Source organism: Micromonospora sp. NPDC005237 (genome assembly GCF_040607775.1).
GTDB lineage: Bacteria > Actinomycetota > Actinomycetes > Mycobacteriales > Micromonosporaceae > Micromonospora.
In genome coordinates this window covers 1-57,671 of the sequence record NZ_JBEXHJ010000012.1, presented here as the reverse complement: position 1 = coordinate 57,671, position 57,671 = coordinate 1, and the positions used below count along the sequence as shown (strand labels likewise).

Genomic DNA, 57,671 nt, shown 5'->3' with positions numbered 1-57,671 from the left:
CAACGCCCTGGACGCGGTGACCCCGATGCCGGTGACCGCGCTGCGGGTGCTCGCCGGGCACCGGTTCCGGCTGCCGCCGACGCTGGCGAACAACTCCGCCGCCAGCCATCCCCCGATCCGGGCGATCGTCGCGGACGCGCTGCACCCGACGCGCGTGGCGGCGCAGCGCCCCTGGCTCACCGCTCTGGTCCGGCAGCGGGTGGCCCGGCTGCGCGCCGCGCTCGACGCCGGTGCGCCGGTCGACCTGTACGCGGACCTCGCCGCCGACCTGCCCCTGCTGGTGCTGGCCCGGCTGGTCGAGCTGCCGGCCGCGCCGGTCGGCGCGGTCAAGGAGTTCGCCCGCGCCGCACTGGAGCTGTTCTGGGCCCCGCTGGACGCCGACCGGCAGCTGGCCCTCGCCACCGAGGTGGGCCGTTTCCACGGCGTGCTGCGCGAGTTCGCGGCCACCGGCGGCGGCCTGGCCGCCGAGCTGCGCGCGGGCGGCCACCCACCGGACGTGGTGGTCGGCGCGCTCTTCTTCCTGCTGGTCGCCGGCCAGGAGACCACCTCGCAGTTCCTCACCCTGCTGCTGCACCGATTGGCCGTCGAACCGGCGGTACGCGCCGGCCTGCGCACCGGCGACATCGCGGTGGCCGACGTCGTCGAGGAGGGCCTACGCCTCGAACCGCCCATCGTCACGTGGCGGCGCGTCGCGGCGGTGGACGGCACGCTGGGTGGGACCGCCGTGCCGGCGGGCACCAGCATCGTGCTGTGGCTGGCCCGCGCCGGCCGGGACCCGGCGATCGTGGAGTCCCCCGACGAGTTCCGCCCGGGGCAGCGCGGATCGCGCCGACACCTGGCGTTCGGGGCGGGCGCGCACCGCTGCGTCGGGGACGTACTGGCCCGGATGGAGGCGGCCGTGGTGGTGGCCGAGGCGACGCCACTGCTCGACGGGGTGAGCGTGGTCCGGCCGCCGTGGTGCCCGGACAACCTCACCTTCCGGATGCCGGACGCCTTCGTGGTGCGGCGTCCGCAGGTCGCACCGGGCTGACCGGGCCGAGGACCGCTAGGTATGTTTCCGGGCGTGTCCGCCACCCCCGCCCGTCGGATCCTCGCCGCCACAACGCTTCTGGCCCTGCTGACGCTGAGTGCCTGCACAGCCCGGCCCGCGTTCCACGCCCGGCAGATCACCGCGGTCCCGCCGAGCCCGTCGGTCGCGGCACCCACCCTGTCGGCCTCGCCGTCGCTGTCCGCCTCGCCGTCCCCGTCGGCCCCGCCCGCCCCCGGAAGCCTGGACTGGTACGTGTCCCAGGTGCCGACCTTCGCGGAGGCGCCGCCGCCGCAACCGGTGCCGCTGGCCGTGACCGGCCCGATCCCGTTCTGGCACCGCCTGCCGACCGACCAGAAGGTCGCTTTCATCACCATCGACGACGGTGGGCTGGCTCGCCCGCCCGCGGTGGCCGACTTCATCTGGCGGGCGCACATCCCGGTCACGATGTTCCTGAACTCACCGGCGGCCGAGGAGCACGACGTCTACTTCCGGCAGATCCAGGTGGCCGGCGGGGTCGTCGAGGGCCACACGATCCGGCACACCTCGCTGGCCGGCCGGTCGTACGACTACCAGAAGCAGGAGATCTGCGGGGCCGTGGACCGGCTGGAGGCGTTGTTCGGCAAGCGGGCGACCCTGTTCCGCCCGCCGTTCGGCGAGTACGACAGCACCACGCTGACCGCCGCTCGGGACTGCGGCGCAAAGGCCGTCCTGCACTGGTCCGAGACCGTCCACGAGGGGAAGGTGCGCTACCAGACCCCGGAGAAGGTGGTCCAACCCGGCGACGTGCTGCTGATGCACTTCCGGCCGGCGCTGATGGACGACCTCCTCGCAGCGTTGCAGGCGATCCACCGGGCGGGGCTCACCCCGGCGCTGCTGGAGGACTACATCCGCTGACCGGGGCGACCTGACGAAAGTCAGGGTCGGGTGGTGCCGTTCGGGCGCGGCGGGCCGACGTGGCGGACGCCTAGCGTCAGCGCATGATCACATTACGTGGGTTGACGAAACGGTTCGGGGCGGCCCTCGCGGTCGACGCGCTGACCGTCGACATCGCACCCGGCCGGGTCACCGGTTTCCTCGGCCCCAACGGCGCCGGCAAGTCCACCACCATGCGGATGATCCTCGGCCTGGACCGGCCCACCGCCGGAACGGCGCTCGTCGACGGTCGGTCGTACCGGGAGCTGCGGCGACCGCTGCACGAGGTGGGCGCCCTGCTCGACGCCCGGGCCATCCACCCCACCCGGTCCGGGCGCGCGCACCTGCTGGCCATGGCCCGCAGCAACGGCATCCCCGCGCGGCGGGTCGACGAGGTGCTCGACACCGTCGGGCTGGACGGGCGTGCCGCCGGGAAACCGGGCCGAACCCTCTCCCTGGGCATGGGCCAGCGGCTCGGCATCGCCGGCGCGCTGCTCGGCGACCCGCCGGTGCTGATGTTCGACGAGCCGGTGAACGGCCTCGACCCGGACGGGGTGCGCTGGGTCCGGCAGCTGTTGCGCTCCCTGGCCGGGCAGGGCCGCACGGTCTTCGTCTCCAGCCACCTGATGAGCGAGATGCAGCTCACCGCCGACCAGCTCGTGGTGATCGGCCGGGGACGACTGCTCGCCGACGCCCCGGTCGGCGACGTCATCGCGGGCAGTGGACTCGCCGTACGGGTCCGCAGCCCGCACCCCGACGGGCTCGCCACCCTCGCCGCCCGTCTCGCCGCGCACGGCGCCACCGTGGAACCGGCCGGCCCGGACGAGCTGACCGTCACCGGGACCACAGTCGACCGGATCGGTGACCTGGCGTACGAGCTGGGGGTGCGGTTGCACGAGCTGAGCCCGCACGGCGCGTCGCTGGAGCAGGCGTTCATGGAGCTGACCGCCGACAGCGTCGAGTACGCGGGCGGCCCGACCGGAGGTGACGCACGATGAGCACGCAGACAGTGGTGGGCAGCCGTCCCACCGCCGCGCCGGCCGTCAGCGCGCCGGCCGCCTTCCGGGCCGCGGTGGCCGCCGAGTGGACCAAGCTGGTCTCGGTGCGCAGCACCTGGTGGACGATGCTGGCCGGGCTGTTCCTGATGGCCGCGAGCGCCGGCCAGCTCGCCATCTACGCGGCCAACGCCAACACCAACGACGACCCGGCCGACGACCCCGGCATCGTCGCCGTCGGCAGCGTGCTGATCGACGCGGTCGAGCTGACCCAGTACGCCGTGCTGGCGCTGGGACTGCTCGCCATCACGACGGAGTTCACCAGCGGCACCATCCGGACCACCCTGCAGTGCGCCCCGGCACGCGGTCGGGTGCTCCTGGCCAAGGCCGTGGTGGCCGGCGCGGTCACCTTCGTCCTCGGACTGCTGCTCGGCGGGGTCGGCGCCCTGGTCGCCCGGCCGGTGCTCGGCGAGTGGGGCAGCGCGCCGACCGCCGGCACGATCGGCGACATCGTGGCGGTGGCGACCTACCTGGCCCTGGTCAGCGTCCTGGCGCTCGGCCTCGGCGCGGCGCTGCGCAGCGCGGTGCTCACGATCATCGTGCTCTTCGCCACCCTGATGATCGTGCCGCTGTCCCTGCAGGAGCCGGACATCACCGTCCTGAACCGGATCGCCGACGCGTTCCCCGGCGTGGCCGGTGGGCACTTCCTGGCGGGCGACACCGAGCCGTACCCGGGCGCGGTCGGGCTGCTGGTGCTCGCCGGTTGGGCGGGCGCCGCCCTGCTGCTCGGTCAGGCCGCGCTGCGCCGCCGCGACGCCTGAGCCACACCGAGCGGGGGCCCTCGCGGCCCCGCTCACTGCTCGACCAGCCCCGCCTCGTACGCGAGGATCGCCGCCTGCACCCGGTTGCGCACATCCAGCCGGGTGAAGATGCTGGTCAGGTAGCTCTTCACGGTGCCCTCCACCAGGTGCAGCCGGCGGGCGATCTCCGCATTGGACAGCCCCGCCCCGACCAGGGCCAGCACCTCACGCTCCCGCTCGGTCAGCCCGGCCGTCCGGTCCCGCGCGGCGGGCTGGCGGGCCAGCCGTCCGGCCCCCAGCTCGATCACCCGGCGAGCCACCCGCGGCGACAGGTACGCCCCGCCGTCGGCGACCGCGTGCACCCCGGCGATCAGTTCGCGCGGGTCACCGGCCTTGAGCAGGAACCCGCTCGCGCCGTGCCCGAGCGCCCGGGCCACGTGGTCGTCCTCGCCGAAGGTGGTCAACATGAGCGTCGCGGTGGCCGGCGCGACCCGGCGGATCTCGGCCGCCGCGGCCAACCCGTCCAACCGGGGCATTCGGATGTCCAGCACCGCCACCCGGGGTCGGTGCGCGCGAACCAGCTCCACCGCGGCCCGCCCGTCGCCGGCCTCGGCGACCACCTCGATGCCCGGATCGGCGGCGAGGATGGCCCGGACGCCGGCCCGGATCATCGCCTCGTCGTCGGCGAGGACCACCCGGACCGGAGGCGGCGCGGCCGTATCGGTGTTCACTGCGCGATCCGCTCCTTGCTGGCCAGTCGACCGTCGGTGAAGCAGAGCCGCCACGTCGGCTCGGCGAGGGGGAAGTTGCCGTCGGTGTAGTACTCGCACCCCGGCGTCGCCCCGCCGACCGGCGGGGTGAGCTGCCGGTGGGGCAACCCGGGCAGGTCGGCGCGCAAGGTACCGGGTCGCATCCGGTCGTACGTCGACTCGTCCAGCACCGTGCCGGTCGTGGCGACCGAGTAGTAGACCAACGACAGGACGAGCGCGAGACCGGCCGGGGCGGCGAGCGCCGTCAGCAGGCTGCGCCGCGCCCGGCGACGAGCCTCGCGCAGCCGGCGCTCGGCGTCGGCCGGCCGTTCCGGGCCACCGCCGACCGGGGCGTCGCCGTCGAACGTGCCATCGGTCACGGCGGCCACCGCGACGGGCACTCCCGACCATCCCGCGCCGTAGTGCGATTCGGCGGGCAGCGGCAGCCGGGCGCTCACCGCGAAGCCACCGTCGGGGCACGGGCTTGCATCCAGCACGCCGCCGGCCAGCCGGACCCGCTCGGCGAGGGCGAGCAGACCGCTCCCCGAGGAAGCCGGTCGGGGCAGCGGGCCAGCCGGCGCCGACGCGTTACGCACCCGCACCTCGACCCCGTTCCGGTCCCGAGCGAGGGTGACGGTCACCGGCGCGCCCGGGGCGTACCGGGCCGCGTTGGTGAGCGCCTCCCGCACCACCTGATGAGCGGCGGACCCGGTCAACCCGGGCAGCTCGACGGTGTCGGTCGGGCCGTCCAGCCGTACCGCCATCCCGGCCTCGCGGGCCCCGACCACCAGGTCGACGACTGTCTCCCCCACCGGGCGGACGCCGGCCGGACCGCCCTCCTCCCGCAGCACCCCGATGATGCCGTGCAGCCGTTCGGTCGCCGCCGCGACGCTGGCCCGCAGCTCCCCCACCGCCGTCCGATGCTCCGGGGCGAGGTCGTCGGCCAGCTCCAACGCGGCGGCCCGCAACGCGATCAGGCTGAGGTCGTGACCGAGCGAGTCGTGCATCTCCTCGGCGATGCGGGCCCGCTCCCGCAGCCGGATCCGCTCCGCGGCGCCCCGCCGCTCGCGCGTCAGCGCCTCGACGTGCCGGCGGCCGGCGTCGGTCAGAGCCTGCTGCTGCCGTCGGTACCGGCCCACCAGCCACGGGAACACCCCGGCGAACAGCAGCACCGAAGCGAGCAGGAACCAGGTCGCCGCCCCGGTACCGAGCAACCCCAGGTTCAGCACCGTGCCGCCGACGGCGATCACGCCGAACAGCGCGGCCGCCGGCGCCGCGCCCGCACTGCGCCGCCCGCTCAGATAACTGAACACCGGGATGGCGAAGACAAAGTTGCCGTCCACCAGCGAACCGAGCACCACCAGCAGCAACCCGACAAGCGGCCAGCGCCGCGCCGACGCCACCGCGACCGCCAGCAGCGCCAGCGAACCGAGCAGCAGCGCCACGTCGAAACGCGGGTACGGCGGCGTCAACCGGGCAGCCGCGATCGGGGCGGCCACCACAGCCCAGAGCAGCACGTCCAGCAGCGGACGCCGCCACCGCCCCGGCAGGTCCAGGATGCTCACGGCGGCCACGCTACCCACGCCCGACCTGCCCCGACACCGACGAAAGTCAGGTGTTCAGCTGCTCTCCTCGGCCCAGACGCGCCAGTCGTCGAGCACCCCGTGCAGCGCGGGAGTGAGCCAACCCGGCGCCGACCGCCGGAACACCCCCGGGTCCATCGCACCGGCGCCGGCCGGCACCGCGCCCAGCAGGTTCGGCACCAGGTCGGTGAGGTTCGTCCAGTGCACCAGCTCCGGCGACGCCGGCCAGGCGCCGATCACCACGCCGGCCGGCACCGCACGACGGTCCAGGGCCTCCAGGGTCAGCGCGGTGTGGTTGAGCGTGCCCAGCCCGGCGCGGGCGACCACCACCGCGGGCGCGCCGAGCGACACCGCCAGGTCGGCCATCGTCCACGGCTCGCCGGACGGCCGCAGTCCCATCGGCACCAGCAGGCCACCGGCCCCCTCGACCAGGACCAGGTCGTGCTTGTCCGCCTCCTCGCGGACGGCGTCCACCGCCGCGTACAGCTCCAGCGGCGGCAGGTCCGCGACCCGGGCCGCGGCCAGCGGGGCGAGCGGGTCCGGAAAGCTGGCCAGCGTGCGACCGGTCAGCGGGGCCGCGAGGCGATTGACCACGTCCACGTCGCCCGGCTCACCGCCGGCCGTGCCGGTCTGACCCGGCTTCAGAACCGCCACCCGCAGACCGGCGGCCTGCGCGGCCGCCGCGATCGCCGCGGTGACCACCGTCTTGCCCACCTCGGTGTCGGTGCCGGTGACCAGCACCGGCCCCTCCCACGCGCTCACGGCGCGCACTCCACGATGACGCTGAGGGCCCGCTCGAAATCCGTCCGGGGCACCCCCGCGCTGACGGTCAGGCGCAGCCGGGAGCGGCTGTCCGGGGTGGAGGGCGGCCGAAAGCAGCCCACCGCAACTCCCCGGTCCCGGCAGTCGGCGGCCCAGGCGGTCGCCGCCTCCGGGCCGGGCGCCGCCACCGAGATCACCGCCGCGTCCGGCGCGGAGACGGCCAGCCCGGCCGCGCCCAGTCGACCGACCGCCAGCGCCACCCGGTCGGCCACCTCGGCGCGCAGGTCGTCGCCGGCCCGGGCCAGCCGCAGCGCGGCGTGCACACCGGCCGCGACGGCCGGCGGCAGCGCGGTGTCGAAGATGAACGTACGGCCGGTCTCGACCAGGTGTCGGACGAACTCCGCCGGGCCGGCGACCACCCCACCCGCCCCGCCGAGCGCCTTGGAGAGGGTGGCGGTGATTACCACGTCCGGCTCGCCGGCCAACCCGGCGGCCGCGACCGCGCCGGCACCGGACGGACCGGTCACGCCGAGCGCGTGCGCGTCGTCGACCAGCAGCAGCGCGCCGTAGCGGCGGGCCACCGCGTGCAGGTCGGCCAGCGGCGCGAGGTCGCCGTCGACCGAGAAGACCGACTCGGTGACCACCACCGCCGGACGTCCCGGCGCCACCGCCAGCGCGGCGGCCACCGCCGTCACGTCGGCGTGCGCGCTGACCACCGTCTCCGCGCCGGAGATCCGGCAGCCGTCGATCAGCGACGCGTGGTTGTGCGCGTCCGAGACGAGCAGGGTCCGGGGCTGGACGAGGGCCCGCAGCGCGCCGAGGTTGGCCAGGTATCCGGAGGAGAAGACGAGAGCCCGGTCGGTGCCCAGCCACTGTGCCAGCTCGACCTCCAGGGCCTCGTGCGCGTCGGTCGAGCCGCGCACCAACCGCGACCCGGTCGCCCCCAGCCCGTACGCCGACAGTGCCGCCGTGGCCGCGGCGGTGACCTCCGGGTGGGTGGCCAGGCCGAGGTAGTCGTTGCCGGCCAGGTCGGTCATCCGGTCGTCGGCGGGACGCGGGTGCAGCCGACGGGTCAGGCCGGCCTTAGCCCGCAACTGCGCGCGACGATCGAGCGCCGCCAGCCAGTCCGCCACCGTCACCCCTTCACCGCCGTCCGCGCCGGTCACGCCGACACCCGCCGGGCGAAATTACCACCCGCCGCCACCGACCCGACGAATCCACTCGGCAAGCGGGGGCCGACCGGCGGCGGATGTCGACGCCGATCGGGATCCGCGGCGACCGTCACCACGTACCGTCAATGGCCGGTCACCAGCGGTCGCCACCGGCGTGCGTCGATCTCCGCCGGCGGAGATCGACCGGACGGCAGGTCGTACCCGGCTGGCCGGGGGCCTTGTAGGGTACGAGCCATGCCAGAGATCCTCGACCAGGCCCGCACCCAGGTCCTGGGTGACGGCGTCGGCCTCGACCAGGCCGGCGTCCTCGCCGTGCTGAACCTGCCCGACGAGCACCTGCCCGCCGCCCTCCAGCTCGCTCACGAGGTGCGGATGCGGTGGTGCGGCCCGGAGGTCGAGGTCGAGGGCATCGTCTCGCTGAAGACCGGCGGCTGCCCGGAGGACTGCCACTTCTGTTCGCAGTCGGGCCTGTTCACCTCGCCGGTGCGCTCGGTCTGGCTGGACATCCCGTCGCTGGTCGAGGCCGCGAAGCAGACGGCGCAGACCGGGGCGACGGAGTTCTGCATCGTGGCGGCCGTGCGCGGCCCGGACGACCGGCTGATGAAGCAGATGCGCGAGGGTGTCGCCGCCATCAAGGCCGAGGTCGACATCCAGGTCGCCGCGTCGCTGGGGATGCTGTCCCAGGAGCAGGTCGACGACCTGGTCGACATGGGTGTGCACCGCTACAACCACAACCTGGAGACCTGCCGGTCGTACTTTCCGAACGTGGTCACCACCCACTCGTGGGAGGAGCGGTGGGAGACGCTGCGCATGGTCCGCGACTCCGGCATGGAGGTGTGCTGCGGCGGCATCCTCGGCCTCGGCGAGACCGTCGAGCAGCGGGCGGAGTTCGCCGCTCAGCTCGCCGAGCTGGCCCCGCACGAGGTGCCGCTGAACTTCCTCAACCCGCGCCCCGGCACTCCGCTCGGCGACCGTCCGGTGGTCGAGGGCAAGGACGCGCTGCGGGCCATCGCCGCGTTCCGGCTGGCCATGCCGCGCACCATCCTGCGGTACGCGGGCGGCCGGGAGATCACCCTCGGTGACCTGGGCACCCGCGACGGTCTGCTCGGCGGCATCAACGCCGTGATCGTCGGCAACTACCTGACGACCCTGGGCCGGCCGGCGACCGCCGACCTCGACCTGCTCGACGAGCTGAAGATGCCGGTCAAGGCTCTCTCCGCGACCCTCTGAGCTGACCGGTGAGGACGACGTGACCGAGCTTGTGGCAGCGCAGCGTTGGTGTGACCGCTGCGGCGAGGACGCGTCGGCCGCCGGGCACGAGTCGTGCGCGGCGGCCCGGACGCTGGAGCCGCCGCGCTACTGCCCGCGCTGCCGACGCCGGATGAAGGTGCAGGTGCTGCCGGTCGGCTGGTCTGCGGTCTGCGTCGAGCACGGCGAGAGCCGAGGCTGAGCCGATGCTGCGTGGGCGTGCGGTGACCCTCCGACCGGCGACGGTCGCGGACGTGCCGGCCCTCGCGGCCATCCGGGCCGAGCCGGAGGTACGCCGGTGGTGGCGCGGCGGCGATGACCTGGCCGCGTCCGTCCAGGCCGACCTGAACGACGACGACCTCGCCCTGTACGCCATCGAGCACGACGGCCGGGTGATCGGCGCGATCCAGTGGTACGCCGAACCGGACCCGGACTACCGGCACGCCAGCCTGGACATCTTCCTCGACCCTGCGGTGCGCGGCGAGGGCCTGGGCGGGGACGCCATCCGCACCCTGGCCCGGCACCTGATCGACGAGTACGGCCACCACCGGTTCACCATCGACCCGGCCGCGGCGAACAGCGCGGCCATCCGGGCGTACGCGAAGGTGGGCTTCCGGCCGGTGGGCATCATGCGCCGCTACGAGCGGGGCGAGGACGGCCGCTGGCACAATGCCCTGCTCATGGACCTGCTCGCGGAGGAGCTGGCCGACTGAACCGGGCGGGCGTGCCCGGCACCCACGGTGCCGGGCACGCCCCGGTTCTGCGCGAACGGATGTGCGCCTAGCGCTGGAGGGTCAGTACACCCGGCCGCCACGGCAGCAGGTTGTAGTCGCCTCCCGCACTGGGGTTCTTGCCCTGGTACAGGAACTGCAGGTTGCAGGCGTCGACGGTCTTGGTCTGGTCGGGGTTGGTGCGGACCAGGTCACCGTGGCTGATGTCGTTGGTCCACGTCGCGCCGCTGTTGGCCTTGCCGGCGAAGGGGTTGCTCTCGCTGGCGGCCTGCGGGGTCCACGAGCCGCTCAGGCTGGTGGACGTGAACGACCGGAAGTAGCGTCCCTGGCTCCCGATCGCCTCGACGATCATGAGGTACTGGTTCTGGCCCTGCACCTTGTAGACCTCGACGCCCTCGAACAGGTTGTTCGTCGAGTCGGTCATGATCGTCGTGTAGGTCGAGCCGAAGCTGCCCGGGAAGTTCCCCAGCGGCATGCTCGACCGGTAGATCTTGCCGTTGTCCCCGGCGAAGAACAGGTACATGTTCTGGTCGTCGCCGATGAGGGTCTGGTCGATCACCCCGTACGGGGCGTCCGAGAGGGTGGCGGTGGACAGCGTCTGCGCCGAGGACCAGCCGTTGGCGTTCGTCGGGTCGCTCGACGTCTTGTAGCTGAACGGGGTCGGTCCCCACTGGTACGCCAACACCCAGATGTTCTTCGGGGCGAAGTACAGCAGCGTGGGCGCCACCGTGCCCTGGCTCATTCCGGTCTGGCTGGCCGAGGCCATGTCGGACCAGTTGGTGAACGTGCTGAAGTTCATCGAGCCGTACTGGCCGCTGCTGTTGACGTTCGACCCGTAGACCAGGTGCTTGCCGTTGTAGACCACGTTGGTGAAGTCCTTGAGCGAGACCCAGCCGTTCTGCGGGTTCGTCAGCGCGCCGGTCGACGACCAGCGGTAGGTCGACGGAAGCGCGCAGCCGCTCGGCGGACTCGTGGTGGGCGGCGTCGTGGTCGGCGGTGCCGTGGTGGGCGGCGCCGACGTCGGCGTGGTGCCGCCGAAGTCGGTCCGCCACTGCTGGTTCGTCTGCCCGTGGCAGTCGTACAGCTGGATCTGCTGGCCGTTGCCGGTGCCCCAGACGTCCAGGCACCGGCCGGACTGAACACCGGTGATGGTGCCGTTGGAGTTGATGTTCCACTGCTGGTTCGCGCCGCTGTTGCAGTCCCAGATGATGATTCCGGTGCCGTTGGCGGTGGCCGCGCCGTTCGCGTCGAGGCACTTGCTGCCGTAGACCCGCAACTGCTTGCCGGAGGTGTACGTCCACTGCTGGTTCGACTGACCGTTGCAGTCGTAGAGCTGGACGCGGGTGCCGTTGGTCTGCGTGGCGTTCGGCACGTCGATGCACCGGCCCGACTGCACCCCGACGATCCGGCCGGAGCCGCCGCTCGGCGGCGGGCTCGTGGTCGGGCTCACCGTCGGGCTCACGGTCGGACTCACCGTCGGGCTCGCGGTCGGGCTCGAGGTCGGGGGGGCCGCGTTGAGCGCGTTGAGGACGGAGTTGTAGGCGGCCTTCTTGTTGCCGCCGCCGTCGAAGAGCAGCGGGCTCTCGTTCGAGCGCCACGAGTCGCTGTCGCGTACGCCCCAGACGGTGATGCCGATGCAGCGCGGCACGTTCAGGCACGCCTGGGTCAACCCGGCGTACTGGGTGGTGGAGGAGTTGGTGACGTCGACCTCGGTCAGCGCCACGTCCACGCCGAGCGCGGCGAAGCTGGACAGCGTGGTCTGGAAGTTGCTCGGCAGCGAGCTGCCGCCGGTGAAGTGGGTCTGCAACCCGACGCAGTCGATCGGCACGCCACGGGACTTGAAGTCCTGGATCATGCGGTAGACGCCCTGCGTCTTGCCGTACGACCAGTTCTCGATGTTGTAGTCGTTGTAGCAGAGCTTGACCGACGAGTCGGCCGCCCGCGCGGTGCGGAACGCCACCTCGATCCAGTCGTTGCCGGTGCCCTGGAGGTTGGACGAGCGGCGGCTGCCGTCCTCGTTGAACGCCTCGTTCACCACGTCCCACGCGGCGAGCTTGCCCCGGTAGTGGCCCATCACGCCGTTGATGTGGTCGATCATCGCCTGACGCAGGCTGCTGCCGCTCAGGCTCTGCATCCACCCCGGCTGTTGCGCGTGCCAGGCCAGGGTGTGCCCACGGACCTTCAGGCCGCGCTGGGTCGCCCAGTTGTAGATCTGGTCACCGGAGTTGAAGTTGAACTGGCCCCGCTGGGGCTCCGTCGCGTCCGGCTTCATCTCGTTCTCGGCTGTGATCATGTTGAACTCACGCGCCGCGATCGTGCTGTACGTGGAATCGCCCAGCCGGCCCGCCGCGATGGCGGTGCCGAAGTACCGGCCCGACTGCGCGGCGGCCGCGCCGAGCGTGGACGCGGCGGCGTTCGCCGAGGGCATCATCACCGCGACGGCGGCCACAGTCACGACGCTGAACGCGCCGGCGAGCAGCGCTCGGACGGCGGGTGATCGCCGTCGCCGAGTCCCGCCGCGATGAACGGATGGGCTCATTGCCATCTCGGCCTCCTTACTGGCCAACACCCGGGCCGCCGAGGGGCACGGCCGGACGTCTTCGATTGGGATATCAAACTCGATCGATGCTAACCACGCGTCGGTCCAGACAATCGAGTTTTCGGAAATATTTCGGAAATGTTTTGGCCTTGCGCGCGCGGCGTGGCCGGTCGCCCGGGTGCGGTACCGGCCACGCCACGCCGCATCGATGAGTCAGGAGACGGTGCAGGCGGCGCCGTTCAGGGTGAAGGCGGTCGGCCTGGTGGTGCTGCCGGTGTGGGTGCCGTTGAAGCCGAAGCTCGTCGACGCACCCGGCGCCAGTGTCCCGTTGTAGGACAGGTTCGACGCGGTCACCGCGGTGCCGGTCTGGGTCACGTTCGCCGACCAGGCCTGCCCGACCTTCTGCCCGCTGCTTCCGAACGTGAACGCGAGCGTCCAGCCGTTGATCGCCGTGGTGCCGGTGTTGGCGATCGTGATGTTCGCGGTGAACCCGGTGTCCCAGCTGTTCGACGTCCAGGTCACCGCGCAGCCGCCGCCGGCAGGCTGGGCCGTGGTGGTGACCGTGAGGCCCGGCGACGCGGGCGAAACGTTTCCGGCCGCGTCCACCGCCACCACCGTGAACGTGTACGTGGTGGAGGCGGTCAGCCCGGTCACCGCCAGCGTGGTGCCGGTGGCCGAGCCGACCAGAACGTTCCCGCCCCGGTAGACGCGGTAGGCGGTGACGCCCACCGCGTCGGTGGACGGGCCCCAGGTCAGGGTCAGGCCGGTCGGGCCGATCGCGGAGGCGGTGGGCGTACCGGGTGCGGTCGGCGCTGTGGTGTCCGGCGCCGGGCCGGTCGGCGTGGTGACGGTGAGCGCGGCCGATGCCGCCGAGCGGTTGCCGGCGCCGTCGAGCGCCCGCACGGTGAACTGGTACGTCCGCTCGGGCGCCAGCCCGGTCACGGCCAGGGTGGCCCCCGTCGAGGCGGTGACGACCGGGTCGGCGCCGGCCGAGGTACGGGTCACCTCGTAGCCGGCCAACCCGCTGCCGCCGGTGTCGGTGGACGCGGCCCAGGTCAGCGTGAGCCCGCTGGACGTGACGGCGGACGCGACGGGCGTGCCGGGCACTGTGGGCGCGGTGGTGTCCGGGGTGGCCGGTCCGGGCTCCTCGCCCCAGACCCGCACCCCGCCGGAGTAGAGCGGAACCTTGCGGTTGGGCCCGGCGGTCACCTGGTACGACGGGTCGTTGGTCGGGTCCCAGGTGCCACCCTCCGGCACGCCGATCTTGAACTGGACCTCCATCCGGTGCTGCGACTGCCCGGCCGGGGCGATGGTGTAGCCGGTGCAATCCACCTCGACGTACCAGATGTCGCCGCTGAACTGCTTGGCCGTGGTCGGCGACGGGCAGCCCTGGGTGTAGCCGGAGGTGACCTGGACCGGACCGGTGCCGTCGGGCCGGAAGTAGTACCGGAACTTGCCGGTGGTCAGGGCCCGGGCCGGGAACGCCGACTTGTTGTAGATGATCGCCTTGAGCCCGGTGGCCCGGGGTTCGGCCTGCATCACAGTGGTCTCCACGGTCAGCTCGTCCATGTCGGGCGTCTCGGCGACCGGGAAGTTGGCCAGCGCCGTGCCGCCGTACTCGGAGGTCAGCCGGACCAGCGCCGAGGTGAAGCCGGCGTTGTAGTCGGTGGCGACCTCGTTCATCACGTAGTCGGACCGGCTGTCGGTGTACGCGTCGTTGGCCGAGGACGGGCCGCCGACCAGCGCGCCGTAGAGGGTGTGCCGGGTCTCGACGGGCACCGTCTGGCTGTCCCACCAGGACCCGTGCGCGGTGCGGTGGTGCGGGTTCTTCGGTGCGTTGGCCCCGAACCCGATGACGTAGCTGGAGTTGCGCGGGTTGTCGCCGAGCGCGTAGTTGATCTGCCGGACGGCGAAGTCGTGGTAGCGCGCCTTGCGGGTCGTGTCGGTGGTCTTGTCGCTGTAGACCAGCGCGGCGAAGGAGGTGTTGGCCGCGTAGCGCAGCGCGCCCCAGGAGTCGAGCACCGCCATCCCACCGGGCGAGTACGGCACCCGCTGCCCGTTCACCCCGACGGTCCAGTAGTCCAGCCAGCGGTTGGCGTCGTCGACGTACTTCTGCTTGCCGGTCAGGTTGGCCAGCAGCACGTACGCGCCGAACTGCTTGTTGTCCCAGGCGATGGTCCACTTGTAGGAACGGGTGGTGGACTGCGGCTCGGTGCCGAGCTTGTCGTACTCACTCTCGGCCTTGGTCAGGTAGCTGGCGTCGCCGGTGGCCCGGTAGAGCCAGATCGCGCCCCAGACCAACTCGTCCTGGTAGCCGCTCCACGACTTGTAGAAGGAGGCCGCGTCGGTGATGCACTCGCTGTAGGACTTCCGCACCGTGTCGGCGAACGTGTAGAGCTGCCGGGCGTGGGTGAGCAACTTGTCCGCGTAGGTCGCGTCGGTGGGCCGGAACACCATCGAGGAGGCGGCCATCGCGGCCGCCGTCTCGCCGGCGAGGTCCGCGCCGCCACAGCTCGCATCGATCTTGTACGCGGGCCGCGCCATCGGCAGCACCTCGGCCGGGCCCCACCACTTGTGGTCGTCGTCGCCCTTGCCGACCTGTCCGTAGAGGACGTTGGCCGACGGGTGCGCCTTGATGAAGTAGTCGTTGACGAAGCGCAGGTTGTTGAGCAGGTGCGGCAGTTGACCGGAGGCCGTGTAGCCGCCGCGGTACTCCACCGCGCCCCACGCCAGCATGGTGGCGCTGAACGCCATCGGGAAGCCGAACTTGACGTGGTCGCCGGCGTCGTACCAGCCGCCGGTGAGGTCCAGCCCGGCGGCGGCGCCGTCGGTGAGCGCGGAGTCGCCGCGCCAGGAGACCCGGTTCCAGTCCGGCAGCTTGCCCGACTGCTGCGCTTCGTAGAAGAACAGCGACTTCTGCAATGCCTCGGCGTAGTTGAAGGCCGGCGCGGCGGACGCGGGCCCGGCCGGCGGCGCGGTGACCGCGAGGGACAGCCCGGTGAGCAGGGCGACGCCGGCGGCCAGCAACCGCCGGGGCCAGGGCTGGTCGGCGACCGGCGACCGGCCGGGGTGGCCGGTGGACGGCCGGGTCAGGTGGCGCATGAAGGGCTCCTGTCGGAGGCGCCGCCGGCGGTCGCACCGACGCGGGACGGCGTGGGGGCGGCACGGCCACCGGCGACAGCGGGGTGGCGGTGTGACCACGGGGAGGCATGGAAGCGCTCCCATGGATAATCGACAATGTAAAGGGCGGGCCGTCGGTTGGGAAGCCTGCCGGCCGGAGCCGAGCCGCGGGGGCCACTTCCGTACTCGCGGGTAACCACTGCGGACCATCTCACACCATCGATGCATTTCGATTAATGCTTGATGTTTTCGCAGCTCACGGCGTGCGCTTCTGGAAAGATCCTCGCACCGCTCGGACGCGTCGGCGGCCAGCCAGACAAGCGTACGGTTGCTGACCCACTACCGGGCGCGAGACAGTACCGATCATCAGCGGTGCCGTCGACGCCGCCGCTCCCCGGTCAACCCTGAGGAGAACGCGATGGCACTACGACTCGCTGACGGCACCGCCTGGTCCGACGCCCTCGCCCGGGCGGTCGCCGCCACGCCGGAGGCGTTCGGCGTTGAGGTGGACGGCGTCACCACGCTGCACAACCTCATCGAAGGTGACTGGCGGGCGGTCGGCCACCCGGCGCCGGTCCGCACTCCGGTCGACAACAGCGTCGTCATCAACCTGTCCCGACTCGACGCCGACACCGCCCGCGCCGCGGTCGCGCACGCCGCCGCCGCGCACCAAGCCTGGGCGCGTACCCCGCTGGGCGATCGCAAGGCCCGGGTCTGCGACGCCGTGGACGCCCTCACCGCCCACCGTGACCTGCTGGCGCTCCTGCTCGTCTGGGAGATCGGCAAGCCGTGGCGGTTGGCCTGCGCCGACGTGGACCGGGCGCTCGACGGCGTCCGCTGGTACGTGGGCGAGATCGACCGGATGCTCGCCGACGGCCGCGAGCCACTGGACGGTCCCGTCAGCAACATCGCTTCCTGGAACTACCCGATGAGCGTCCTCGTGCACGCCGAGCTGGTCCAACTGCTGGCCGGCAACGCGGTCATCGCCAAGACCCCGTCCCAGGGCGGTGCGGTCTGCCTGACCGTCGCGCACGCGCTGATGCGTCGCGCCGGCCTGCCCGCCACCCTCGTCTCCGGCGGCGGCGAGGAACTGTCCGAGGTGCTCGTCCGGGCGCCCGAGATCGGCGCGGTGGCGTTCGTCGGCGGCCGTTCCAACGGCGGCAAGGTGGCCGCCGCGCTGCTCGACAGCGAGAAGCGGCACTTCATCGAGCAGGAGGGCCTCAACGCCTGGGGCATCTGGAACTTCTCCCAGTGGGACCTGCTCGCCGCGCACCTGAAGAAGGGCTTCGAGTACGGCAAGCAGCGCTGCACCGCGTACCCCCGGTTCGTGGTGCAGCGCGACCTGGTCGACGAGTTCCTCGACATGTACCTGCCGGTCGTGCGGTCGGTCCGGTTCGGTCACCCCCTGGTCGTCGGGGACGACTGGACGGCCGGTGACCCGCTGCCCGAGCTGGACTTCGGGCCGCTGATCAGCGCCGCCAAGGCCGACGAGCTGCACCGCAAGGTCGACGAGGCGGTGCGCGGCGGCGCGGTGCCGCTGCACCGGGGCAAGCTGACCGGGGCGCCGTTCCTACCCGGGCAGGACACCTCGGCGTACGTGGCGCCGTCGGTGCTGCTCGCCCCGCCCGGCCGCTCCCGGTTGATGCACGCCGAGCCGTTCGGCCCGGTCGACACGATCGTCGTGGTGGACACCACCGACGAGCTGCTGGCCGCCATGAACGCCTCCAACGGCGCGCTCGTCGCGTCGCTGGCCTGCGACGACACCGACGAGGCCGGCAAGCTCGCGGTGGACCTCCAGGCGTTCAAGGTGGGCATCAACAAGCCGCGCTCGCGCGGCGACCGGGACGAGCCGTTCGGCGGCCGGGGCGCCTCCTGGAAAGGCGCGTTCGTGGGCGGCGACCTGCTGGTGCAGGCGGTCACCGTGGGCGGCGAGGGCCGCCTCTACGGCAACTTCCCCGACTACAACAGCTACCCCGCCACCTGACCGCCGTACCGGGAACGGCCCCTCGTCGACGCCTCGTGCGGGGCGAGGGGCCATTCTCCACAGCGGGTGACCAGGGCTCGTCCCTACGCGCCCGACGTGAGGGACATGCCCTTGCGATCCGCGGCGAGCGGGACGGTGAGGGTGAGCAGGGTGCCGTCGCGCTCCGTTGAGCTGGACCGGTTCAGCCGGCGCAGCGTCCGCAGCATCGGCGCGTTGTCCATCTGCACGTGCAGCACCAGGGCCGCGTAGCCGGCGTCGTCGGCGTGCCGGACCAGCCGGCGCAGCAGCGCCGAGCCCAGGCCGCGGCGCTGCCAGTCGTCGCGCACCAGCAACGCCACCTCGGCCTCGTCGCCCTCGCCAACCAGGTTCGCCATCGCGACCAGCGCGCCGTCCCCGTCGGTGGTCGTGGCGACCAGGGTGAGCCCTCGGCTCGGCTCCAGCAGGCGGCGCAGCCGGGCCGGCTGCGGCAGTGCCGCACCACCCAGGTAGCGCCGCTGCCGGCTGCGCGGCGAGCAGCCCTCGTGCAGCTCCAGGACGCTCGGCAGGTCATCGACGCAGGCGGGACGCACGATCAGCTCGGCCCCGTCGGGCAGCACCAGGGTGACCTGTTCGGCGGCCCGACGGGTCACGGTGGCGGCCACCTCGACCAGGGCCTGTGCCCGGGCGTACTCCGCCGGGGTGAAGGCGGGCGCGGCCCGGCGCAACGCGAACGAGCCGCCCGCCGGGTCGGCCAGCAGCATGGTGGTGGCGGTGCTGCCCCGGTCCACGCCGGTCGACGCCGGCCGCCAGCTGACCGAGTCCGCGCCGAGCAGGGTCCGCAGCGCCTCACCCGCCGCGTCCGGGTCACGCACCAGCCGGTTGGCCAGCCCAAGGACGCGGGTCGGCTGGTCGGCCAGGCCGCGCGCCTCGCTGCGAGCCACCCAGCAGTCCCGCCCACGACCCCGCTCGACGGCCGCGACCAACTCGGCCTCGTCGAGCGCGTCCGGAGCGTCGACCAGGAAGTCGTCCACTGCGCCCTGCTCGGTGGGCTGTACCTGCACGGTGAGGATGTTGACCCCACGCAGCGCGAGGCTCGCCGTGAGAACCGACAGGTAACCCGGTCGGTCGTCCACGGTGGCCCGGATCCGCCACAACGTCATGGTTGGCTCCCTTCCCCACGTCAGAGCCTCGCCCCCGGCTGTTGCGGCCCGGTTGCCCGGCCGTGTCGGCCCGGGAACTCCCGGGGCCGCTCAGGGGCCGGCGACGACCGGTGGTGCGCCGACCAGGTCCAGTCGGTCGCCGAGAATCACCGCGCTGGCGCGGACGAGCTGGGTGAGCCGGTCGACCTCCGTGCTGTGGAAACCCGCAGCGCTGAGGGTGTCGCTGTGCTCGCGGGCCACCACCAGCACCAGGCCGGCCCGACCGAACGGGGCGATCGCGTGGTGGGTGCCGTCGGGCGTGGTCATCGAGCGGCCGCGTAGCGGGGTCACCTCGGGCAACCGCAGGGGTACGGGAGCACGCCAGCTCGCGTGGCCCACGGTGGCGCCACCGCCCCCGGTGCGCGACGCCCAATCCACCGGGACCACCGCGGCGACCGCCCAGTCGGCCGCCAGCAGCCCCGGCACCGCGTCGACCAGGGTCGCCAGCCCGTCGGCCGGGTTGGCGGCGACCTGCGCCAGCAGCTCCGCGTCCTGGCCGGTGGTGGTGGGCGCGCCGATCGCCCGCCACACGCCGTCCACCCGTACGCCCGGAATCGCCGCGAGGCCGGCCAGCAGACGCTCGACCCGAGCGGCGCCCGGCCACACCACAGTGAAGTCGTCCACCGCGCGCCCGCCGAGACGTTCGAGGACCACCACCTGGACGATGTCCGCGCCGGAGACACCCAACGTGCGGGCGACCTGGCCGAGGGTGCCCGGACGGTCCGGCAGGGTGACCCGAACTCGCAGCAACATGTCTGTCCCTCCGCTCGGCGGGCCGGCGACGGCCGGCAGGCTGCTCACAGCCTGAATGTTGACCATTTCGTCCCTGTTGCAGAGGCATGTCCCGAGGGGAAAATCTGACCTTGACAACGTGAGCGGGCTGCCATGAACTAGTCGGATGACCGATCCGGCCGTCAACGCGCTCCGGCCGGGCGTTGTTCCGGCGTCCCCCGCCGGGCTGGACCTCGATCGACTCGCCGGCTATCTGGCGGCGCACCGACCCGAGCTGGCCGTGGGACGGGCGCGGGCCGACCTGATCGCGGGCGGCAAGTCCAACCTCACCTACCTGCTGCGCCTCGGCGACCGGGAGGTCGTGCTGCGCCGGCCGCCGCTGGGGCACGTGCTGGCGACAGCCCACGACATGGCCCGCGAGTTCCGGGTCATCTCGGCGCTGGCGCCGACCGAGGTGCCGGTGCCGGGCGCGCTGCTGCTCTGCACCGACCCCGAGGTGATCGGCGCCCCGTTCTACCTGATGGAGCGGATGCCCGGCGAGGTGTTCCGCACCCGCGCGCAGACCGACCCGCTCGGCGACGAACGACGACGGGCGCTCGCCATGGCGATGATGGACACTCTCGCCGCGCTGCACACCGTCGAGCCGGCCGCCGTCGGGTTGAGCGACTTCGGCCGCCCCGAGGGCTACCTGGCCCGGCAGGTCCGCCGCTGGGCCGGGCAGCTCGACCGCTCGCGCAGCCGCGACCTGCCCGGCATCGACGAGCTGCGTGACCTGCTGGCCGCGACCGCCCCGGAGGGCGCGAACGCCGGCCGGATCGTGCACGGCGACTACCGGCTGGACAACCTTCTCGCCTCGGCCGACCCGGTGGCCGTGCACGCCGTCCTGGACTGGGAGATGGCCACCCTCGGCGACCCCCTCGCCGACCTGGGGCTGCTCCTGACGTACTGGGATGTCCTCGGCGGCAGCGAGACGGCCGAGGGCAACCCGGTGGCCGACGGGCTCGGGCCGCGCGCCGGCTTCCCCACCGGCGCCGAGCTGATCGACCGGTACGCCGGGCGCAGCGACGTGGACGTCGGGCCGCTGCACTGGCACGTGGCGCTGGGCTGTTTCAAGCTCGCGGTGATCTGCGAGGGCATCCACTACCGCCACACGCTCGGGCAGACGCTCGGCGAGGGCTTCGACCGGATCGGCGAGATGGTGGCACCGCTGGTCGCGCACGGGCTGACCGCCGCCAGGGAGCGGTGATGGACTTCTCGTACGACGCCCGGACCGAGGAGCTGCGCGACGAGCTGACCCGGTTCCTCACCGAACACGTCTACCCGGCCGAGGCGGTGCACGCCGAGCAGGTCGCCGCCGGTGACCCGTGGTCGCGTACCCCCGTGCTGGCCGAGCTCAAGGCCGAGGCCCGCAAGCGCGGCCTGTGGAACCTGTTCCTGCCCGACCCGCGCTACGGCGCCGGCCTGACCAACCTGCAGTACGCGCCGCTCGCCGAGCTGACCGGGCGCAGCCCGCACCTGGCGCCGGAGGCGGTCAACTGCGCGGCGCCGGACACCGGCAACATGGAGTTGCTGGCCGAGTTCGGCTCGGAGGCGCAGCAGCAGCGCTGGCTGATGCCGCTGCTGGAGGGCGAGATCCGCTCCGCGTTCTGCATGACCGAGCCGGACGTGGCGTCCTCGGACGCCACCAACATCGCCACCCGGATCGTCCGCGACGGCGACGAGTACGTCATCAACGGCCGCAAGTGGTGGTCGTCCGGCGCGATGGACCCGCGCTGCGAGATCTTCATCGTGATGGGCAAGACCGATCCCGACGCTGACCGGCACCGCCAGCAGAGCATGGTGCTGGTCCCCCGGGACACCCCCGGCGTGCACGTCCGCCGGGGCATGACCGTCTTCGGCTACACCGACGGCTCACACGGCGGGCACGCCGAGATCGACTTCATCGACGTCCGGGTGCCGGCAGAGAACCTGATCGGCGCCGAGGGCAGCGGCTTCGCCATCGCCCAGGCGCGACTGGGCCCGGGCCGGATCCACCACTGCATGCGATTGATCGGAATGGCAGAGCGGGCATTGGAGCTGCTCTGCAAGCGGGCGCTCGGGCGGGTCGCGTTCGGCCGGCCGCTCGCCGAGCAGGGCGTGGTCCGGGAGTGGATCGCCGAGTCCCGGGTGCGCATCGAGCAGGCCCGCCTGCTGGTGCTCAAGACGGCCTGGTTGATGGACACCGTCGGCAACAAGGGCGCCCACACCGAGATCCAGGCCATCAAGATCGGCACGCCGGCGATGGCGGAGTGGGTGATCGACAAGGCCATCCAGGGGTACGGCGGCGCCGGCGTCAGCCAGGACACCCCGCTGGCCGCCCTCTGGGCGCAGACCCGCACCCTGCGCCTCGCCGACGGCCCCGACGAGGTGCACCGCAACTCCCTCGCCAAGCGCGAACTCCGCCGCTGGGCCTGACCCCCGCCGCTCAGGCGGAGGCTCGGTGCACCAGTTGGGTGTCCAGGAGGATGTGCGGGGCGGGTAGGTCGTCACCGCGGATGCGGGCCACCAGCAGGCGGGCCATCTGTCGGCCCATCTCCTCCACCGGCTGGAAGACCGTGGTCAGCGGCGGCTCCGCCTGTTGGGCGATCGTCGCGTCGTCGAAGCCGATCACCGCGACGTCCTCGGGGACACGCCGGCCGGCCTCGCGCAGGGTACGCAGCGCACCGAACGCCATCAGGTCGGACGCCACGAAGACCGCGTCCAGATCCGGGCAGGAGTCCAGTAGCCGGCGCATGGCGGCCGCGCCGCTGCCCTCGCTGAAGTCGCCGTACGCGATCAGGTCGGGGTTGACGCCGCCCCCGGTGGCCTTGACCGCCTCGGTGTAGCCGGCCAGGCGGGCCAGGCCCGCGCCCATGTCCTGCGGGCCGGCGATGGTGCCGATGCGTCGACGCCCCTGCCCGGTCAGGTATTCCACCGCCTGTCGGGCCCCGCCAACGTTGTCCACGTCGACGAACCAGGCCGGCTGGGCGCCGGGTTGCAGCATCCGGGCGGGCCGACCGCCGAGCACGGCGGGCAGGCCGCGCTCCTCCAGCAGGGTCGGCAGCGGGTCGGAGTCGTGCAACGACAGCAGCAGTACGCCGTCGACGTGCTGGTTGGTCAGGTGGTGCTCGACCCGCTCCCGCTCGACCGGCGACTGGGCCATGGCCAGCCAGAGCTGCATCGGTGTCTCGAGCAGCGCGGAGCTGATGCCCCGCACGATCGAGGCGAAGAACGGCTCGGTGAAGACCCGCTCGCCGGACTCGGACACCACCAGGGCGACGGAGTCGGTGCGCTGGGTGACGAGCGCGCGGGCCGCGCGGTTCGGCACGTACCCCAGGTCGGCGATGGCCTGCTGGACCGCGGCCCGGGCCTCCGGGCTGACCTGGGGCGAGCCGTTGACCACGCGGGAGACCGTGCCTCGACCCACGCCGGCGCGCGCCGCGACCGCGTCGAGGGTCGGGCGCCCGAGCGACCGGGTGCGCTGCGTTGTCATCGTCTGCTCCTCCGACGGCGGGCGGGCCCGGCGCCACCCGAGAAAGGTGGACGCCGGGACCGCCCTGATGGCTGGCCCGAGCCTATTGTGCGGCCAGACCGTTGCGTCGGATCACCGAGGCGTACCACCTGGCGCTGGACTTGGGGATGCGAAGCTGGCTGTCGTAGTCGACGTGGATCATGCCGAAGCGCTTCGTGTAACCCCAGGCCCACTCGAAATTATCCATCAGTGACCAGGCAAAGTATCCCCGCAGGGGCACGCCCGCGTTGATCGCCTCGTGGCAGGCGCGCAGGTGGGCGTCGAAGTAGGCCAGCCGGTCTGGGTCGTCGACCTGCCCGTCGACGACCGCGTCGACGAACGCGGAGCCGTTCTCGGTGACGTACAGGGGCAGGTCGGTGTACTCCTCGTGCACCCGCCGCAGCGTCTCGACCAGGCCCGGGGCGTCGATCTCCCAGTCCATGTCGGTGACCGGGACGCCCCGGGTGACGAAGCGGACGTCCTCGCTGCCCGGCCAGCAGGACGGTTCCCGCCAGTACGGCTCGGGCTCGGCGCCCTCGACCGGCGCGGCGACCACGTGCCGGCTGTAGTAGTTGATCCCGACCAGGTCCAGCGGCGTGGCGATGGTCGCCAGGTCGCCGTCGCGGACGTGGTCGAAGTCGGTCACCGTGCGCAGGTCGGCCACCAGGTCCGCCGGGTACGACCCGCGCAGCAGCGGGTCGAGGAAGAAGCGGTTGGCCAGCCCGTCGATCCGCCGGGCCGCGTCGATGTCGGCGGGGGTGTCGCTGGCCGGGTCGACCGGGTACAGGTTGACGGTCACGCCCACTTCGGCGGTGGGTCGGGCGGCCCGCAGCGCCTGCACGGCCAGGCCGTGCCCGAGCATCAGGTGGTGCCCGGCGCGGACCGCGTCCGCGCCGTTCGACCGGCCCGGGGCGTGCACTCCGGAGCCGTACCCGAGGAACGCCGAGCACCAGGGCTCGTTCAGCGTCGTCCAGTAGCGCACCCGGTCGCCGAGCGCGTCGGCGACGAGCGTGGTGTAGTCGGCGAAGCGCGCCGCGGTGTCCCGCGACGGCCAGCCGCCGGCGTCCTCCAGCTCCTGCGGCAGGTCCCAGTGGTAGAGGGTGAGCCACGGCTCGATGTCGTGGGCCAGCAGATCGTCGACCAGCCGACGGTAGAAGTCCAGACCCTGTGGGTTGGCCGCGCCCGAGCCGCCGGGCTGCACCCGGGGCCAGGAGACCGAGAAACGGTACGACTTCAGGCCCAGCTCGGCCATCAGGGCGACGTCGTCACGGACCCGGTGGTAGTGGTCGCAGGCCACGTCACCGGTGTGTCCGTTGACCACCAGGCCCTCGGTGTGGCTGAAGGTGTCCCAGATCGACGGGGTGCGGCCGCCCTCGGCCGCCGCCCCCTCGATCTGGTACGCCGCGGTCGCGGCGCCCCACAGGAAGCCGGGTGGGAAGGTCAGCCCGGGGCGCTCGTCGAGGACGTCGACGGCGGGTGGGCTGGCGGGGTTGCTCACGACTTGACGGCACCTTCCATGATCCCGCCAATGATCTGGCGGCCGAACAGAACGAACACGATAAACAACGGAAGGGTCGCGATGAGCGTACCCGCGAAGATCTGAGAATTGTCCGCGAAGTACGCGGTGTTCAGACTGCGCAGTGAGATCTGCACGGTCGGATTGGCCGGGTCGGCGAGCACCACGAATGGCCAGAAGAACTGGTTCCACTGCTCCATGAAGGTGAGCAGCCCGAGCACGGCCGCGGCGGGTCGCAGCGCCGGCACCACCACGTGCCAGTAGACCCGCCAGGTGGAGCAGCCGTCGACCCGGGCCGCCTCGATCAGCTCGTTGGGCACCGCCTGCTCGGCGTACTGGCGCATCATGAAGATGCCGAAACCGCCGATCAGGAACGGCACGGTCACCGACGGCATGGTGTTCAGCCATTCCAGTTTCGCCATCAGGATGTACAGCGGCAGCACGCCGAGCTGGATGGGAATCATCATTGAGGCCAGGATGATCAGCAACAGCGCGTTCTTGCCGCGGAAGCGCAGTTTCGCGAACGCGAATCCGGCGAGCGAGCCGAAGAACACGGTCGCCACCGTGATCGTGCCCGACACCAGGAACGAGTTCATCAGGCCCTTGACGATGTTCGCGTCGCCGTTGTCGAGCACCCGCTGGATGTTCTCGCCCAGCTTGCCGCCGGGCAGGAAGGGCGGCGGCCAGGAGTTCGCGGCGTCGCTGGTCCGCGAGGCGATGACGATCATCCAGTAGAACGGGAAGAGCGACAGGATCACGCCGAGGACGAGCCCGAACCAGGTCAGTGGGCTGGCCGTCCAGAGCTTCTCCGCCCGGTGGCGGATGCCGGTGCGCCCGGCCGGTGGCCGGACCGCCGGCGGTCGCAGAGTGGTACTGGTCATGGGTGGGCCACCCTCACTTGTCGGAGCTGATTCGGCGGGCCAGCAGGTAGTTGAGGAACGAGACGGACGCGATCAGCAGGAAGAGCACCAGGGCGACGGCACCCGCGTACCCCCACCGGAACCGCTGGTTCATGACGTCCAGCAGGTACATCGTGATCGTCTGGAACTGACCCTCCGTGCCGCCGGAGAGCGCGCCCGAGCCGCTGGTGAACATCAGCGGCTCGGTGAAGAGCTGCAGACCGCCGATGGTCGAGATGATCAGCGTGAAGATGATGGTGGGACGCAGCTGGGGGATGGTGATCGACCAGAACTGCCGGCGCTGGGAGGCGCCGTCGAGGGCGGCCGCCTCGTACACGTCCTTGTTGATCGACTGCATCGCCGCGAGGTAGATCAGGGCGTTGTAACCCACCCACCGCCAGTCGACCATCGTGGCGATGGCGAACCAGGAGGCGAAGCGGTTGGCCCGCCAGTCGATGGGGCCGACGCCGACCAGGTCGAGCAGCCAGTTCATCAGGCCGAACTCGCGGGCGTAGATCATCGAGAAGATGAGCGCCACCACGGCGGTCGAGGTGATGATCGGCATCGCGATGGCCAGCCGGAAGAACATCTGACCGCGGATGCGCCGGTTCAGGGCGTTCGCCAGCAGCAGGGCGATGATCAGCTGCGGGATGGTGGAGAGCGCGAACATCCCGAAGGTGTTCACCACCGCGTTCCAGAACTGCGGATCGTTCGTGAACAACTCGACGAAGTTGTCCAGACCGACGAAGCTGATCGTCGCGTTCATCGGTGACCGGTCGGTCATCGCGATCCAGAACGTGTAGACGATCGGGTAGACGCCGAAGATCGCGAACAGCACGAAGAACGGCAGGACGAAGACGTAAGGGGTGAGGCGCAGGTCCAGCCGGTTCAACTGCCGGCGGCGCGTCGGTGAGTGCCGCGGAGCGGGACGCGACCGGCGGGCCGACGCACCCGGTGGCGCGGGGGTCTTCAGGGAGCTCATGAGCGGTCCTTCACACTCGGCGACGCCGTCGTGGGCGCCGCGGCAGGGCGTTCCGACGCGGGTTCACGGGTGGTGCCTGAGCGGCACCACCCGTGAGCGCGTCACAGCCGTTACTTGCCTGCTGCCTGGCCGTTCTTCACCGCGTCCTGCCAAGCGGCGTCGGCGGCCTTGCCCTGCTCGATGCTGCGCAGCGCGTTCTCGACCGCGTCCCGGACCGCCTGGTTCTTCGGGCCGAGGTAGACCGGCTTCAGCTCCTTCGCGCCGGCGGCGAAGATCTTGCCGATCGGCGCGCCGCTGAAGTACTCGTTGGTGGCGGCCAGCACGGCCGGGTCCTCAAGAGCCTGCGGCGACGAGGGCAGGTTGCCGACCTTCTTGAACGCCTCGGTCTGGCTCTTGGCGCTGGTCAGGAACTTGGCCAGCTCGGCGGCTTCCTTCTGGTGCTTGCTGGCCTTCGGCACGGCCAGCCAGGAACCGCCCCAGTTGCCGCCGTTGCCCGGCGCCTTGGCCACGTCCCACTTGCCGGCCGCCGCGTCACCGGCCTGACCCTTGATGACACCGGTCATCCACGCCGGGCAGCCGATGGTGGCGAAGCTGCCGTTCTTGAAACCGGCGTTCCACTCGTTGGAGAAGCTCCGCAGGTTGTTCGACAGACCCGCGCTGATCATCTTGGTGGTCTGCTGGAACGCGGACTGCACGTCCGGGTTCTCGCCGACGACGAGCTTGTTGCTCTTGTCGAAGTAGGTGTAGCCGCTGCCGGCGCCCGCCGTCTGCATCAGCACAATGTTGTAGAAGTTGGTGGCCGAGTCGACGAACTTGTGCTTCTTGTCGGCGGCGGCGAACTTCTGGCCCTGGGCGATGAACGCGTCCCACGTCGGCCAGAGGGCGCCGACCTGCTCGCGGTCGGTCGGCAGGCCGGCGGCCTTGAAGAGGTCGCTGCGGTAGCAGACGGCCATGCCACCGACGTCGGTGCCGAGACCGAGCACCTTGCCGTCCGGCGTGAGGCCACCCTCCCACTTCCAGGGCAGGAAGTTGCCCTTGAGGTCGTTGGCGCCGTGGTCGGCCAGGTTCACGAACTTGTCGGCCTGCGCGAAGAACTGCACGATCGTGCCCTCTTCGAGAGCGACGACGTCGCCGGCGCCCGCGCCGGCGGTGATCTGCTGCGTCAGCCGGGTGTTGTAGTCACCCAGGCCGAGACCCTTGCCGCGCTCCTGGATGGTGACGTTCGGGTGCTCAGTCTGGTACTGCTTGTAAAGATCTTCGTATCCGAAGCCCTGGTCGCCGAAGACGTCGACGACCAGGGTGACCTTGCCGCCGTCCGAATCGGACGACGAGTCGTCGCCGCAGGCGGTCGCCGAGGCGAGTACGGCGACGGACGCGAGCGCGATCGCCGCAAAGCGACGACGTGAGGTGACGCTCATCCTGACCCCTCTCAAGTGGTGAGGCTTGGTGTGTCGTGCGTGGTGGGGGGTGCTGCAGCGCCCCTGCCGCCGCCGGACCGGTGGTCGTGGACGATCTGGGGAGAGCTGTGAAGGAGACTTCCGCCACTCCCCGGGAGCGCTCCCATGAGATTGCCGGGGCGCTACCAGGGTGTCAATAGACCAATGGGAGCGTTCCCAGATCGTTACCGCCCTGTTTCAGACCGGCACCGCTAGTGACGGACGTCGACCCGTACGCCAGGCGGGGTCAGCAGAAGCGACGCAGCAGTGTGGTGGCGACGGTGGGGTCGAAGAACGTCGGATCGAAGCCCTCACCGACCCAGCCCCGCAGCACGGCCCGCTCCGGATGGGTCGGATCGGCCAGGGCCGCGAGCAGCGCCTGGTAGCCCGACGGCCCACCGATGCCCTCCGGGGGGCAGGCCCGCTGGCCGTCCAGGCAGACCGGGTACCGCTCGTCCTGATCGGCGGTCAGCGCGTCCTCGACGACGAGGTCGTGCTCCCACCAGTCACCGAAGTCGTACGTGTAGGAGAACCTGTTGCCCTTGCCGAGGACCGCGTCCAGCCGGACGTCCAGCTCGTCGTGCAGCGCCAGGCCCCCGTCCGGGTCCGGCTCGCCGTACGCCACCGCGTCGATCTCGAACGAGTGCAGGTGGCAGTCCCGCCAGCCCATCGCGTGCTGGGCGACCCGGTGCAGTCGGTCCAGCGTGTAGCCGGCCGGAACGAGCACCCGGCGCCACACCGGCGGACGTACGCCGGCGAGGGACATCTTCAACTGGAAGATCTGACGCGGCATGCTGTCCTGTCCTTGAGCGGCTTAGGCTGCGAGCATGATCTGCCGAGCGTGCCGGGCCCGGCGGCACGATGACTGCCCGGGCCGGAACTGGTGCGACTGCCAGCACCGTACCGCCGAACCGACCCCTCCGGTCACCGGTCCGGCCGGCGAATGACGGTCGGAATCCCGATCCGGCGACTCTGGCCCGAGCCGTCCACCCAGCCGCTCGACGACGCCACGCTTACCGCGCTCTACCAGCGCGCGGACCAGCCCCGGCTGCGGGTGAACTTCGTCGCCAGCCTGGACGGCGCGGTCAGTGTGGACGGCTACTCCGCCGGCCTGTCCGGCGAGCCGGACAAGCGGGTCTTCGGCCTGCTGCGGATGGTCTGCGACGCCCTGGTGGTGGCCGCCGGCACCCTGCGACACGAGGGTTACCGCGCGGTCCGACTCGACGATCCGCGACGCGCCTGGCGTCGGGCGAACGGGCTGGCCGCGTACCCGACGCTGGTGGTCGTGTCCGGCTCCCTCGACCTGGACCCGGCGCAGGCGGCCTTCGCCGACGCTCCGGTCCGGCCGATCGTGCTGACCCGCGCCGACGCCGACCCGCCGCCCGGCCTGACCGACGTCGCCGACCTGCTGCGCTGCGGGACCGGCCGGGTCGACCTCGCCGCCGGCCTGGCCGAGCTGCACCGGCGCGGGCTGACCCAACTGCTCTGCGAGGGCGGCCCGCACCTGCTCGGCGCGCTCACCGCCGCCGACCTGGTGGACGAGCTGTGCCTCACCGTCGCGCCGCTGCTCGCCGGCCCCGGCGCGGGCCGGATCACCGCCGGCGACGCCAGCGCGCCCCGGCACCTGCCGCTGCGGCACGTGCTCGCCGCCGACGACGGCGTCCTCATGCTCCGCCACGCCCGCCCGTGACGAACCGTCGCCCGGTCACACACCGAGCGTCGCGAGTGTGACCGGGCATCGTGTCCTCCGCCGCGTCGCGTGGCGACCTGTCGTACTCCTCGGGCAGGATGCACGTCATGCGCGCCGACCGTGATGCCCGACCGAGCCGAGTCGCCCGATGACCGACGCCGACCTCGACAGCCCGGGCGAGCCGGTCGGCCGGGTGCTCGGCACCGCCGACGCCACCCCGTTGCAGTTCTGGACGGCCGTGGCGCCCGGCAGCTACCTCCAGCTCGACGACGTGGTGGTCACCCGCCGCGAGCTGCCCGACCGCGAGCCGGTGACGATCGCCGGGGTGGTCACCCAGGTCCGGGCCCGGCACGAGGGCGCCCAGTTCGACTCCGACGTGTTCGCCATCGCCGACGGCACACTGCCGGCCCAGGTGCAGGAGGCGGCCGAGGTGACCACCACCCGGGTCGACCCGGAGTTCTACGTGCCGCCGACCCCGGGGGCGGTGGTGCACCGGGCCGAGGGCGACGCACGGGCTCGGGCGCTGCACTTCGACCGGATGGAGCGGCGCATCCCGATGGGCATGGGTCGCGACGGGGTGCCGGTCTACCTGAACGCCGACTTCCTCGACGGCAGCCGGGGCGCGCACGTCTCCATCTCGGGCATCTCCGGGGTGGCCACCAAGACGAGCTTCGCCACCTTCCTGCTCTACTCGGTCTTCCGCTCCGGCGTCCTGGGCGGCGACGCGGTCAACGCCAAGGCGCTGATCTTCAACGTCAAGGGCGAGGACCTGCTGTTCCTCGACCACCCCAACACGCGCCTCGACGAGCCGACCCGGGCGGCGTACGCGAAGCTGGGCCTGAGCGCCGGCGCCTTCCCGGACGTGCGGGTGTACGCCCCGCCCCGGGTCGGCGACGCGGCCGGAACCCCGGACGTGAGCAGCCGGCTCACCGGCGTGGACGCCTTCTACTGGACGCTGAGCGAGTTCTGTGCCGACCGCCTGCTGCCGTACGTCTTCGCCGACGCCGACGACGAGCGCCAGCAGTACACGATGGTCGTGCACTCGGTCACCGCGCACCTGGCCCGCTACGCCCAGCCCGCCGACGGTGGGGTGAGCATCGACGGGGTCCGGCTCGGCTCCTACGGCGATCTCGTCGACCACATCGTCGAGGCGCTCAACGACGACGAGACCCGCTCCGACTGGGCGGGCAGCGCGGTCGGCCTGGGCACCGTCAACGCGTTCGCCCGCCGGTTGATCGGCAGCAAGAAGGATCTCGCCCGGCTGATCCGTGGCGACCTGGCGACTCGTCGCCCGCACTCGATCAACACGAGCGAGTCGGCGCAGGTGACAGTGGTCGACCTGCACAACCTTCCGGACCGGGCCCAGCGGTTCGTCGTCGGCGTGACGCTCAAGAGCGAGTTCGAGCGCAAGGAGAAGTCCGGCACCGCCAAGCCGTTGCTGTTCGTCGTCCTCGACGAGCTCAACAAGTACGCGCCCCGGGAGGGCTCCTCCCCCATCAAGGAGGTGCTGCTCGACATCGCCGAGCGGGGGCGGTCGCTCGGGGTCATCCTGATCGGCGCCCAGCAGACGGCGAGCGAGGTGGAGCGGCGCATCGTCACCAACTCGGCGATCCGGGTGGTCGGCCGGCTCGACCCGGCCGAGGCGTCCCGCCCGGAGTACGGTTTCCTACCGCCCGCGCAGCGGCAGCGGGCGCTGCTCGCCAAGCCGGGCACCATGTTCGTCAACCAGCCGGACATCCCGGTGCCGCTCTGCCTGGAGTTCCCGTTCCCGGCGTGGGCGACCCGGGTCTCCGAGGCGGGCCGCGCCCCCTCGGAGACGCTGCGCTCGATCACCCAGTCCGCCGACCCGTTCGCCGTGGTGGGCTCCGGCGGCGGCACCGACGACGACATCCCGTTCTAGGTAGGGGCCGGTGCAACTGTGAAGATCCTGCACACCTCCGACTGGCACGTGGGCAAGGTGCTCAAGGGGCAGTCCCGGGCCGAGGAGCACAAGGCCGTACTGGCCGGGGTGATCGACATCGCCCGTGCCGAACAGCCGGATCTGGTGATCGTCGCCGGTGACCTCTACGACACGGCCGCGCCGACCTCGGAGGCGACCCGGCTGGTCACCCGGGCGCTGACCGCGCTGCGTCGGACCGGCGCGGACGTGGTCGCGATCGGTGGCAACCACGACAACGGTCCGGCGCTGGACGCGCTGCGGCCGTGGGCCGAGGCCGCCGGCATCACGCTGCGCGGGGGCGTCCGCGAGAACCCGGCCGAACACGTGATTGACGGCACCACGGCCGGCGGGGAGCGGTGGCAGCTGGCCGCGCTGCCGTTTCTGTCCCAGCGGTACGCGATCCGCGCGCTGGAGATGTACGAGCTGACCGCCGCGGAGGCCAACCAGACGTACGCCGACCACCTGGGCCGTGTGCTGGGCCGCCTCACCGAGGGCTTCGCCGAGCCGGACCGGGTGCACCTGGTCACCGCGCACCTGACGGTGACCGGCGCGGCGGCCGGCGGCGGTGAGCGGGACGCGCACACGGTGCTCGGCTACGCGGTGCCGGCCACCGTCTTCCCCGCGACCGCGCACTACGTGGCGCTGGGTCACCTGCACCGGGCGCAGCGCGTCGAGGGCCCGTGCCCGGTGCGCTACAGCGGCAGCCCGCTCGCCGTCGACTTCGGCGAGCAGGAGAACGTGCCCTCGGTGACGGTGGTCGAGGTGACCGCCAGCACGGCGGCCCGGGTACGCGAGGTGCCGGTGACCGCCGCGAGCGCGCTGCGGACGGTGCGCGGCACCCTGGCCCAGCTCGCCGAGATCGAGGCGCCGGACGCCTGGCTGCGGGTGTTCGTTCGGGAGCAGCCCCGCGCCGGCCTGCGCGAGGAGGTCCAGGAGCTGCTGCCCCGGGCGCTGGAGATCCGGATCGACCCGGAGTTGCTCGCCGCGCCGGGCAGCGGCGCGCGCATCGCGCAGCGGTCCGGGCGCTCGCCACGGGAGCTGTTCGCCGACTACCTGGACAGCCGGGGCCACGCCGACGAGGGCGTGCGGGAACTCTTCGACGAGCTCTTCGAGGAGGTCGAGCACTGATGCGGCCGATGCGGTTGGACATGGCCGGCTTCACGGTCTTCCGGGACGAGACGACAGTCGACTTCACCGACGCCGACTTCTTCGCGCTGATCGGCCCCACCGGCTCGGGCAAGTCCACCGTGCTGGACGCCATCTGCTTCGCGCTCTACGGCACGGTGCCCCGCTGGGGTGGCGCCCGCGGGCTGGCCAACGCGCTGGCGCCGTCGGCGACGGAGGCCCGGGTGCGGCTGGTCTTCGAGTCCGGCGGCGCCCGGTACGTGGCGACCCGGGTGGTGCGCCGGGACGGCCGGGGCAACGTGAAGACCGCGAACGCCGGGCTGCAGGTGATGCCGGCCGGCTTCGACGTGACCAAACTCGACACCGGGTTGAGCCCGGACGACCTCGGCGAGGTGATCGCCGGGACGCCCGCCGAGATGGAACAGGCGGTGCTGGAGGCGGTCGGGCTGCCGTACGAGCAGTTCACCAGCTGCGTGGTGCTGCCGCAGGGTCAGTTCGCCGACTTCCTGCACGCCAAGCCGGCGACCCGGCAGCAGATCCTGGTCAACCTGCTCGGCCTCGGCGTCTACGAGGACGTGCAGAAGCGGGCGACGGCGCGCGCCGCGCAGGCGGAAGCCCGGCTGGACGCGGTCGATCAGGTGCTCGCCGGCCTGACGGGGGTGGACGACGAGGCGTTGGCCGAGGCCGACGCCCGGGTGGGCCGGATGGCCGAGCTGGCCGACGCGGTGACCGGGGCCATGCCGGAGCTGGCGGCGGCCCGGGCACGGGCGCGGGACGCGGCGGCTGCCCTGACCGCGCTCGACGACGAGCTGGGCGTGCTGTCCGGAGTGCGTGCCCCGCACGGGGTGGCCGAGGTGGCCCGCGCGGTGAGCGCGGCGCGGGCCGAGGCCGACGCCGCGGCAACGGCCGTGTCGCTGGCCGAGGAGCGGGAGGAGAAGCTGCGCGGTGAGCTGGCCGGCGCCGGTGACGAGAGCGCGCTGCGGTTGCTGCTGCGGGCGTACGACGATCGGGATCGGCTGACCGGCGAGGCCGACACGGTCCGCGCGGCGGTGCGCGCGGCGGACGAGGAGCACGCCACGGCGGTCGCGGCGCTGGCCGCCGCCCGCGCGGACGCCGAGCGGGCCGACGCCGAGTTGGAGGCGGCCTTCCGGGCGCACGAGGAGGCGAAGGCCACCGACCTGGCGGTCAGCCTGCGAGTGCACCTGCATCCCGGTGCGGCCTGCCCGGTGTGCGAGCACCCGGTGGCCGAGGTGCCGGCGGTTCCGGCCGACTCGGCGGTGGCCGCCGCGACGGCCGCCGGCAAGGCGGCGCGGGCCGCCACCAAGGCGGCGCAGGCGGTGGTGCAGCAGCGGGACGCCGCGGCGCGTGACCTGGAGCGGCTGCTGGTGCAGGCCCGCGCCCGGCAGGAGCAGGTGGACGCCCGGCTGGCCGAGCTGGACGGGCAGCTCACCGGAGCGGCCGAGCCGGGGGTGCTGCGCCGGGAGTTGGCCGAGCACGCCCGGCTGCGACGCGCCCTGGAGGAGGCGGCGACCGCCGTGCGGGCCGGCCGGGACAGCGCCCGACAGGCGCGCGCGGGTGTGGACGCGGCCGAGGAGCGCCTGCGGTCGGCGTGGCGGGGCTTCGACACGGCCCGCGACGCTCTGGCGCGGTTCGGTCCGCCGGCGGCTGATCGCGACGACGTGGCGGCCTCGTGGGCGGTGCTGACCGACTGGGCGGCGGCCGAGGCCGAGCGCCGCCGCGCCGACCGGGCCGGCCGGGCCACCGTCGTCGCCGACGCCGAGGCGGCGGCCGACGCGGTGCAGCGGCAGATCGCCGACCGCTTCGCCGCCGCCGACGTGCCCGTCGGCGAGGACCCGGTGCACGCCGCGACGGTGGCCGTGGAGCGGGCCGAGGCCGACCGGCGCCGGCTGGCCGAGCGCCGCGAGCAGGCCGGCACGTTGCGCGAGCAGCGGGCCGGGCACGAGCGCGAGGCGCAGGTGGCACGGGCCCTCGCGGGGCACCTGCGGGCCAACAACTTCGAGCGGTGGCTGCTGGCGGAGGCGTTGGACCTGCTGGTCGACGGCGCGTCGGGGATCCTGCGGGAGCTGTCCTCGGGCCAGTACGAGCTGGTGCACGACAAGGGCGAGTTCTTCGTGGTCGACCACCACGACGCGGGGCTGCGCCGGGGGGTGCGCACCCTCTCCGGTGGCGAGACGTTCCAGGCGTCGCTGGCGTTGGCGCTGGCGCTCTCCGAACAGCTGGCCGGCATGTCGACGACCGCGGCGAGTCTGGAGTCGATCGTCCTGGACGAGGGTTTCGGCACGCTGGACGCGGCCACGCTGGACACGGTGGCCGCGACCCTGGAGAACCTGGCCGCCCGGGGTGACCGGATGGTCGGCGTGGTCACCCATGTCGCGGCGCTGGCCGAGCGGATCCCGGTCCGCTTCGAGGTGCGCAAGGATGCCCGCTCGGCGCGCGTCGAACGGACGGGCCGGTGAGCGCGAGGAGTGCGGCGCAGCGGAGCCCCGCAGTCGCGAACGAAAGGTCGGCCGGGTGAGCGACGCCGCGTTCTTCGTCGACTCGTGGGATCCGGCGTACGGTGCGTCGTTCGAGGCGTCCGCGTCCGGGCCGGCGACGCCGAGCAGCGCGCAGGTCGACGCCGACGTGGAGCTGCCGGCCGTCGACTGGCGGGCGATCGGCGTACGCGCGGACGTGCGGGCCCCCGACGTGGTGTTGCTTGTCGACGGGGTCCGCCGGATCGACGCGAGCATCTGGACGGCCGAGGCGGACGGCGGGTCCTTCCCGGGGCTGGCGGCGTCGTACGCGGCCGGGGTGGTCCGCTGCGACCTCGGTCGGGGCGCGGCCCAGTTGGCTGGCACGCGGGTGGGCCGGGGCCTGTTCACGGCGAGCCCGTCGGCGCAGGACGTGGTGGCGGGCGCCATCCGCTACCCGGTGCACCGGGTGGGCGGCACCGGCGAGCTGGCGAAGCTGCCGGCGGCCGTGCAGGGTCCGTTGACCGCGCTGGAGGTGGCGGTGTCCGACGCCGCCCGGGTCGACGGCGACCTGTTGGTGGTGGACGGCCCGTTGCGCAGTCGCCGCCAGTTGCCGCGCACGCTCGGCTATATCAAGACCCAGCACAGCCAGTACCTGGACGCCCGGCTGACGGCTGTGGTGACCGGTCTGGCGTCCGGTGAGCGGTCACCGGTGTTCCGGCTCGGCACGGCCTGGGGCGGGTGGTCGTGGTATCTGCGGCTGCCGGTGGCCGTGGGTGCGCCGTGGGCCGGGATCGTCCGGGTGGAGTGCTCCGCCGACCTGCCCGTCGAGGCGGCGATCGACCTGGCCGACCTGTCGCTGGTCACGCTGCCCCGGTTCGCGTCGACTCCGTACAAGGATCCGCGGGCGCCGCAGAACCTCATCCCGATCGCCGGTCTGGAGCGCCGCCTGCGGGCGTTGCTCGGCGATTCCCGTCTGCTGCACCGCGCGTTGACCACCGCGGCGCGCGTCGGTCGCTGAGCGGGGATCGGTCGCGGTGGGTCGCAAACGAGCGGATGACCGGGTGGTCGAGCAGGTGGACACCGGGCGGGCCGAGCTGGTGCCGTCGCCGGACCGGGCCGGTTCGTGGACGCTGCTGTTGGACGGGGCGCCGCAGTCGCACGTCGACCTGACCGATCCCACGCATCTGGAGTTCGAGTACGTCCGGCGGCTGGCCGCCGCACTGGACCTGGTCGCGCCGCCCGGCGAGCCGCTGCGGGTGCTGCACCTCGGCGGTGGCGCGCTGACCCTGCCCCGCTACGTGTCGGCCACCCGGCCGGGGTCCACCCAGCGGGTGTCCGAGGTGGACGGCGCTCTGGTGGAGCTGGTGCGCCGCGCGTTGCCCTGGCCGGCGGACGCCCGGCTGCGGGTTCGTGTGCAGGACGCGCGGGCGGTGCTGGCCTCGACGCGGGACGCCAGCTACGACGTGGTGGTCGCCGACGTGTTCGCCGGTGCCCGCACACCGGCGCACCTCACATCGGTGGAGTACGCCGCCGAGGTGGCGCGGGTGCTCCGCCCGGCGGGCTGGTTGCTGGCGAACCTGGCCGACGGCCCGCCGCTACGGTACGCCCGTGGTCAGGTCGCCACGGTGCGCTCGGTGCTGCCCCAGGCGTGCCTGGTCGGTGACGCGGCGGTGCTGCGCGGTCGCCGGTACGGCAATCTGGTGCTGGTCGCCGGGCGGACGACTCCCCCGGTGCCCGCGTTGACCCGGCGGGCTGCCGGGGACTGGTTCCCCGGCCGGGTGGTGGCCGGCGACGAGTTGGACCGCTTCGTCGGTGGCGCGGCGGTGGTGCGCGACGCGGACGCCACCGGCTCGGATCCGCCGCCGCCGGGGTTGTTCTCCGTCCGCCGCTGACTGGTCGATCCGAGCCCGCCGACCTCTCCGTCGAACTTTTTTCGCGGTTTGTTGATCCGCTCGGGGCGGCGCTGCGTACCACCGGGCGGCCCGCCTTGTGGGGGCGGCGTTGGTCACGGACATCCCGGAGGTCTGCATGCATGCGGTGGCGGCCGGTTGGCATGGCGACGCGGTTCGCGCGGACTGGTTGTCCGCGCGGTCGTCGCGGCCGACCTCGTCTGCCCGGGGGGTCGACGCCCGAGCCATGTCTCGCCAAAATGGTCCGGTGACGCCCCAACCGGCGCCCGGGCGCCACCAGGCGACGACAACCGAGGCCAGCCACTCCGACCAGTTGATCCGGCTGCTCTACGCCGAGCACGCCGGCCCGTTGCTGATGTTCGTCATGCGGCTCACCGGGGGGGACCGGCAGCGCGCGGAGGACATCGTGCAGGAGACGCTGCTGCGGGCCTGGCGTAACGCGCACCGCCTCGGTGCGCAGGGGCAGGGTTCGCTGCGGCCGTGGCTGGTCACGGTGGCCCGTCGGATCGCCATCGACGAGCACCGCAGCCAGGAGGCCCGGCCGCCGGAGACGTACGACCGGGACCTGACCGCGTTCGCCGAGGCGGACAGCACCGACCGGGTGCTGCGCACGATGACGGTGGCGGACGCGCTGCGTACGCTGAGTCAGTCGCATCGGGAGATCCTGATCGCGACGTACTTCCGGGGGCGGACAGTGCCGGAGGCTGCCGAGGAGTTGGGGCTTCCGCTGGGCACCGCCAAGTCGCGGGTCTACTACGCGCTGCGCGCGCTGCGCACGGCTCTGCAGGAGCGGGGGGTGACAGAATGAGCCGGCCAGACCATATGGACGTCGCCGCGTACGCGCTCGGCGTGCTCGACGAGCAGGACACTGAGCGGTTCGAGGAGCATCTCGCCGCGTGCTGGGCGTGCGCGGCCGAGCTGGAGACGATGGTGCCGGTGGTGGGGCTGCTCTCCGGCATCGACGGCGAGACGATGATGGCGCTGGAGCAGACCGCCACCGATCCGGCGCTGCTGGACCGGACGTTGGTAGCGGTCCGGGCCGACCGACGGCGTACCCGGTTTCGTCAGCTGCTCGCGACCGCCGCGGCGGTGGTGGTCTTCGGCGGGTTGACGGGTTACGGCTTCGTGAGTGTGGCCGGGGACGAGGCGCCGGGGCTTCTCGCGGAGCCGACGACGAGCGCCGCCGCCAACGACCCGCCGACGAGCGCGCCGACCGCGCCGCCGAGCGGCCCGGGCGTCGGCGGCACCGAGGAGGAGGGCGACCAGGTCGACGCCACGGACCCGACGACGGGCGTGCAGACGACGATGTTCCTGGTCGAGCGGGAGTACGGCACCCGCATCAACTTCAGCCTGCGGAAACTGCCCGGCCCACGCATCTGCCGGTTGATGGTGGTGCGCACGAACGGCACCACCGAGGTGATTTCGACGTGGTCGGTGCCCGATGGCGGTTACGGCACGAACAATCGCCCGCAGGGTCTTGAGCTGAGCGCCTCGACGTCCGCGTTGGCGAGTGACATCAAGCAGCTCCAGGTGCAGTCGGTCGACCGCAACGGGGTGGCCAGTCCGCTGGTCACGGTGCCCATGTAAGGGTCGCGTACCATCCTCGACGCCGGTCATTGTCTCAATGGCCGGCGTCGATCTGTTGTGTGACCGAAGGTCCCGTGTGGAGGGCCATACGGATGGACGCTCGATTCGGTTCAATCCATTCGCGTGAAATTGACCACTGTTACTTCTTCAACCTTGACAGCCTGCCCGCCGTACCTATGGGTGAACTGCCAAGAATGAGGAGGGCACGTGGCACAGATGAAGCGGACCGTCATCGTCGCGAGCGCGATGGTCGCACTAACGGCCTGCGCTCCCGCGGGTTACGACGGGGCGAACTCGAGCGCGGCCGAGCCGGTCGCCGTCGCCGCGGCCGAGCCCACCGCGTCGGCTGAACCCGAGGCGTCGGCATCCGCGGAGGCGCCGGTCGCCGACGCGCCGCCGCCCGCGGACGTCGACCTGACCGAGCAGTTGATCGGCAAGAAGATCGCCCGGATGGGCAACGTCGTGACCGACCAGGACGGCTGGGTCCTGTACCGGTTCGACAAGGACACCGCCGACCCGCCCGCGTCGAACTGCGTCGACAAGTGCGCGCAGGTGTGGCCGCCGGCGTTGACCGACGGCAACCCGCAGCTCACCGGCCTCTCCGACGACAAGGTCGGCAGCGTCACCCGACAGGACGGCACCCGACAGCTCACCATCGGCGGCTGGCCGGTGTACCGCTACATTGGCGACAAGAAGCCCGGCCAGTGGAAGGGCCAGGCCGTCGGCGGCACCTGGTTCGTGGTCGACCAGAACGGCAAGAAGAACCTGACCTGCCTGCCCACCTCGACGCCGAAGGCCGTCGCGCCGCCGGCGGACAGCGGGTCGAGCGACGCCGGCGGTTCGGGTTACTCGTACTGATCCCGATACGCCAGGGCACGGTGGCCGGTCGCAGCCGGGGAGGGCGCGGCCGGCCACCGCCGTGCCCGCGGGCGGCTGGTCGACGACCGGCGCCGTACCGCGACCTGGCAGAGTAGCGGGGTGACCGAGACCGAGCCTGCCGCGACGAGGGTGCTGCACCCGCCCGTCGGCTACCGGCTGGCCGCGTCGGTCCGCGGCCTGACCTTCAGCCCGTACGACCCGTGCGCGCGCGTCGCCGCCGGCACATTCTGGTGGGCTACCCGCACCCCGGACGGGCCGGCCACCCTCGCGCTGCGGCCGGCGGGCGGTGAGCTGCTCGCCGAGGGCTACGGACCGGGCGCCGAGCACGTGGTGGCCCGCGCCGACAAGATCGCCGGGCTGCACGACGACCTGACCGGCTTCGCCGAGTTGGCGGCGGCGCACCCGCTCGTCGCCCGGCTGGCCCGGGAGCACCGGGGGCTGCGGATGCCCACCACCGGGCAGGTCTTCCCCCGGCTGCTGCGCGCGGTCTTCGAGCAGAAGGTCACCGGCAAGGAGGCGTACCGGGCGTACGCGGCGACCGTGCGGCACTTCCGGGAGCCGGCACCCGGCCCGCTGCAACCGCTGCTGCTGCCGCCCGAGGCCGCCGCGGTGGCCGCCACCCCGTACTGGGTGTTCCACCCGTTCGGCGTGGAGCAGCGCCGGGCCGACACGCTGCGGCGCGCCGCCGCGCTCGCCGATCGGCTGGAGCGCTGCGTGGACGCCACCGAGGCCACCCGGCGGCTGACCGCCATCGCGGGCATCGGCCCGTGGACCGCCGCCGAGGTGGTCCGGATCGCCTACGGTGACCCGGACGCGGTCAGCGTCGGCGACTACCACATCCCGAACACGGTGGCCTGGGCGCTCGCCGGCGAACCGAGGGGTGACGACGCTCGGATGCTGGCCCTGCTGGAGCCGTTCCGGGGGCATCGGGGTCGGGTGTGTCTGCTGCTGGAGGCCGCCGGCATCCAGGCGCCGAAGTACGGCCCGCGCGCCCCGATTCGCTCGTTCGCCCGCTTTTGAGGCCGCCGGGTCAGCGGCCGGCGCAGAGCCGGCGCAGAGTGCGACCGAGCCACCAGGCGTACGCGTGCTGCACCGTCCGGACGGCCGGGCCGGCGGCGCGGGTAGACCAACGGTCCGGGAGGCTGAACGCGCGTACCTCGAACCAGACCGCGCCACTGTCGTCGTGGCCGACCACGAACGCCTCCTCGCCCCGCTCCGGGTGACCGGGGAGGGTGCCGTAGCCGAAGCCGGCGAGCGTGGGCGACTCGTCGCTCCAGACCACCCGGCAGGGCCCCCACACGCGGGCCGACCCGACCCCGAGACCGGCCGTGACCAGCACACCCTCGGTAGCTCGTGCCGCGTCGGTGCGCATCCGGACCCCGGCGGCGCGGTGCAGCCGCCAGCTCAGCACCGCCTCGGCCGCGGTCTCGAAACAGCCGGTCGGCAACGGGGTCCGGTGGCGCAGGTGGTGGTATCCGCCGGGCAGCGCGCCATGCCGGGTCCGTCCCACCTCCGGGTACGTCAGCTCGGCCACCGCTCCCCCTCACCGTCGTCGGACACGGGCCAGGGTACGGCCGGTCAGTCGTCAGCTCCGCTCAGCTCGGGCCCTGAGCCCGTCGGCCTCCAGCCTGACGTAGCGGCGCAGCAGGCCGCCGTACAGCAGGCCGATCAGCCCGGGCCGCGGGTGCGCACGCCCGGGGTGTCGGAGACCCAGGTGAATTCCCGCCCCTCGGTCAGCTCGGTGACCCGCCACACCGCCGGCCGCAGTTTCGGCTGGGTCAGGCGGGCGGTGGCGCCGACCGCGAGGGGCCCCGACTCACCCCGCTCGGCCCGACTCACCGAGGCCGTCCACTCTGGCCACCGCGCCACATCGACAAGCAACGCCCAGACCCGCTCGGCGTCCGCGCCGATCTCCGTGTCCGCTTCGAACCGCATCGCGTCCCCTTCCCGGCGGCGCCGGCCGGCGCCGCCACGCCCTGCCGACGACGCTGCCCGGCGGATCGTGACGGCGGCATCCGCCGGCCGGTCCGATCGTCGATCGGGCCGTGGGTCCGCCGGCCGCGCGGGATCAGGCCGCTTCGCGCAGGTCCGCCAGGCTCAATGGGGTACGCCGACGCAGCAGCTCCTCCAGCTCCGCCACCGAGCCGACCTCGCCGAGCACGTTGCGGCCACCGCCGAACCGCTGCGGGTAACGGCGGGTCAGCCGGTAGCGGTAGCGGCCCCGGATCAGCTCCACGCTCACCCGCCACCGCCCGCAGCAGTCACAGACCCACTCGGACACTCCGCGAAACTAGCTCTGACCTGCGGTTATCTGATTCACCCAGGCAGGACGAGCGGCGCGCGGGCGGACACGCCACCGCCGCACCCATGGTGATCTGCCTCACGACTGTCGGCCCCGTCTGATTGACTGGTCGCCGTGGACCTGCCGATCAACCCGCCCGTCGAGCCGATGCTGGCCAAGAGCGTCCCGAGGCTGCCCACCACCCCCGGGGTCACCTACGAGCCCAAGTGGGACGGGTTCCGGTGCATCGTGTTCCGTGACGGCGACGAGGTTGAGCTGGCCAGCCGGGGCGGCAAGTCGATGACCCGCTACTTCCCCGAGGTGGTCGAGCAGGCCCGCCGTCAGCTGCCCGAGCGGTGCGCCGTCGACGGCGAGCTGATCGTGATCCGGCGGGACGGGCCGTCCGGCCAGCCCCGGCTGGATTTCGAGCTGCTGGCCCAGCGCATCCACCCGGCGGCGTCGCGGGTGAAGCTGCTCGCCGAGACCACTCCCGCCGACTTCGTCGCCTTCGACCTGTTGGCGATCGGTGACGAGGCGCTGCTCGACCAGCCGTACCCGCGCCGCCGGGAGCGTCTGGTCCAGGCGCTGGCCGGGGTGCGCCCGCCGGTGCACGTCACCCAGGTCACGACCGACCCGGAGACCGCACGCCGCTGGTTCGACGTCTTCGAGGGCGCCGGGCTGGACGGGCTGATCGTCAAGCCGGCCGACCTGCCGTACGAGCCGGGCAAGCGGTTGATGTTCAAGGTCAAGCACGCCCGTACGGCCGACGCGGTGGTGGCCGGCTTCCGCTGGCACAAGTCCGGCCCGGTGGTGGGTTCGCTGCTGCTCGGCCTCTACGACGACGCGGGCGTCCTGCACCACGTCGGGGTGAGCGCGTCGTTCAGCATGGCCCGCCGCGCCGAGTTGCTCGACGAGCTGGCCCCCTACCGGGACACCGGCGGCGAGCACCCGTGGGTGCACGGCGATCACGAGCGTGGCCAGCGCATTCCGGGTGGGGTGAGCCGGTGGACCGGCACCAAGAACCTGGAGTGGGAGCCGCTGCGCCCGGAGCTGGTGGTCGAGGTGGGTTACGACGCGATGGAGGGCGAGAGGTTCCGGCACACCGCCCAGTTCGTCCGCTGGCGGCCGGACCGCGACCCCCGCTCCTGCCGCTACGACCAGCTCGACCGCCCGATCCGCTTCGACGTGGACCAGGTGCTGCGCGGCGATCCGGCCGTCACCCTCGATCGGGCCGCCACCGGCCCGGCGTAGCCTGGCCGTCGACCCGACACCGGAGGATCACGTGAGCCGCACCGCCGACCAGCCTCGGATGACGACCAGTCGCCGGGTCCGTCGCAGCCTCGTCGCCTTCGCCGTGGCGGCGCTGCTCACCGCCGGCTGCACGCTGCCGGCGTTCGCGCCGCGCACCGACGTGGAGGGTGCGGCGGCGCCGGCCGGCTCGTCGGCGACCTGGCGGCCCTGCCCGGAGGCGGCCGAGGACCTGGTCGGGCGGGGCGCTCCGGACATGCGCTACGAGTGTGCCCGGATCACGGTTCCCCGGGACTGGGGCACCGGCGGCGGGGCGACCGCCGGGCCGGGCGTCGGCCAGACCTTCGAGATCTCCCTGCTGCGGGCCCGGTCCACCAGACAGCGGGACCGGATCGGCTCACTGGTGGTCAACCCCGGCGGCCCGGGAGGCTCCGGTGTGGACACCGCCGTCTACCTCTCCTTCGGCCCCCAGTTCGGTGGGCTGCCCGCCTCGGTCACCGAACGCTTCGACATCGTCGGCTTCGACCCGCGGGGTGTCTCCCGGTCGAGTCCGGTGAAGTGCATCTCCGACGCCGACCTGGACGCCAGCTTCGGCTACGACCCGGATCCGGCGAGCCAGGCGGCGTTCGACGGCTTCGCCGGGTTGAGCCAGCGCATCGGGCGCGGCTGCGGGGACCGCTACGGCGACCAGTTGCCGCTGTACGGCAGCGAGCAGGCCGCGCGGGACATGGACGCGGTCCGCGCCGCGGTCGGCGACGACAAGCTCACCTACCTGGGTTACTCCTACGGCACGCTGCTCGGCGCCATCTACGCCCAGCTCTACCCGCAGCGGGTGCGCGCGCTGGTGCTCGACGGCGCCGTCGACCCGCAGCAGCGGCTGATCGCCGGCTCGGAGAGCCAGGCCCGCGGGTTCGAGCGGGCCTTCGACAACTTCACCCGCTGGTGCGCCGCCAACGCCGCGCGCTGCCCGATCGCCCCGGACGCCCGCGCCGCCGTGACCTCTGCCATCGACAAGGCCAAGGTCTCCCCGGTCCGCGGCGACGACGGGCGGGAGGCCACGGCGGGCTGGGTCTTCTACGCGGTCATCTCCTCGCTCTACACCGAGGCCGGCTGGCAGGAGCTGGCCCGGGCCATCGACCGGCTGGCCGAGGGCGACCCGAAGGACGTGTTCCGCCTCGCCGACTCGTACGCCGGCCGGGAAGGCGACGGGCACTACTCGAACCTGTTCGACGCCAACCTCGCCATCAACTGCGCCGACGAGACCGAGAAGCCGAGCCGGGAGCAGATCCGTCAGTTGCAGTCGCAGTGGCGGACGAAGTACCCGCTGTTCGGTCCGGCGCTCGCGGTCGGCATGTTGAGCTGCGTCGAGTGGCCGGGTGGTCGGGACCCGTACCCGACCGGGCGGGCCAACGGCGCACCACCGATCGTGGTGGTCGGCACGACCGGCGACCCCGCCACGCCGTACGAGCAGACCGGCCACCTCGCCTCGATGTTGGGCGTCGGCCGGGTGCTCACCTGGGAGGGCGAGGGGCACACCGCGTACCCGCAGACCTCCTGCATCACCAGGGCCGTCGACGCGTACCTGCTCGACCTGACCGTGCCCCGGGAGGGCCTGCGCTGCCCGGCCAAGTGACGCTGTGCCAGGCTGACCGGCATGACCGACATGATCTTCCGAGAGGCGGTACGGGCCGACCTGCCCGCCGTCATCTCCCTGCTCGCCGATGACGTCCTGGGCAAGACCCGCGACTTCACCGAGGTCGATGAGGTGTACGAGCGTGCGTTCGCCGACATCAGGGCCGACCCGCGCAACCAGCTGATCGTCGCCGAGCAGGGCGGCGATCTGGTCGGCTGCCTCCAGATCACCTACATCCCGGGGCTCGGCCGGCACGGCGCCGAGCGGTCCCTGATCGAGGCGGTCCGGGTCCGCTCGGACCGGCGCGGCCAGGGACTCGGCCGGGAGTTGATGACCTGGGCCATCGACCAGGCCCGGCACCGAGGCTGCGCCCTGGTGCAGCTCACCACGGACAAGTCCCGCGCGGACGCGCACCGCTTCTACCTGGGGCTCGGCTTCGTGGCCAGCCATGAGGGCATGAAGCTCCCGCTCTGACGCCGCCGACGGCGTCGGCCCGCCAACGTCGCCAGCCCGCCAACGTCGCCAGCACCGTTGGTGGCGCCGGCGCTGTAGCGCCTCAGGTCCCCAGGTTGCCCCTCCGGCCCGGTAGAGCTGCCCCAGATCTGGGGCAGCGAACAACGGCGGTGGCGGCGGGAAGGCCACGCCCGCACGACTACCACCCAACACACGGCCCGCATGTCCACCCCAGCACGCCCAGCACAAGTCCCGCACACCCCCGCCCAGCATGCTCAGCACAAGTCCAGACGCCGTCGCCCTGCACGAGGCCCACACGGCCCGCCCAGCACGCCCAGCACAAGGCCGCACGCCTACCGCGCGGCCCATATTTGGGGCAGCTCTACAGGATGCGAACAGACCACAGCCGGTCCCCTCTGATCGAGCCCGCGCGGCCCGCGGCACGCAGCCTGTGGTCCGCCGGCCGCCGACCGCCGACCGCGCACCACCGACCACCGATCACGGGCCACGGACCACGGACCACGGGCCACGGACCACGGGCCACGGACCACGGGCCACGGACCACGGGCCACGGACCACGGGCCACGAACGACGGACCACGACCCCGGAGCACCGACCACCGGCCACCGACCACGGCCGGGGGCAGCGGTCAGCCGTCGACCAGGCGGCCGTCGCGCAGGACGAGCACCCGGTCGGCGAGGTCGATCAGGGCCGGGTCGTGCGTGGCGACCAGGGCCGTCATGCCACGGGCATGCACCACCGCGCGCAGCAGGTCCATGATGGAGCGGCCGGTCTCCGAGTCCAGCTGTCCGGTGGGTTCGTCGGCGATGAGCAGGTCCGGCTCGTTGGCGAGCGCGCGGGCGACCGCCACGCGCTGCTGCTGCCCGCCGGACAACTCGTACGGGCGCTGCGCTGCGTGCCCGCCCAGGCCCACCAGCTCCAGCAGCACCGCCACGCGCTGCTCCCGCTCGGCGGCCGGCACCTGTGCCAGTCGCAACGGCACACCCACGTTCTCGGCGGCGGAGAGGATCGGCACCAACCCGAAGGTCTGGAAGACGAAGCCGACGGTGCCTCGGCGCAGCCGCAGCAACTCGGCCTCCCCGGCCGAGGTCACCTCGTGCCCGGCCACCACCACCTGGCCGTTGTCCGGCCGGTCCAGCCCGCCGATGATGTTCAGCAACGTGGTCTTGCCGGCGCCGGAGCGACCCCGGATGGCGACCAGCTCACCACGGTTGGCGCTGAACGAGACGTCCCGTACCGCCTGCACGGCGTGCTCACCGCGGCCGAAGGTCCGGCTCACGCCGCTGACCCGCACCACCTCGTCCGCAGGCGTTCCGGAGCCACCGCTGAACCCGGCCGCTCCGGCCACCACCATGTCCTGAGGGCTCACGCCCGTGCCTCCCGCTCGTCCGAGGCCCGGTCACCGGGCCGTACCTGCACGTGGTCGGGCTCCAGATCGAGCCGGACCCGCTCTTTCAGCGACAGCGCGTCGACGAACGCGGCCGGCAACTGCATCCGGCCGTTGCGGTCCAGCACCGCGTACTCCTCGCTGACCAGTTCGGTGTTGCCGTCCGCGCCGACGCGCGCGGTCCGGCGTACCTCGGAGGCGGTTCGGCCATCGCGGATCGCGACGGTCCGGCGGACCTGGGTGGCCACGGCGTGGTCGTGGGTGACGACGACGATGGTCACGCCCAGTTCGGCGTTGATGGTGCGCAGCGCCGCGAAGACCTCCGCGCCGGTGGCCTCGTCCAGTTCACCGGTCGGCTCGTCGGCGAAGAGCACCTCCGGGTCGTTGGCCACCGCCACCGCCACCGCGCACCGCTGCTGCTCGCCGCCGCTGAGCTGACCCGGCCGGCGGTCCGCGCAGTAGCCCACGCCGACCATGTCGAGCAGCTCCCGGGCCCGGTCCCGGCGGGCCTTGCCGCCCCGCTTGCCGGCCAACTGCATCGGCAACTCGACATTTTCCAGCGCGGTCAGGTACGGCAGCAGGTTGCGACCGGTCTGCTGCCAGACGAAACCGACCAGTTCCCGCCGGTAGCTCAGCCGCCGCTTGGCCGACAGCGAGAGCAGGTCGTAGTCGGCAACCCGGGCGATGCCGGCGGTCGGCGTGTCCAGACCGGAGAGGATGTTGAGCAGGGTCGACTTGCCCGAGCCGGACGCGCCGACGATCGCCACCAGCTCACCCCGGTCGATGACCAGGTCCAGACCCTGCAGGGCGACGACCTCCACCCCCTCGGTCTTGAAGATGCGCACCAGACCGTCGCAGACGATGTGTCCGCGCAGTCGGTCCTGCCCGCCGGCCCGCTCGGCAGCGCGTTGCGCGGCCCTTAGCTGCAGGGCGGCCAGGTCGGGCACCAGTGGAGTCTGTGCGGTAACGGTCATCTCAGCTCTCCTCTCCGAGCCGGAGCACCTCACCGAGGCGCAGCCGGCGGTTGTTCAGGGCCTCGACGGCGACCGCGAAGCCGAGGGCGACCGCCCCGAGTGCGAACACCGCGACGACCAGGCCGGGTTCGAACGCCACCCGGACCGGCATTCCGCCGGTGAACGCGGACAGGCCGAGCACCGGATTGAGCACCAGCGGGAGCACCGCGCCGACCAGCGCGCCGGTCAGCACCGACACCCCGACCAGCGGGGCCAGCTCGACCAGCAGCAGCCCTCGCCACTGTCGGCGGGACAGGCCGAGGGTGCGCAGCCGGGACAACACCTGCCCCCGGGCCCGCGCGCCGGCCAGCACGGTGAACGCGATGGCCAGCAGTCCGAGCACGGTGCCGCCGGCGGCGCCCGCCACGAACCCGAAGGCCAGCACGCCGTTCGCGCCACCGTCACCGAGGTCCCGTCGTACGCCCGCCCGGGTGTCGACGGTGACCCCGAGCGGCCGTTCCCGGCCGGTCACCGCACCCTGCTGCTGGTACCGCAACTGGCCCTGGTCACCGGCCTGGCGCAGCGCCGCCACGTCGAGCCGGTCCCCGGCGACGAGCAGGCTGGTCGGCACCGGTGTGGTGTTCCGCGGCGGCAGCGCCTGCCAGGGCAGGATGACGAACCGGCTGGTGCTCGCCGCCAACACCGGGAAGCTGTCCTGGGCGCCGGCCACCCGGAACTCGTACCGCTGCCCCTGCACCGACACGAACGCCGAGCCCTGCAGGCCCGTCCGCGACAGGTCGGCGGCCACGGCCGGGGACACGATCGCGGGCAGCGGCCCCGGTTCGGCCCGGGCGGAGCGCAACGCGTCCGGCACCGTCACGTCCACCTCTGCGTCGCCGGCGACCCTGGCCAGTCCGGGGCCGTCGACCAGCAGCACCGTGGTCTGCCCGACCCGCGCGTCGGTGCCGACCTCGTCGGTCGCCAGCCGCTGGTCCGGCTCGATCAGCACCGGGGTGGCGGCCTGGACGCCGGGCAGACCGGCCAGTGCCTCGACCGTGTCCGGGGCGAAACGTTCCCCCCGGATCACCGCGTCGGCGGGAACGATCCGCTCCACGGCCCGGTCGCGGCTGGCGTCGACGCCGGCGGCGACGACCGCGCAGAACGCCGCGGTGCCGATCGCCAGCACCACGACGACCAGCGGCGCGGCGACGGCGGATCGCCCGGCCCGCGCGGTGCCGAGGAATGTCACGCTGCCGCGCGTCCGCGCGGCCAGCCGGCTGACCAACCGCAACGGCCAGGGGTACGCGCGCAGCGCGAGCACCGCCGCAGCGACCGCGAGCAGCACCGGCACGGACACCAGCAGCGGGTCCACCTCGCCGAGGGTGAGCCCGCGTCGGCGCAGCAGCACTGCGGCGAGCCCGGCCAGCAGCAGCAGGAAGACCTCGACGGTGAGCCGGCGCGCCGACGGGCGCACCCGGACCAGGTCCCGGCGAGCGACACCGCCGCCCTGCACCGCCAGCGTCGCCAGCGGCAGCGCCAGGGTGACCAGCACGGTCGCCGCCGCGGCGTACCGGGCGGTCGGATCCGGAGCGCCGGGGAACAGGGTGCCGAGCAACCAGCCGACCAGGGCGGCGACCGGCACCACCAGCAGTGACTCGGCCAGACTGCGCCGGGCGCCGGCGGTGGCGGCGCCACCACGGGCACGGATCAACGCGAACTCCGAGCGGCGCCGGCGGGTGGCCAGGATGGCCGCGAGCACGATCAGCCCGGCCAGGGTGGCCAGCACGCCGGCGCCGATGACGGCGAGCAGGGTACGGGCGGCGTTCACCTGGGCGGCGAACGCCCGCAGCGGAACGTCGACGCCGATGGTCAACGTGAAGCCCGCCGGAACGGTGCGCTGCATCTCCTGCAGGCCGCCGATCATCTGGTCCAGACCGCGTGCGTCGATCCGGTCGACGCCCAGTCGGTACCGCCACTCGGACTGGATCGGCCAGCCCTCCGCGGCTCGCTTGTTCATGGCGGACTGAGCGATCACGCCCGTGATGGTGAACGGCTGTCCGTCGCCGACCGGTTCGATGACCCGCAGCAGCTGCGGCAGTCCGTCCCACATCCCGTCCGCGCGGTCGATGGGCCGGAACAACCCGGACACCACCACCGGTTTCGGGTCGACGAAGGTGCCCGCGAGGTCGACGGTGCCGATGCGCAGCCGGCTGCCGGCGCGCAGGTTGAGCTTGTGGGCCACGTCGACGTCCAGCGCCACCTCGATCGGCCGGTCCGGGACGTAGGTCTCACTCGGCCAGGCGCCCTCGACGAGGGCGCCGGCGTCCTGAACCCCGGGCATGGCCCGCAGGCCCAGGTCGACAAGCAGGTTGCGGGCCGCGAGATCCGGCCCGACCAGGCGGGTCGGGGGGAGGTCCACCCGGTGCCACCGCTCGGTGACCGCCGAGCGCACCTGCGGCGGCATCGCCGCGGCCAGGGCGTCGGATCGCTCCTGCGCTTCCGCCATTGCCGTCTTCGTCGTGGGAACGGCGGAGTTCGACGTGTACGAAAGGTCCCGGCGGGCGGCGGGCTCGCTGGCGAGCTGCGACCGCAACCCCTGTTCCGCGAGCCGGTTGACGAGTCGGGGCACTCCACTGACCAGCAGCGTGACCACCAGGGTCAGCACCGCCAGAAGCAGGAACTGCCCGCCGTACGCCCGGACCCGGCGGGCGGCCGCGCCGACGCTCATCGTTCTCCCCCGATTCGCAGCTGCACCGCCGCCACCCGCTGACGGATGCCGGCGGCGATGAACGCGCTGAAGGCGAGCGCCGCCAGCAGCAGGCCGACCGCGGTCAGGCCGATGGGCACCCAGGGCAGCGCGAAGGCCGCCGGGGGCACCGGCCGGCCGGCGGCCGGGGTGAGGATGACCAGCGGAGCCATGGTGGCCCCGACCGCGGCGCCGAGCAGCAGCCCGACCCCGACGCCGATGCCGGCCAGGAAGGTCTGCTCGGCCAGCAACGCCCGGGCCAGCAGCCGCGGTGTCGCGCCGAGGGTGTGCAGCACCGCGAACTCGCCGAGCCGGCGCCGGGCGGTGGCCCACACGTCGACCATGAGACCGACCAGGGCGAGCAGCACCGCCCCGAGCGCGGCGGCGAGCATCCCCGTCCGCGACCCGCGCCAGTACGGGTCGTCGGCGGCGGCCTCGATCACGGCACGCCGGTCGAGGACGGTGACGCCGGCCAGCTCACCGCTGGCGCGGGCCGCAGCCGCCGGGTCGTCGGCGCCGATCCACCACTCCGGCACCGGCCGGATGGTTCCGCCGGAGCGGATCAGCGCGTCGACCGCCGTGGGCAGGTCGAGCAGCACGCCCTCGCCGGTGGTGGTCGGCACGGAGTCCAGTTCGCCGAGCAGTCGGGCCGGCACGGACGCGCCGGAGAGGGTCAGGTCGAACGTGTCGCCGGTGTGCAGGCCCAACGCGTCACGTACTCCGGCGGTCATCAGCACCGGGACGGGTGCGATCTGCCCGGCGGGCACGATGGCGAACCGGGTGGGCGGTTGGTAGGCGAACTGTCCGCCGGGGATCACCTCCACCGGGAAGCTCGCGGCGATCCCCGTCGCGGTGGCCTGCGCCGCGGCGGGCGCCTGGTTGTCCGCCTGGCGGCCGGTCGTCGTGCTCCAGTCCCCGGTCAACTCGGCGGGTCGCGTCGTGCCGTCCGCCCCGACGAGCGTCAGCCCGTCCACCTGGAGCCGGTACGAGTTCCCGGCCGCCGCCCCGCCGTCGGCCTCGAAGCCGGCGAGGCGCAGCCGCGCCGGGCCCACGTCGGGCAACCGCACGGTGAACGGCGCGGCCCGTCCGTCGCTGGTGGCGCTGACCGCCGGCAGCCGGAAGGCCAGCCCGTCGGTGCTGGTGACCAGCAGCGCCACCGCGATCTGCTGTGGCCGGACGGCCTGGTCGACGGGGGTGCGAGCCGTGCCGGTGATCGCACGGGTGCCGACGGGCAGTTCGACGCCGGCGGGGGCGCCGCGCGCGGCGACCATCCGTTGGTACTGCGTCGACACCGGCTCGTCGCTGAGCCGGTCGGCGAGCCGGACGACGCCTGTCGCGCTGGCCGGGTCGAACCCGATCACGGTGACGGGCAGGTCCGCACGGCCGATGCGTACCTCGTCGCGCCACGCCGGCACCGCCCGGTGCACGCCCGGCAGCGCGGCGAGCTGACCGGCCCGAGCCGGCGGGGCGGAGCCGGCCCGCTCGGTCACCCGCAGGTCGGCGCCGACCGTGTGGCCGGCCTGCTCGACCTGGGACCGCTCCCCCGTGCTGATCAGTGACCAGGCCAGGGTGCTCCCGCCGACGGCGAGGGCGAGCAGCAGCACGGGCCCGGCGTGCGGACGCCGGCCGGCCTGCCACATGCCGAACATGGTGGCCGTCCACGGCCGCCGGTCGACGAACCGCTCGGCGAACCGGGTCAGCGGCGGGAGCACCCGCAGCGCCAGCACGGCCCCGGCCAGCACACCGAGGGTCGGGGCGGCCACCAGCAGCGGGTCGAGCCCGAGACGGCCGTTCGAGCCGGCCAGCGGTGAGGCGTACCGGCGCAGTTGCACCCAGGCGAGCACGGCGAGTGCGACCAGCACCAGGTCGACGCTGGCCCGCTGGATGCTCGCCGACCGGTTTGGTCGGGACCGGGCGGCCATGTCGGCCACGTACGTGCCGGCCCCCCGCAGCGTCGGCGCGACCATGGCCACCAGGCATCCGGCGGCGGTCGCCGCGGCAGCCGCCCAGACCAGGGTGGTGTTGCCGCCGGCGGCGGACAGTTCCGCCGCCCCGCCGGGCCGGACGAACCGCAGCGCCTCCCCGGCGATCACCGGCCCGAGCAGGGCGGCCGGCGCCACCACGAGGGTCGCCTCCCGGGCGGCCAGGCCCGCCAGTTGCCTCCGGGCGGCGCCCCGGGCGCGCAGCAGCGCGGTCTGTGGACGGCGGTCCTCGTGCAGCAGGGCGGCGACCAGCACCAGCGCGTACCCGCCGAGCACCAGGATGAGCAGCAGCGGGGTGGCCAGTGCGGAGCGTCCCACCAGGTCGGCGCGGCCGATCCGGTCGAGCAGTTGGTCCATCTTCGTCAGGGACTGCGCCGAGCTGCCGAGTTGGGCGGCCTCCGGCACCGCCGTCGAGGCCGCGTTCACGGCAGCCCGCACCGCGGGCAGGTCACCGGCGTCGACGCCGCCGAGGTCCGGTTCGGCCAGCCAGGACGCCGTCACCGAGCCCGGGAAAGCGGTCGCGAAGTCGGCCGGGTCCAGCGCGAACGGCCCGTACGAGGTGGCCGACCCGGCGCTGCCCGCACCCACACCGGGGGCCAGCAGCCAGTACACCTCGGTCGGGTCGCGGGGCCGCCAGGTGCCGGCGAGCACCACCTCGCTGGCCTTCTCGGTGGAGCGGTCCCGCAGCGGGATCCGCTCGCCGGTGGTCAAGCCGAGTGTCGTGGCGACCCGTTCCGGCAGGCTCACCTGGAGGGGTTTCGCTCCGGGACGCGGCCACGCTCCGCTGGTCAGCTCGGCGTGCGCGGCCAGGTCGTCGAGGGTGGCCAGGTTCGCGAAGATCGGCTCGTCGCCCGTACGCGGCACCGAGCCGAGGTCGCCGGTCAACTCCCGGCCGGTGCCGTACCGGGCCCCGGCGACGGTGACCGGGACCCCGGCGAGCCCGTCGGCGAACTCGGCCCGTGCCGCCTGGTCGCGGGTGGCTAACTCGGCGGCGTCACGCCCGCCGGCGCCGCTGATCAACAGGCCGCGCTCCTCGGCCGGCGACGCGGCGACCAGCGCCCGCTGCCCGGCGTCCACCGCCCGGCGGTTGTAGTCGGACAGGCCGGTGACCAACGCTACGGCCACCAGGGCGGCGATCACCGCGGCAACCAGCAGACCCCGCGCCTCGCGGGCCCGCCTCCACACCAGCTTCATCCGACGCCTCCCCTGGCCCTGGTGGGCCGACGACCTTCAAAACAGGTCACCCACGGGGAAAGGTTCGCGCCCGTTACATGATCGTTATTACGAGCACGGCCGGTGCGGTCACGTTCCGCACAAGACAGCGGCGATGACGTACCTCATGGGGTTTCCTCCTCCTCGACCCACTCGAGCAGATCTCCGGGCTGGCAGTCGAGCACTCGGCACATCGCTTCCAGGGTGCTGAAGCGGACGGCCTTGGCGCGGCCGTTCTTCAGCACCGCCACGTTCGCCGGGGTGAGCCCGACGCGCTCGGCGAACTCGCCGACGCTCATCTTGCGCTTGGCCAACTCGACGTCGATGCGGACGATGATGGGCATCAGATCACCGCTTCCATGTCGGTCCGCAGCGTGGTGGCCTGCCGCAGCAGCGCACGCATCACGACCATGAGGAGCCCGAGCACCGTCACGCCCATCGTCAACAGGAACAGCAGGATCGGGCCGCCCGGGTCGTCCGCGTTGAATCCGACGTAGAGGAAGACGCCCACCAGCACCAACCAGCCCGCACCGATGGCCCACACGATCAGGTCGACCCACCTCAGGGACGCCTCGGTGAAGATCCGGTCGTTCTTGACCAGGCTGAGCAACTGCCAGGTGCACACGATCACCACCTGGACGCACAGCACCCAGAACACCGTCACGGCGGTCAGCGGCCACCGCAGGTAGGCGTGCTCCGGCGACTCCTGGGCCATGTGCGCGAACTGCCCGGGCAGCGAGAAGGTCTGAAATCCGATCAGGACCACGAACAGCACCACAAGGACGACCCTGAGAGCGGCTACCGCTCGACGTTCAACAGCCATGCATCGAGTTTCGCTCGTTAACTATTGAAAGTCAATCGGTACGGGATCCGCGCCATCCGGGTGTGACTCGCATACTTGGACCGTGACCAACCAGAGCGACGCCCTCCCTGTGCTGACGATCGACGGCGCCTCGTTCGTCGACTTCGCCGGCTTCGTACGCGAGTTCTCGCGGCTGCTGCCGCACGCCACGTGGAACGGAAACCTCGACGCCTTCAACGACATCCTGCACGGCGGCTTCGGCACCCCCGAGACGCCGTGGGTGCTCAGGTGGCTCAGCTCCGACGCGTCGCGGGAGGCGCTCGGTCATGACGCGACGGCCCGATGGCTGGAGCAGATCCTGCGCACCTGCCACCCGTCGAACCGCGCCGGCATCGAGGCCAGGCTGCGCAACGCGCGACGCGGCCACGGGCAGACGCTGTTCGACATGATCGTCGAGATCATCCGCGACCACGGCCCACGCGGCGAGGAATCCGAGAACGGCATCATCCTCGAACTGCTCTGAACCGCGGCGGACGAATCTGAACCGTGAAGGACGAATCTGAACCGCGGCGGACGAACCAACCGCACCGTAACGATCTGGTCGGGATCATGTCCGCGGTTGGCTGGCGAGAAGGGAACCCGGGTGCCGATCGCCTACGTTCGCCGGTGGTAGTGGTTGCGGCGCGGCAGTTGCTCCGGGTCGAGCCAGGCCGGCGGCACGAACTCCGGGTGCCCGTCGCCGCCGAGGCGGACAGCCCAGTCGCTCTGATGGACGTGGCGGTGGTGGTGGCCGCAGAGCAGGACGGCGTTGTCGAGGCTGGTCGGGCCACCGTCAGCCCAGTGGCGGATGTGGTGGGCGGCGCACCAGCGCGGTGGTCGGTCGCAGGCCGGGAACGCGCAGCCGCCGTCCCGGAGGACCAGGGCTCGACGCAGCGGACCAGAGATGAGACGGCGCTGTCGACCCACATCGAGAACCTGGCCGGCACCGCCCAGCACGGCAGGCAGGATGGCGGCATCGCAGGCGAGCCGACGCACCGTGTCGGGGGTGAGCCGCAGTCCGACGTCGAGCGCGCCGGCGCCCAATTGCCGGGTCAGCCCGTCGAAGCTGGTGGTGACGACGAGCTGGGCGGGATCGCCGCCGTGCTCGGGCAGCTCACCGGTACGCAGGGCGAGCCGGCACACGTCGGCGAGAGCATCGTGGCGGCGCTGCCCGGGGCTTCGGCTGTCGTCGGGCCCGGAGGGCGCGGTGAGCGGATCGATGGCGGCGCGCAGCAGCGCGGCGGCCTCCGCGTCGAGCGTGCCGGCGACCCGCAGCCGACCGCCGGCCTGCTCGGAGATGGTGACGTGCCGGTCGCGGGCGGCTCGGGTGGCCTCGGCCTTCAAGGCCGCCTCGGCGGCGGCATCGGCGAGGTCGGGGGCGACGTGGTCGAGGATCCGAGTGCCCATCTTGCGCAGCAGGATGGGATCGAACTGCTCGGCCCACTTCACCAGCACGCCGACGGCCTTGTCCGCGACCTCGACGCCCGCCGAGGCCGACACGGTGGCGGCCGTCTCGGCGATGACCCGGGCCTGCTCGACGCTGACAGCCCCATCCGCCAGGGCGGCCCGCACGCCGGGCGGTGCCACGTCGAGCGACGCAGCGAGGCCGACCAGCCGACGGGCGGCGGCGACGTCGAGGCGCAGGCGGTGGCGCAGCCACACCGCCGTCGAGGACGCGCCCTGCGCAACCGCGACGCCTCGGCCGTCCAGCTCGCGCACCGCCGCCACCTGCACCGCGGCCAAACGTTGTTGCAGCCGGTGAGTGGCATCGATCGTCGCGATCAGGTCATGCTCGGAGAGGGCCCAGGCGGCAGCGTCGGCGCAGGCCGCCACCGCATTCTCCGCCCGCGCCAGCTCATCGATCACACACGAATTTTAGAACGGGTGTACGACAACTTCGGGTTCCTCGCAGGACCACATGCCACCCGAGCAGAGCAAGGTCCTCAGCCGTCGGCCAACTCCGGCAGATGCTCCCTGATCCAGGCCATCACGTCCGCCTTCCGCCAGACCTTTCCCTGCACCAGATCCGCCACCGACTCCGAGAAGTTCCGGTGGCTGGTGACGACGTGCACCCGCTGCTTGCTGATGCCGCCGAGCATCGCTCGAATCTCCGCAGCGCCCACCAGCTCCATACGGCGGACGCTAGAGAGTTGCCCTAGCTCCTTCACTCGGGGCAACGCCCCGGTCACCGTAAAGGGCATGTCTACGTCGGACGCGCCCATCCCTGGTCGATGCCGTTCGCGTTACGCCTCATCGACCGGCGCGCGGCGCTGAAGGCACCTGCAGCCAGTGCGGGCGATTCCGCCCCGTCCGCAAGACGCCTCACAGCGGGTTCCGTTGCGAGGGCTGCCTTCCACGTCCACTGCGTCAGTGCGCCGGCTGCCAACGACGGCGCACCGTTCAAGCCGTCTGGCCGATCGGCCCGGTCTGCTCGTCCTGCTGCAACACCATCCGCAACCACCCAGCGCGCTGCCCGAACTGCGAGAAGACCCGCGTGCTGGCCGGCACCGACGCCGGCGGCGGTCGGATCTGCGGCCCGTGCGCCGGAGCACGCGACTACACCTGCACCGGATGCGGACGCCCCGGCCACACCTACGCCGACCAGCGCTGCGCCTGGTGCCTGCTCGACGAACGCGTCAGCGACCTCCTCACCGGTGATCACGGCACGATCGCGGCCCAGCTGCGACCGCTGCGCGCCCGCACTCACCAACACCGACCGCCCCGAATCCGTCCTCACCTGGATCCGCCGGCCCCGCACCGAGCTACCCCCCGAGCACCGTCAGTTCGTGCAGCCGTTCGGCCTCTGGCACGTGCTGCACCGCGCCGGGCGCCGCTCACACCAATTCGGCCCGCGCACCGCCCAAGCCGCAGCCAAAGACCGCCGCTACATCCACACCGCCGCCGCGTTCCTCGCCTGGGTCGCCGGCGCCCTGGTCCTGCTCTTCGGCATCGCACTCGCACGTGTGCTCCACCTGACCACGACCGACGTCACCTTCAGCAAGGACGTCCCCTCCGGCATCACGTTCGGCAAGCAACCAATCCCGCTGCCACCGAAGATCGCGGCGGTCGTCGCCAAGCTCATCAACGACCGTGGCCGGCCAGCCACCACACCGATCAGCCTGCAAGCACTCAGCCAAGCTCTCACCCGCAACGGGATCACAGCCCACCTCGGCCGCACCGCCGCCATGCTCGACCTCGCCGCTGACATCCCCGCCGCCGTGCTCGCCGACCTCCTCGGCATGAGCGCCGGCACCACCGACAAGTGGAACCGCCTCACCAGCCGCGACCGGACCCACTACCTCGAAGCCCGAACCGACAGGGACTGTGGATCTAACGGTGTTTCCGGCCTGACCTGCCAGGCGTTGTGCCTGGTGAGGAGGGTGCCGTGATGACCGCGACACAGAACGATGTGA

The 57,671-nt window shown here is 72.7% G+C and carries 50 protein-coding genes (1 of these 50 running past the window's edge); 25 read left to right on the top strand and 25 right to left on the bottom strand.

Features of this window, described 5'->3' with window-relative positions; all coding sequences use genetic code 11:
* The 4 genes from ABZT87_RS28090 to ABZT87_RS28075 all read left to right on the top strand — a co-directional run.
* On the top strand, positions 1–1,030 hold the 3' portion of the coding sequence (locus ABZT87_RS28090; protein WP_355139344.1) for a cytochrome P450. It extends 92 nt beyond the left edge of the window; the window shows 1,030 of its 1,122 coding nt (coding positions 93–1,122); its start codon lies off the left edge, out of view; it ends in the stop codon at positions 1,028–1,030.
* A gap of 33 nt (positions 1,031–1,063) precedes the next feature.
* A complete protein-coding gene (locus ABZT87_RS28085; protein WP_355139232.1) occupies positions 1,064–1,924 on the top strand; it encodes a polysaccharide deacetylase family protein in 861 nt (286 codons plus the stop codon).
* 83 nt (positions 1,925–2,007) lie between these two features.
* The gene (locus ABZT87_RS28080; protein ID WP_354855447.1) at positions 2,008–2,940 is read left to right on the top strand and encodes an ATP-binding cassette domain-containing protein; all 933 of its coding nucleotides are present in this window, start codon (positions 2,008–2,010) and stop codon (positions 2,938–2,940) included.
* Positions 2,937–3,758 carry an ABC transporter permease gene (locus ABZT87_RS28075; protein ID WP_354855448.1) on the top strand — a complete coding sequence of 274 codons (822 nt, stop codon included), beginning with the start codon at positions 2,937–2,939 and terminating at the stop codon, positions 3,756–3,758. The genes ABZT87_RS28080 and ABZT87_RS28075 overlap by 4 nt, the downstream gene beginning before the upstream one ends.
* A gap of 32 nt (positions 3,759–3,790) precedes the next feature.
* On the opposite strand, the gene ABZT87_RS28070 is transcribed toward ABZT87_RS28075, so the two are convergent.
* The 4 genes from ABZT87_RS28070 to ABZT87_RS28055 are packed head-to-tail and all read right to left on the bottom strand — an operon-like array spanning position 3,791 to position 7,964.
* The gene (locus ABZT87_RS28070) at positions 3,791–4,468 is read right to left on the bottom strand and encodes a response regulator transcription factor (protein WP_354855449.1); all 678 of its coding nucleotides are present in this window, start codon (positions 4,466–4,468) and stop codon (positions 3,791–3,793) included.
* Positions 4,465–6,051: a histidine kinase gene (locus tag ABZT87_RS28065; protein WP_354855450.1), complete on the bottom strand. Its 1,587-nt coding sequence runs from the start codon at positions 6,049–6,051 to the stop codon at positions 4,465–4,467. The genes ABZT87_RS28070 and ABZT87_RS28065 overlap by 4 nt, the downstream gene beginning before the upstream one ends.
* 54 nt (positions 6,052–6,105) lie before the next feature.
* Complete coding sequence (bioD, locus tag ABZT87_RS28060; RefSeq protein WP_355139230.1) at positions 6,106–6,840, bottom strand: dethiobiotin synthase; 735 nt, start codon at positions 6,838–6,840, stop codon at positions 6,106–6,108.
* On the bottom strand, positions 6,828–7,964 hold the full coding sequence (locus ABZT87_RS28055; RefSeq protein WP_355139342.1) for an 8-amino-7-oxononanoate synthase: 1,137 nt from the start codon (positions 7,962–7,964) through the stop codon (positions 6,828–6,830). Before ABZT87_RS28055 ends, bioD begins: the two co-directional genes overlap by 13 nt.
* A 273-nt stretch (positions 7,965–8,237) precedes the next feature.
* Here ABZT87_RS28055 and bioB point away from each other — a divergent pair, with 273 nt between their 5' ends.
* Genes bioB through ABZT87_RS28040 form a run of 3 tightly spaced genes read left to right on the top strand, consistent with a single transcriptional unit; the run spans position 8,238 to position 9,964 of the window.
* Positions 8,238–9,233, top strand: a complete 996-nt coding sequence (gene bioB, locus ABZT87_RS28050) for a biotin synthase BioB (RefSeq protein WP_354855452.1) — start codon at positions 8,238–8,240, stop codon at positions 9,231–9,233.
* A gap of 1 nt (position 9,234) precedes the next feature.
* Positions 9,235–9,453: a hypothetical protein gene (locus ABZT87_RS28045; RefSeq protein ID WP_355064047.1), complete on the top strand. Its 219-nt coding sequence runs from the start codon at positions 9,235–9,237 to the stop codon at positions 9,451–9,453.
* A gap of 4 nt (positions 9,454–9,457) precedes the next feature.
* Positions 9,458–9,964, top strand: coding sequence for a GNAT family protein (locus ABZT87_RS28040; RefSeq protein WP_355139228.1), 507 nt, complete (start codon positions 9,458–9,460; stop codon positions 9,962–9,964).
* A 67-nt stretch (positions 9,965–10,031) separates the two neighbouring features.
* On the opposite strand, the gene ABZT87_RS28035 is transcribed toward ABZT87_RS28040, so the two are convergent.
* Both ABZT87_RS28035 and ABZT87_RS28030 read right to left on the bottom strand, forming a co-directional pair.
* Positions 10,032–12,527 carry a non-reducing end alpha-L-arabinofuranosidase family hydrolase gene (locus tag ABZT87_RS28035; protein ID WP_355139226.1) on the bottom strand — a complete coding sequence of 832 codons (2,496 nt, stop codon included), beginning with the start codon at positions 12,525–12,527 and terminating at the stop codon, positions 10,032–10,034.
* A 207-nt stretch (positions 12,528–12,734) separates the two neighbouring features.
* Positions 12,735–15,623 (bottom strand): glycoside hydrolase family 9 protein, encoded by a 2,889-nt coding sequence (locus ABZT87_RS28030; RefSeq protein WP_355139224.1) that lies wholly within the window; start codon positions 15,621–15,623, stop codon positions 12,735–12,737.
* Positions 15,624–16,059: 436 nt separating this feature from the next.
* Between ABZT87_RS28030 and ABZT87_RS28025 the strand changes: the two genes are divergently transcribed.
* Positions 16,060–17,625, top strand: coding sequence for an aldehyde dehydrogenase family protein (locus tag ABZT87_RS28025; RefSeq protein WP_355139222.1), 1,566 nt, complete (start codon positions 16,060–16,062; stop codon positions 17,623–17,625).
* Positions 17,626–17,708: 83 nt separating this feature from the next.
* On the opposite strand, the gene ABZT87_RS28020 is transcribed toward ABZT87_RS28025, so the two are convergent.
* Entirely contained in the window at positions 17,709–18,764 is a 1,056-nt protein-coding gene (locus tag ABZT87_RS28020; RefSeq protein WP_355139220.1) for a GNAT family N-acetyltransferase, read from the bottom strand.
* Between the two features lie 90 nt (positions 18,765–18,854).
* Complete coding sequence (locus ABZT87_RS28015) at positions 18,855–19,556, bottom strand: amino acid-binding protein (RefSeq protein WP_354860875.1); 702 nt, start codon at positions 19,554–19,556, stop codon at positions 18,855–18,857.
* A 145-nt stretch (positions 19,557–19,701) separates the two neighbouring features.
* Here ABZT87_RS28015 and ABZT87_RS28010 point away from each other — a divergent pair, with 145 nt between their 5' ends.
* On the top strand, positions 19,702–20,781 hold the full coding sequence (locus tag ABZT87_RS28010; RefSeq protein ID WP_355063910.1) for a phosphotransferase family protein: 1,080 nt from the start codon (positions 19,702–19,704) through the stop codon (positions 20,779–20,781).
* Positions 20,781–21,989: an acyl-CoA dehydrogenase family protein gene (locus tag ABZT87_RS28005; RefSeq protein WP_354860878.1), complete on the top strand. Its 1,209-nt coding sequence runs from the start codon at positions 20,781–20,783 to the stop codon at positions 21,987–21,989. Before ABZT87_RS28010 ends, ABZT87_RS28005 begins: the two co-directional genes overlap by 1 nt.
* Positions 21,990–21,999: 10 nt before the next feature.
* Here the strand turns inward: ABZT87_RS28005 and ABZT87_RS28000 are convergent, their stop codons facing one another.
* The 6 genes from ABZT87_RS28000 to ABZT87_RS27975 all read right to left on the bottom strand — a co-directional run bounded on the left by ABZT87_RS28000 (position 22,000) and on the right by ABZT87_RS27975 (position 28,690).
* A complete protein-coding gene (locus tag ABZT87_RS28000; RefSeq protein ID WP_354860880.1) occupies positions 22,000–23,046 on the bottom strand; it encodes a LacI family DNA-binding transcriptional regulator in 1,047 nt (348 codons plus the stop codon).
* Positions 23,047–23,128: 82 nt separating this feature from the next.
* Entirely contained in the window at positions 23,129–24,562 is a 1,434-nt protein-coding gene (locus tag ABZT87_RS27995) for a GH1 family beta-glucosidase (protein WP_354860882.1), read from the bottom strand.
* Positions 24,559–25,404 (bottom strand): carbohydrate ABC transporter permease, encoded by an 846-nt coding sequence (locus ABZT87_RS27990; RefSeq protein WP_234581704.1) that lies wholly within the window; start codon positions 25,402–25,404, stop codon positions 24,559–24,561. The genes ABZT87_RS27995 and ABZT87_RS27990 overlap by 4 nt, the downstream gene beginning before the upstream one ends.
* A gap of 70 nt (positions 25,405–25,474) precedes the next feature.
* Positions 25,475–26,461: a sugar ABC transporter permease gene (locus tag ABZT87_RS27985; RefSeq protein ID WP_355063914.1), complete on the bottom strand. Its 987-nt coding sequence runs from the start codon at positions 26,459–26,461 to the stop codon at positions 25,475–25,477.
* Positions 26,462–26,571: 110 nt separating this feature from the next.
* Complete coding sequence (locus ABZT87_RS27980; RefSeq protein WP_355063916.1) at positions 26,572–27,879, bottom strand: extracellular solute-binding protein; 1,308 nt, start codon at positions 27,877–27,879, stop codon at positions 26,572–26,574.
* A gap of 265 nt (positions 27,880–28,144) precedes the next feature.
* On the bottom strand, positions 28,145–28,690 hold the full coding sequence (locus ABZT87_RS27975) for a plasmid pRiA4b ORF-3 family protein (protein WP_354860887.1): 546 nt from the start codon (positions 28,688–28,690) through the stop codon (positions 28,145–28,147).
* A 150-nt stretch (positions 28,691–28,840) separates the two neighbouring features.
* Between ABZT87_RS27975 and ABZT87_RS27970 the strand changes: the two genes are divergently transcribed.
* The 10 genes from ABZT87_RS27970 to ABZT87_RS27925 all read left to right on the top strand — a co-directional run bounded on the left by ABZT87_RS27970 (position 28,841) and on the right by ABZT87_RS27925 (position 40,521).
* Positions 28,841–29,587, top strand: a complete 747-nt coding sequence (locus ABZT87_RS27970; RefSeq protein WP_355139218.1) for a pyrimidine reductase family protein — start codon at positions 28,841–28,843, stop codon at positions 29,585–29,587.
* Between the two features lie 148 nt (positions 29,588–29,735).
* Positions 29,736–31,487 (top strand): ATP-binding protein, encoded by a 1,752-nt coding sequence (locus ABZT87_RS27965; protein WP_355139216.1) that lies wholly within the window; start codon positions 29,736–29,738, stop codon positions 31,485–31,487.
* An 18-nt stretch (positions 31,488–31,505) separates the two neighbouring features.
* Entirely contained in the window at positions 31,506–32,654 is a 1,149-nt protein-coding gene (locus ABZT87_RS27960) for an exonuclease SbcCD subunit D (RefSeq protein ID WP_355139214.1), read from the top strand.
* Positions 32,654–35,128 carry an SMC family ATPase gene (locus ABZT87_RS27955; RefSeq protein WP_355139211.1) on the top strand — a complete coding sequence of 825 codons (2,475 nt, stop codon included), beginning with the start codon at positions 32,654–32,656 and terminating at the stop codon, positions 35,126–35,128. Before ABZT87_RS27960 ends, ABZT87_RS27955 begins: the two co-directional genes overlap by 1 nt.
* A gap of 55 nt (positions 35,129–35,183) precedes the next feature.
* Entirely contained in the window at positions 35,184–36,143 is a 960-nt protein-coding gene (locus tag ABZT87_RS27950) for a hypothetical protein (protein ID WP_355139209.1), read from the top strand.
* A gap of 16 nt (positions 36,144–36,159) precedes the next feature.
* The gene (locus tag ABZT87_RS27945; RefSeq protein WP_354863142.1) at positions 36,160–37,017 is read left to right on the top strand and encodes a fused MFS/spermidine synthase; all 858 of its coding nucleotides are present in this window, start codon (positions 36,160–36,162) and stop codon (positions 37,015–37,017) included.
* 136 nt (positions 37,018–37,153) lie between these two features.
* Positions 37,154–37,843 carry a sigma-70 family RNA polymerase sigma factor gene (locus ABZT87_RS27940; RefSeq protein ID WP_355063923.1) on the top strand — a complete coding sequence of 230 codons (690 nt, stop codon included), beginning with the start codon at positions 37,154–37,156 and terminating at the stop codon, positions 37,841–37,843.
* Positions 37,840–38,622 carry a zf-HC2 domain-containing protein gene (locus ABZT87_RS27935; protein WP_355063925.1) on the top strand — a complete coding sequence of 261 codons (783 nt, stop codon included), beginning with the start codon at positions 37,840–37,842 and terminating at the stop codon, positions 38,620–38,622. Before ABZT87_RS27940 ends, ABZT87_RS27935 begins: the two co-directional genes overlap by 4 nt.
* 207 nt (positions 38,623–38,829) lie before the next feature.
* Positions 38,830–39,480: a hypothetical protein gene (locus tag ABZT87_RS27930; protein ID WP_354863145.1), complete on the top strand. Its 651-nt coding sequence runs from the start codon at positions 38,830–38,832 to the stop codon at positions 39,478–39,480.
* Between the two features lie 120 nt (positions 39,481–39,600).
* A complete protein-coding gene (locus ABZT87_RS27925) occupies positions 39,601–40,521 on the top strand; it encodes a DNA-3-methyladenine glycosylase 2 family protein (RefSeq protein ID WP_355139207.1) in 921 nt (306 codons plus the stop codon).
* Between the two features lie 10 nt (positions 40,522–40,531).
* On the opposite strand, the gene ABZT87_RS27920 is transcribed toward ABZT87_RS27925, so the two are convergent.
* The 3 genes from ABZT87_RS27920 to ABZT87_RS27910 form a co-directional block, all read right to left on the bottom strand.
* Positions 40,532–41,035: a DUF1990 domain-containing protein gene (locus ABZT87_RS27920; protein WP_355139205.1), complete on the bottom strand. Its 504-nt coding sequence runs from the start codon at positions 41,033–41,035 to the stop codon at positions 40,532–40,534.
* A gap of 134 nt (positions 41,036–41,169) precedes the next feature.
* Positions 41,170–41,436 (bottom strand): SRPBCC family protein, encoded by a 267-nt coding sequence (locus tag ABZT87_RS27915; RefSeq protein WP_355139203.1) that lies wholly within the window; start codon positions 41,434–41,436, stop codon positions 41,170–41,172.
* Positions 41,437–41,569: 133 nt separating this feature from the next.
* A complete protein-coding gene (locus ABZT87_RS27910) occupies positions 41,570–41,782 on the bottom strand; it encodes a hypothetical protein (RefSeq protein ID WP_039905709.1) in 213 nt (70 codons plus the stop codon).
* 135 nt (positions 41,783–41,917) lie between these two features.
* Here ABZT87_RS27910 and ABZT87_RS27905 point away from each other — a divergent pair, with 135 nt between their 5' ends.
* Genes ABZT87_RS27905 through ABZT87_RS27895 form a run of 3 tightly spaced genes read left to right on the top strand, consistent with a single transcriptional unit; the run spans position 41,918 to position 45,137 of the window.
* The gene (locus tag ABZT87_RS27905) at positions 41,918–43,033 is read left to right on the top strand and encodes an ATP-dependent DNA ligase (RefSeq protein ID WP_355063931.1); all 1,116 of its coding nucleotides are present in this window, start codon (positions 41,918–41,920) and stop codon (positions 43,031–43,033) included.
* Positions 43,034–43,091: 58 nt separating this feature from the next.
* A complete protein-coding gene (locus ABZT87_RS27900; protein ID WP_355139201.1) occupies positions 43,092–44,663 on the top strand; it encodes an alpha/beta hydrolase in 1,572 nt (523 codons plus the stop codon).
* A gap of 21 nt (positions 44,664–44,684) precedes the next feature.
* Positions 44,685–45,137: a GNAT family N-acetyltransferase gene (locus ABZT87_RS27895; RefSeq protein WP_355139199.1), complete on the top strand. Its 453-nt coding sequence runs from the start codon at positions 44,685–44,687 to the stop codon at positions 45,135–45,137.
* A gap of 628 nt (positions 45,138–45,765) precedes the next feature.
* Here the strand turns inward: ABZT87_RS27895 and ABZT87_RS27890 are convergent.
* The 6 genes from ABZT87_RS27890 to ABZT87_RS27865 form a co-directional block, all read right to left on the bottom strand.
* Positions 45,766–46,491: an ABC transporter ATP-binding protein gene (locus tag ABZT87_RS27890; protein ID WP_354858170.1), complete on the bottom strand. Its 726-nt coding sequence runs from the start codon at positions 46,489–46,491 to the stop codon at positions 45,766–45,768.
* Between the two features lie 11 nt (positions 46,492–46,502).
* On the bottom strand, positions 46,503–47,498 hold the full coding sequence (locus ABZT87_RS27885; RefSeq protein ID WP_355063934.1) for an ABC transporter ATP-binding protein: 996 nt from the start codon (positions 47,496–47,498) through the stop codon (positions 46,503–46,505).
* Between the two features lies 1 nt (position 47,499).
* Positions 47,500–50,205 (bottom strand): FtsX-like permease family protein, encoded by a 2,706-nt coding sequence (locus ABZT87_RS27880; RefSeq protein WP_355139197.1) that lies wholly within the window; start codon positions 50,203–50,205, stop codon positions 47,500–47,502.
* Positions 50,202–53,399: an ABC transporter permease gene (locus tag ABZT87_RS27875; RefSeq protein ID WP_354858112.1), complete on the bottom strand. Its 3,198-nt coding sequence runs from the start codon at positions 53,397–53,399 to the stop codon at positions 50,202–50,204. Before ABZT87_RS27875 ends, ABZT87_RS27880 begins: the two co-directional genes overlap by 4 nt.
* A gap of 143 nt (positions 53,400–53,542) precedes the next feature.
* Complete coding sequence (locus ABZT87_RS27870; protein ID WP_354858114.1) at positions 53,543–53,761, bottom strand: helix-turn-helix transcriptional regulator; 219 nt, start codon at positions 53,759–53,761, stop codon at positions 53,543–53,545.
* The gene (locus ABZT87_RS27865; protein WP_354858116.1) at positions 53,761–54,240 is read right to left on the bottom strand and encodes a DUF2975 domain-containing protein; all 480 of its coding nucleotides are present in this window, start codon (positions 54,238–54,240) and stop codon (positions 53,761–53,763) included. Before ABZT87_RS27865 ends, ABZT87_RS27870 begins: the two co-directional genes overlap by 1 nt.
* A gap of 82 nt (positions 54,241–54,322) precedes the next feature.
* Here ABZT87_RS27865 and ABZT87_RS27860 point away from each other — a divergent pair, with 82 nt between their 5' ends.
* Positions 54,323–54,742, top strand: a complete 420-nt coding sequence (locus ABZT87_RS27860) for a barstar family protein (RefSeq protein ID WP_354858119.1) — start codon at positions 54,323–54,325, stop codon at positions 54,740–54,742.
* Positions 54,743–54,873: 131 nt separating this feature from the next.
* Here ABZT87_RS27860 and ABZT87_RS27855 read toward each other — a convergent pair whose 3' ends face one another.
* Positions 54,874–56,124, bottom strand: a complete 1,251-nt coding sequence (locus tag ABZT87_RS27855) for a DUF222 domain-containing protein (protein WP_355139195.1) — start codon at positions 56,122–56,124, stop codon at positions 54,874–54,876.
* A gap of 77 nt (positions 56,125–56,201) precedes the next feature.
* Entirely contained in the window at positions 56,202–56,390 is a 189-nt protein-coding gene (locus ABZT87_RS27850; RefSeq protein ID WP_355063942.1) for a hypothetical protein, read from the bottom strand.
* 678 nt (positions 56,391–57,068) lie between these two features.
* On the opposite strand from ABZT87_RS27850, the gene ABZT87_RS27845 reads away from it, so the two are divergent.
* Positions 57,069–57,647, top strand: coding sequence for a hypothetical protein (locus tag ABZT87_RS27845; RefSeq protein WP_355139193.1), 579 nt, complete (start codon positions 57,069–57,071; stop codon positions 57,645–57,647).
* Positions 57,648–57,671: the final 24 nt, after the last annotated feature.

Bases quoted from the DNA above. Each gene is read 5' to 3' on its own strand.
- ABZT87_RS28010 (WP_355063910.1), top strand. From the start codon at position 19,702: ATGACCGATCCGGCCGTCAACGCGCTCCGGCCGGGCGTTGTTCCGGCG.
- ABZT87_RS28015 (WP_354860875.1), bottom strand. From the start codon at position 19,556: ATGTTGCTGCGAGTTCGGGTCACCCTGCCGGACCGTCCGGGCACCCTC.
- ABZT87_RS27870 (WP_354858114.1), bottom strand. From the start codon at position 53,761: ATGCCCATCATCGTCCGCATCGACGTCGAGTTGGCCAAGCGCAAGATG.
- ABZT87_RS27865 (WP_354858116.1), bottom strand. From the start codon at position 54,240: ATGGCTGTTGAACGTCGAGCGGTAGCCGCTCTCAGGGTCGTCCTTGTG.
- ABZT87_RS27955 (WP_355139211.1), top strand. From the start codon at position 32,654: ATGCGGCCGATGCGGTTGGACATGGCCGGCTTCACGGTCTTCCGGGAC.
- ABZT87_RS27980 (WP_355063916.1), bottom strand. From the start codon at position 27,879: ATGAGCGTCACCTCACGTCGTCGCTTTGCGGCGATCGCGCTCGCGTCC.
- ABZT87_RS27970 (WP_355139218.1), top strand. From the start codon at position 28,841: ATGACGGTCGGAATCCCGATCCGGCGACTCTGGCCCGAGCCGTCCACC.
- ABZT87_RS28000 (WP_354860880.1), bottom strand. From the start codon at position 23,046: ATGACAACGCAGCGCACCCGGTCGCTCGGGCGCCCGACCCTCGACGCG.
- ABZT87_RS27985 (WP_355063914.1), bottom strand. From the start codon at position 26,461: ATGAGCTCCCTGAAGACCCCCGCGCCACCGGGTGCGTCGGCCCGCCGG.
- ABZT87_RS28020 (WP_355139220.1), bottom strand. From the start codon at position 18,764: ATGACGTTGTGGCGGATCCGGGCCACCGTGGACGACCGACCGGGTTAC.
- bioB (WP_354855452.1), top strand. From the start codon at position 8,238: ATGCCAGAGATCCTCGACCAGGCCCGCACCCAGGTCCTGGGTGACGGC.
- ABZT87_RS28035 (WP_355139226.1), bottom strand. From the start codon at position 12,527: ATGGCAATGAGCCCATCCGTTCATCGCGGCGGGACTCGGCGACGGCGA.
- ABZT87_RS27935 (WP_355063925.1), top strand. From the start codon at position 37,840: ATGAGCCGGCCAGACCATATGGACGTCGCCGCGTACGCGCTCGGCGTG.
- ABZT87_RS27895 (WP_355139199.1), top strand. From the start codon at position 44,685: ATGACCGACATGATCTTCCGAGAGGCGGTACGGGCCGACCTGCCCGCC.
- ABZT87_RS28080 (WP_354855447.1), top strand. From the start codon at position 2,008: ATGATCACATTACGTGGGTTGACGAAACGGTTCGGGGCGGCCCTCGCG.
- ABZT87_RS28005 (WP_354860878.1), top strand. From the start codon at position 20,781: ATGGACTTCTCGTACGACGCCCGGACCGAGGAGCTGCGCGACGAGCTG.
- ABZT87_RS27885 (WP_355063934.1), bottom strand. From the start codon at position 47,498: ATGACCGTTACCGCACAGACTCCACTGGTGCCCGACCTGGCCGCCCTG.
- ABZT87_RS27880 (WP_355139197.1), bottom strand. From the start codon at position 50,205: ATGAGCGTCGGCGCGGCCGCCCGCCGGGTCCGGGCGTACGGCGGGCAG.
- ABZT87_RS27875 (WP_354858112.1), bottom strand. From the start codon at position 53,399: ATGAAGCTGGTGTGGAGGCGGGCCCGCGAGGCGCGGGGTCTGCTGGTT.
- ABZT87_RS27965 (WP_355139216.1), top strand. From the start codon at position 29,736: ATGACCGACGCCGACCTCGACAGCCCGGGCGAGCCGGTCGGCCGGGTG.
- ABZT87_RS28075 (WP_354855448.1), top strand. From the start codon at position 2,937: ATGAGCACGCAGACAGTGGTGGGCAGCCGTCCCACCGCCGCGCCGGCC.
- ABZT87_RS27975 (WP_354860887.1), bottom strand. From the start codon at position 28,690: ATGCCGCGTCAGATCTTCCAGTTGAAGATGTCCCTCGCCGGCGTACGT.
- ABZT87_RS27900 (WP_355139201.1), top strand. From the start codon at position 43,092: ATGACGACCAGTCGCCGGGTCCGTCGCAGCCTCGTCGCCTTCGCCGTG.
- ABZT87_RS27915 (WP_355139203.1), bottom strand. From the start codon at position 41,436: ATGCGGTTCGAAGCGGACACGGAGATCGGCGCGGACGCCGAGCGGGTC.
- ABZT87_RS27890 (WP_354858170.1), bottom strand. From the start codon at position 46,491: ATGGTGGTGGCCGGAGCGGCCGGGTTCAGCGGTGGCTCCGGAACGCCT.
- ABZT87_RS27940 (WP_355063923.1), top strand. From the start codon at position 37,154: ATGCATGCGGTGGCGGCCGGTTGGCATGGCGACGCGGTTCGCGCGGAC.
- ABZT87_RS28040 (WP_355139228.1), top strand. From the start codon at position 9,458: ATGCTGCGTGGGCGTGCGGTGACCCTCCGACCGGCGACGGTCGCGGAC.
- ABZT87_RS27850 (WP_355063942.1), bottom strand. From the start codon at position 56,390: ATGGAGCTGGTGGGCGCTGCGGAGATTCGAGCGATGCTCGGCGGCATC.
- ABZT87_RS28030 (WP_355139224.1), bottom strand. From the start codon at position 15,623: ATGCGCCACCTGACCCGGCCGTCCACCGGCCACCCCGGCCGGTCGCCG.
- ABZT87_RS28025 (WP_355139222.1), top strand. From the start codon at position 16,060: ATGGCACTACGACTCGCTGACGGCACCGCCTGGTCCGACGCCCTCGCC.